Raw genomic sequence first — 57,671 nt, forward strand, 5'->3', positions numbered from 1 at the left:
TTGCCACGCCATTGGCAGGCATCGCATTTAGATCAGCATTGGTGATATCCCAAGGTGTAAATTCGACATTTACTGCACCCGTTGCCAACTCACCATTATTTTTTACAAAAGCGTTTGCAGGAATCGTAATGGTTGCACCCAAATTTTGAGATTGAATCACTTGAGCCATAGAAATTTCAGATACAGGGACAACCTGTTTGATCGCCAATAAATTTACAGATAGTGCTTTTAAATTTGCCACCTCATACACGATGGACTGACCAATAAAACCGGCTTTTTCAAACTGAGCGACCACTGTTTTTGTCGCTTGAGGCAGTATAAGGTTCAAACTTGCACGACCATTTTGATCCGTTTTTATACGCTGCCCTAGTATGGTAACATCTGCATCAGGAATGGATGTGCCATTAACAGTTTGAACCAGAATTGCAACTTGTTTATTGGTTGTGATTGCACCCTGTTTTACTTTTATTTTTTGTGTGGTGGAGCTGGTTTGTCCCGCAAGATCGGTGACATTCAATGTCACTGTATATTGCCCCACTTGCGTATAAGTATGTTCAACTGTGGCACCCGTTCCCTGAGTACCATCACCAAAATTCCAAGCATACGTGCGGATTGCATTGCCTTCTTTTGCTTTATATACCGTACTTTTCGTCGCATCAAATTTGACAATTTCGCCTGTACTTGGTGCAACAGGACTATATTCAAATTTAGCGGTCGGCTTACATGCAACCAAAAATAGACCAATGAATGCCAAAAGTACCCATTTTATATAGTTTTTCATTTTAATCGCCTTTTTTACTAATTTTGTGACACACTTAACAAAATTAAGTTTAGTATGTATTTATTTTTCGATATAGGCATTTTATTTCAAAAATTTGATGCTATTTTTCTTATGATGTACCTAACTTATTCAACAAAATAACAATAAATTTCAATCAATAGAGTCATAAAGTGTAATGAGATGATTAATATTACGAGTGATTCTAAAATGAAGTTGATTTAAAACAACATAGAATTTTATTGGATTAAGATTTGATTACACGTTGCTGTTTTTCTATAGGAAGCTGGCAATCTATTTCAACAAGTGTTAATTCACGCCCAAAACAAGCACCCGTATCGAGAAAATAGCAATTGTGCTTCTTTGTCACATAATCAACCACAGTATGCCCCAGAAAAACCTGCTCAACCCCTTTAACATTCGAATAACGCATAAAGCGTTTATTTTTAATTCGTCCTCTCCCCCAAAGTGCCAACTCTCTACTTTTCGCTTTTGTCGATAATTTAAAAGCTTCCCAATCATTAAGATCAATATCTGCATGCACAAAACCATATTTTTTGTTTTGATATATGACTTCTAAAAGTACAGGTAATGTTTCCAGCTTCTCAATCACTTGTTTTTGTTGTTGCAAACTTAAAGCATAAAACCATTCACCCCCATGTTGGGCGTGCAGATTTTTCATCAGGGGATCGACATGGGATAAAATGCACATTTCCTCATGATTGCCGAGGATGCTTTTAAACCACGGCTCATCAATTAAATTCAAACATTTCAGACTCTCAGGACCTCGATCAACAAGATCACCTACAGCAATTAGCACATCAGTTTGAAAATCAAAGCGCACATCTGCCAATTTTTGCATCAATGCATCATAGTGACCATGAATATCCCCCACCACAAATAAGCGACCTGTATGGTGAATATATGTCTCTACATGTGCAAAAATGCGATGTGATAAATCATTCATCTGCTGAACTTTGATTTAGAACTCAATAGATGCCGCTTCAATATGCTGATTTTCTTTTGCTAAATCTAGATATTTACTGGCTGTTTTCTTATTTTTTCGTACACCGATTCCATCTTTATAAATTTTAAACAGTTCGAAATAAGAATCTATATCACCATGATCCGCTGCCTGTTTAAATAAATCTGCACTTAGACTCAAATCAACATCAACACATTTACCCTCTCGATACATTTGTCCGAGTAGAAAAAATGCACGTGGTACTTGGAGTTCTTTTGCCTTATTTAACCAATCTAGTGCTCCTTGAGCATTGTCTTGACGCTGTTCAAAAATCGACATACACAGCATCGCCTGAATATGCCCTTTATCTGCCGCAGCATTTAATAAGGGTAAGTGATGTTCATGTTCCAAAGGCAATAACATAGACAGTTCAAATTGTGCATCCGGATGATTTTGCATTGCTGCTCTTTCTAACCAAGAAACACCTTGATCCAGATTTTTTTCAGTACCTAAACCATAACGTAAACATTGGGCTAGCGAATATTGTGCGGGTACATGCCCGGCAACTGCTGCATGTGATAATAATTCAACAGCCAGTGTGGCATATTCTTGGTGTTTTTGTTCAGTCTTGGCATTTTCAGCGTTTTTCAGCAAGTTTACTGCGGCTAAGTAAGCCGACTCAATATGTCCATTTTTCGCAGCTTTGAGTAAAAACTCTTGAGCAAGCGTGGCATCACCTTGACCACGTTGTTGCTCAACTAAAGCACGAACATAACAACCAAAAGGATCATTGTGTTGTTGAGCAATTTCAGCATATTTGAAAGCAGCATCTAGATTGTGCTGCGTGAAATAACTAAATGCCAATAAGGCACAGGCAAAATGATCTTTTTCAGCAATTTTGAGTAATTCATTTTGTACTTTGATCGGGTCAAATCCAGAAAACTCGACACAAAACTTCAAGCTATTTTGATGCTGGTTTTTTAAATAATTGTCTAAAAGCAATTGGTAAGCAGTTTGCGGATCTTGTGCAAGTTGTTGTTGTGCATAGACAAAAATTGCATCTGGATGGTTCAATTGGACAGCTTGTTGCAAGTGCATCAATGCTTGTGCCTGAGTCAACTGATCGCTTGCATGGTTCAATCCAAGATAAGCGAGCTCTAAATGTGCTAAACCATGATTAAGCTTTGCGGCATGTTGAAAAAAAAGAATGGCGGAAGGAATACTTTGGTTTAAATAACGTCCCAAGACATGCCACTGACCTAACAAGGTACTTGCGGGCGCAAAGTCTTGATTCGATGCATTGACCAACAAATCCACACGTGCCTGAGCCTCTTGTTCAGTTTGGGCAAAGCCTTGTTGTTCTAATTTGAGGACTTCGATATACCAAGCTTCTGCTTGTGAATGTTGCGCCCCATTTAAGGCTATATTTTCAGTATTGTTCGTATGTTCTGACATCTTTTATTCCTAACACATGTGCCATTGCAAGTATAATCTTTCACATCTTACAGAGGAGTACCCATAATCTCAAAGCAAAATATTAAATGAATATTCATATATTTACGAAATACCAAAATAAATTTAAGAAAGTGTTAAAATCTATCCAATTCTTTTTTACACCATAAACATGCCAAACTCTCAACTCACTGCTGTGCTTTTCATGGTTTTATCTATGGTGGCTTATCAAATCAGTGCTTCATTTGCCAAACAGTTGTTTGAAGTTTTAGATCCCATTACGGTCGTGACTCTAAGGTTATGTTTTGCTTCCATTTTAATTATTTTGATGTTCCGTTCATGGAAAATTATCAAACGTTTACCTTATCTAAGATGGAAAGAACTTTTATATTATAGTGGTTCCGTATGTCTGATGAATGTATTGTTCTATGCATCTTTAGGCAAATTACCGCAAGGGATTGCTGTTGGACTCGAGTTTTTAGGTCCACTGACATTAGCACTACTCTCGATTAAACAAAAAAGTGATTATATTTGGGTATTCCTCGCCATCATAGGTATCGCCTTGATGGTGCCTTGGCATGATGCCAATGCGCATAACTTTTCTTATCTTGGTGCAGCATTTGCGCTTGGTGCGGGTATTTGCTGGGCAAGTTATATTTACTTTGGACAGAAAGTGGTTCGCCAAAATATAGGTATGCATGCGCTCAGTATTGCGATTGTTCTCTCGGCACTGGTGATGTTACCAATCAGCGCAGTACATGATTCACAGGCTTTATTACAAACTCAATATTGGGGTAAAGCCTTACTGATTGCGCTTTTGGCAACAGCAATCCCTTATGCTTTAGATCTACTGGCACTCAAACAACTCAGTAAAATGAGCTATGGTACCTTGTCCAGCTTATCCCCGGCTCTGGCAGCAATTGCTGGAATGGTTTTACTCAATGAACATATTACAACATGGCAAATTATTGCTTTAATTTGTATCATGACCGCGTCTGTAGGGGTAACCTTCCGTTCTGCACGAAATCCAGCAGCACTCAACAATGACTGATCTTTTTCAGTCATTGTTTTAAGCGTGCCCTATCCAATGTATGAAGATCTAGCGTCAAGCTAAGTCGAATTGATTTTAATCAAATCTTAGTGGTTACGATCAGGTGAATTGAGTAGGATCACCCAATCAAACGCATTATTTCTTTTGCTTTATATTTTTTATACTCTGACAAATATTTTTTCGCTAAGGTTATTTTCTGATTTTCATCTAAAATTTTCCCTGCTTTCATAAAAAAATTTTGCTCTTTCTGGTAGATGTGCCCTGCAACAGTATCTGATAACCTTTTTGCCAACACCAACCAACGTGAATGACTAAAATCAGTTTGTTCTAAAGAATCTAAGATCGCCTCCATTTCTTGATATTCAGCAAGCGCCAAACGTGTAATATTTAAACCTGAATCCGTCATCATTAACGGACTATAAAAATAACGATCCTCAGCAACTGCATGTGCAAATAGTTCATTTTTGAGTAAATTAAAAATTTTCCGTCGTTCAGGTGTATCACCTGATGTATGAATGAGCTGTTCAGACAAATCCTTCTGAATCCTGTGGCTTTCTCGTAAAGCCTCGAATATGTTCATCAAAATCCCTCTTTTTTTGATTCTACGTGAGCGCTGATTTCTTTTTTATTGAGTCGATAAATTTCGCTGAATAAGTCATCAATCATAAATAAAGCATCAAAAAAAAGCCCCACAAAATTTAAGAGTTTTTTGTATCAAAAAAACTTAAATTTTGTGGGGTGTTTTGAATATAAAACTTAAGCCATGAACATTTGATATCCCAAACGACAAATCAAGATACTGACTAAAATTAAAAATAAAATTCGAATAAAACCACTTCCATATTTCAACGCCATTTTCACGCCTACCAGTGAGCCACAAATATTGGCGACTGCCATCATTAAGCCCAATTGAAATAGCACATGCCCTGTGGGAATAAAGAAACTCAATGCTGCAAAATTGGTCATGAAATTGCCGATTTTCGAAAGTGCCGAAGCATGGAGAAAGTCAACTTTCAAATAACGAATAAAATAAAAAATAAAGAAACTGCCTGTGCCTGGTCCAAAAATTCCATCATAAAAACCAATCAATAAACCACCGATACCTGCGATCAACAGCATTTTATGGGTGACTTCCTGTTGAAAATGTACTTGCCCAAACTGTTTTTTAAAAAACGTATAGATTGCGATGACAATCAACATAAACAAGACAAAGGGACGTAAAATTTCCTGTGGAATTAAAGAGACACAAGCAGCACCACCAAATGAACTGATGAAAGCTGTGATCCCGATAACCGCAAGCAATTTCCATTCAATTTTGACTTGTTTTAAATAAGAAAATGCTGCGGATGCAGTTCCACAAATGGATGCAAGCTTGTTAGTACCAAAAACCGTAGCCGTCGGATAATGAGGCAACGCCCCCATCAAAGCAGGAATTTGAATCAGTCCCCCACCTCCGACAGCAGCATCAATCGCGCCTGCACAAAAGGCAAAAAACACTAAACTGAGAATAATATCAAATTCCATAACATTCACTTATCTTTTAACGGTGCTATATTTGAACAGTGCTCGTTCTTCAATCCACTGAATTTTGAGGCAATATTTCTAATCAAAGATTTAAAACACGTTTCGGTACTAAGCGCTTCTTATCCGTAATTTCAGCCAGCCCTAAACATTTTTCACCATCGAATACAAGCACTTCTGCGACTGCAACATGATCTATATTACTTTCCATACCGCGGCAGAAATATTCTGCACGACCTTGAGGTACCTGAACCTTTAAAAAATGATCAATTGGTGCATATATAGGAAGCAACAACTTTTCTCGCTCTTGTTCAGTTAAGCTTTCCAAATATTCAATGGTATATTCGGGGATTAAATCAAAGTGACCTGTCTGAATCCGATGTAAATAAGTCAAATGCCCATACGTACCTAATGCTTTGGCAATATCTTCACCTAGCACTCGAATATAAGTCCCTTTCGAACAAGTGATATCTAAAGTCAGGCTCTGCGATGTAAACTCAATAAGTTCAACAGCAAAAATATGGATAGGTCGAGCCTCACGCTCAATTTCAATGCCTTGACGAGCCAGCTCATACAATGGGCGTCCTTGTTTCTTTAAAGCTGAATACATCGGAGGAATTTGCTGTATGTCACCAGTGAATTGTTTCAAAACCTGCTCAATATTCGGTTGGCTTAATTCAGGTACATCTTTTTCTAACAAGACCTCGCCTTCCACATCACCTGTAGTTGTACTGCGCCCCAACTGAATGGTTGTACGATAACGTTTGTTCGAATCTAATAAATAATGCGAAAACTTGGTTGCTTCGCCTAAACAAATCGGCAGTAAACCCGAAGCCAAAGGATCAAGTGCACCTGTATGCCCGGCTTTTTGTGCTCGATACAACCAACGAACTTTTTGCAATGCTGCATTTGAACTAATGCCCAATGGTTTATTCAATAAAAATACACCACTGATATGACGACGTGGAATCTTATGGGCTTTTGAGGACATCTTGATCTTTATACATAAGTTGATGGGTTATTTTAACAAAAACCACTCATCTATTTTTACAAATTTTATATTTGAAACTTGCGGTTTTATGGCAAATTATTTTTGAATAAAAATACAAAAAATATAGGACATTAGATGGATTCATCTAGAAAAAAAACGCTTGGGATAGTGTTGTTTATTATTTTAGTGGTGATTTTGGCAGTCATTTTCTGGCTTAAACCCAGTCATCAAACAGCTGAAGCACATCAGACTTCGGACGATACAACTCAGTCTGAAGGACAAATTGCCGCTTCTCAGCTTTCAACATCAGAAGCGCTAAGTTTTGCCAGCAAGAGCCAACAAGACACGCAAATTAATTGTCAAATTCGAGTAGATGCTTCCAACCGCTTAATTGTCAATGAACAAACCAAAGACTGTTTTGAATATTTCATTACCCAGTATGGTGAAAAAACAATTGAACAAATCAAAACAGATTTCCAGCGTTATCTTCAAACAAGCTATAAAGAGCCTGTTCTATCTCAGTTGAGTGATTTATGGACACGCTACATGGATTACCGAAGTAAATTAGCAGATTTACAAGCACCCAATGCGGACAAGGAAAGTGCAAAATACTATCAACAGATTGTGGACAATACCAAAAATTTAAGAAAGAAATTCTTCTCAGATTATGAAATCCAAGGTCTATTTGGTACGCAAGATACCTATGACCAATATACCGTCGATCGAATGGCTGTGATGGATGACGCATCCTTATCTGCAAGCGAAAAAGCCAAAAAACTCAAAGCATTGTTTGATCAACTTCCTGAAGATTGGAAAGAAAATCTGCAACAACTGAATCAGCTTGAAGACCTCAGAAAACTCACAGCAGACATTAAAGCACGCGGTGGCTCAGCACAAGAACTGCATCAAATGCGTACTAATCTTGTTGGTCCAGAAGCAACTCAACGTTTAGAAACATTAGATGTCCAAAGAGGTGACTGGAAAAATAAAGTGAACCAGTATTTATCTGAGCGAGACACCATTCTCAACAGCAATATGAGTGATTCCGCTAAACAAAGTGCAATACAACAACTCAAATCACAACAATTTTCCAATCAACAAGAACAACTTAGATTACAAACATTTGAAACGGTACATGACCAAGGAGGTCAATTACCGTTTGCAAATTAGTCAATAAAATTGTGACATAACAGGAAAAAAAATGAAAAACAGGACAATAAAAAATCGTTTGGGGCTCAGTATATGCTGTGTGTTGGGACTTGGTTTAGCCAGCTTGACACAGGCATCTCCAGGCATTTTGCAAATCAAAGATACAATCAAATCAGATTATGCAAAAACTGCATATCCTATAGTCATGACACATGGTTGGCTCGGATGGTCTCGAATCGGAAATGAGCGTTTTAATATTGACTATTGGTATCAGATCTTACCCGACATGGCGCGTAATGGTGCAACAGTATTTGCAGCACAATTGTCTCCTGCCAATACCACTGAAGTGCGTGGAGAACAACTGATCACTCAAGTAGAAGAGGTTTTAGCACTCACAGGAAAGGACAAAGTCAACTTGATTGGACACAGTCATGGCGGTCCAACTATCCGCTATGTTGCAGCGGTTAAACCTCAATATGTCGCGTCTATCACGGGTGTAGGTGGAACTTTTCGAGGTTCTCGTGTTGCCGACAGCATTCAAAATAATCAAGCAAGTAAAATTTTGATGAATATTTTGGGACAATATATTGTTGGTCCACTGATCACATGGGCACAGGAAAATCCAGATTTAGCGATTAACTTTGATGCCTCGATGAAATCGCTCTCAGAAACAGGCTCTTCTACATTTAACAGCAAATTTCCAACAACTGCACTCGCCACAGATTGTAATAAAACGGGTGCGAAAGTAGAAAATGGAATTCATTATTACTCTTGGGGAGGAACTGCGCAAACCACAAATTTATTAGATATCGATACCCTATTAATGCAACTTGCCCCCTTAGTGTACGGCAACACTGATAATGACGGCATGGTACCGCGCTGTAGTACGCATATTGGGCAAGTGATTAGAGATAATTACGATTTAAATCATACCGATTTAGCCAATATGATGTTTGGTTTACGAGGTTGGTTCTCACAAGATCCCGTAGCCTTATATCGACAGCATGCCAATCGTTTGAAGTTACAAGGACTGTAATCTACACCAACTTACAATTCTAGAAATTGTGGGTTATTTATCCAGTTAAAACAAAAAGAGTATTTAAAATGAAATTAAAGATCGGTTCACTCGGGCTGGGTCTCGTCCTCGGACTCAGTGGAATGACAGTCTCAGCATCAGGGCTACAAACTGTCACTCCAACCTATGTCAGTTCTGACTATGCAAAAACCAAATATCCAATCGTATTTAACCATGGCATGTTTGGTTTCACTCGGCTTGGTACATCATCATTTGGCTTAGATTATTTTTATCAGGTGCTCCCCGATCTTGCTCGAAATGGTGCGAAGGTCTATGCAACACAGGTTTCTCCTTTAGAAAGCACTGAGGTTCGTGGTGAGCAACTTTTACAACAAGTTGATGAGGTTTTGGCATTAACAGGATCAGCCAAAGTGAATCTCATTGGACATAGTCATGGTGGTCCAACCATTCGTTATATTGAAATCGTTGCACCTTCCAAAGTAGCATCTTTAACTGCTGTTGCAGGAACGATAAAAGGCTCTAAAGTTGCAGATGATATATTGAGTAATCAAGGCGCGAGTGCGCTGTTAACCGTTGTAAGTCAATATATTTTAGCGCCGGTGATTACCTTACTGGAAAATAATCCATCATTACCCAACAGCTTAAATCGTTCTTTACAAAGTATTAGTGAAAAAGGTTCAGCTGAATTTAATGCAAAATATCCAAGTGCAGCGATTCCCAAAGATTGTGGTCAGGGGCAAAAAGTGACTTCAAATGGTGTCTACCATTATTCATGGACGGGTAAAGCACAATTGACCAATGTTCTTGATCTGACTGATGCTGCAATTTCTACCCTTGCACCTTTGTCATATAAAAATCTAGATAATGATGGCTTAGTCACTCGTTGCAATACCCATTTAGGACAAGTGATTCGAGATAATTATGATCAAACCCACTTGGATGAGGTCAATCAAATTTTAGGGTTACGCGGATTATTTTCACCGAATCCAGTTGATCAATTTCGCCAACAAGCCAATCGCTTGAAATTAGAAGGCTTATAATATTTCTAATCTAAAATATTTACTGTGAGGTCAACAACAGTAGATTTTATTTATGTTTGATTTAAAAATAAAGCCCTCAACTCCTGTTGCCATAAGACGGTTATGGCAACACATCAATTCATTTTTTACCAAGAAATAAAATATTAAGTTACAGTTTAGGTTGTTTTTCATCCAAATTTCATCGATAACCTCACTTCAGCTTTGCTAGGTTAAAAAACGATACATACCAAAAAACCCTCAATAATAAAACCAACGGAGATTTATGATGAAATATGGACATCTGATCACAGGTCTATTTCTCGCATGTACTTTATCCACGACACATGCATCCAATGCACAACAAGTCACTGCAACAAAAGTAAGTTCTGATTATGCAGAAACCAAATACCCAATTGTATTTGCTCATGGTATGGCAGGATTTATTCGGGTTGGTGATGTTTTAGGACTCGATTACTGGTATCAAATTTTACCTAATTTGGCACGAAACGGCGCAAGCACATGGGCGACACGTGTATCACCGTTTAATTCAACCGAAGTGCGTGGCGAACAACTGGCTCAACAAGTAGAAGAGATTTTAGCCATCACAGGTAGCCAAAAGGTCAATTTAGTCGGTCATTCTCATGGTGGTCCAACCAGTCGCTATGTTGCGGGTGTCATGCCTACTCGCGTTGCATCCGTGACCGCGATTGGTTCACCACAAAGAGGCAGCCCAGTTGCAGATGTCATTTTGAGTGCAGAGGGTACAGTTCTTGAAGGACCCGTTGTCAGTCTTGTCAATTTATTCTCGAAAACCATTGTTTGGGCGCAAGGCTTAGATCCAAAAAGCTTCCCTCATGATGCATTAGCCAGTGGAAAAAGTGTTACGACCGAAGGCTCAGTTTTATTTAATCGTAAATTTCCAATGGGCGTCGGCGCTACTGCATGTAGCGAAGGTGCTTACCAAGAAAAAGGCATTCAATTTTTTTCATTTACAGGCAATTCAGTCGTCACCAATCTTTTAGACTTGGATTCAGCACTACTTGGTACAAGCTTATTGATCAACCTCGGTCATGATAATGATGGTTTAGTGTCACGTTGTAGTGCAAAATTCGGTAGAACTATTCGAGATAATTACCGCTGGAATCATTTGGACGAAATCAATCAAATTTTAGGTTTACGCGCACTCTTTGCGCCAGACCCAGTACAAGTCTATCGTGAACATGCCAACCGTTTGAAAGTACAAGGTTTATAAGTTCTCAACTTAAATTAGCCATATTGTATCTCTTTTACAATATGGCTTTTGGTTTTGCTCATATCCCTTCACTCAACATAACAACATCCATGTCGCCTCACAATTAAAAGACCTTCTATGATCCAAAAGTGCAAAATAAACCAATCACCAAAGCTTCTAACAATTTTTATAAAACATAAAGCGCATTGGATATGAATGATTGAAATCAAATCACTTGTATGAATATTCTTTGATCTAGTTTTAAGTTTTCCATAAATTTCAATGGCTTTTATGAATTTAACACTGAATAAACATTTTTACGAAATAAAATATTACATTTAAGGTTGTTTTTCATACTTTTCCGCTCGTAATTCATGACAATTTTGATATTTTTAAATTTCACTTAGAAGTGAATCAATAATAAATAACAATTTTAAATGGAGCTTCCCCATGAAATATGGATCATTGATGGCAAGTCTAATCTTGGCTTGTTTAGTACCCAGTGTGTATGCGTCTAATGCTCAGCAAATCACCACAAGTCAAACAACATCAACTTATGCTAAAACTAAATATCCTATTGTATTGGTACATGGCATGGCTGGATTTATTCGTTCAGACAATGCTTCAGGACAAGACTACTGGTACCAAATTGCACCTGACTTAGCACGTAATGGTGCAAATACATGGGTCACACGTGTTTCACCATTTAACTCAACAGAAGTTAGAGGTGAACAATTGGTACAACAAGTTGAAGATATCCTCGCCATTACAGGACAAACAAAAATCAACCTCATTGGTCACTCACATGGTGGTCCCACTGCACGTTATGTTGCCGGAGTGATGCCGAACAACGTTGCTTCGGTAACAGCTGTTGGCTCCCCAAACAAAGGGAGTCCACTTTCGGATGTGATTTTACGAGCAGAAGGCACTCCAGCTGAAGGTCCATTGGTCAACATGGTTAATTTTATTTCCAATATGATTGTTTGGTCTAAGGGCTTTGATCCCAAAGAGTTTCCGCATGATGCATTGGCAGGTTCAAAAAGTTTAAGCACCGAAGGCTCTGCTCTTTTCAATCATCAATTTCCAATGGGCGTTCCGACAACAACATGTGGAGAAGGTGCATATCAGGAAAAAGGCATTTATTTTTATTCTTTCACAGGAAGTGCTGTTTTAACAAATCTTGCAGATTTAACGGATGCATTCTTACTCAGCACCAGTCGCAATATTCCTGAAACCAATGATGGACTTGTCTCTCGCTGTAGTGCCAAATTTGGTAAAACGATTCGTGATGATTATCGTTGGAATCATTTGGATGAAGTCAATCAGGTTTTAGGCTTGCGTGCAATCTTTGCACCTGATCCAGTACAAGTCTATCGTGAACAAGCCAACCGTTTAAAATTACAAGGATTATAATAGCAATCAATCTTATTGACTTAATATAACTGAAATAGTCTTTGCTTTTTCATCAGCAGATTTTACCTGACATCGCTATCGCCGTTGGCGGCATGGATGCCGCCATCGGTCAAGGACGATATGAGCAAAAACAAAGCACTGCTTTGTTTGCAGCGCAAGATCCCTGTCAAACAAAGGATTTTTGTTACTTTTCGTCTCTAAAAAGTAAGACATCGCCAACGCAAATCAATTAAAACTTTAGATCTAAAACGTGACAGTGCAAGCTTTAGATCTTCAAGCAATCTATTGATCACTTTGATTTTATTGATCAAGAAAAATGATATTTTACTGTGTGCATTTTTCAACAGGTTGACTATATACTATTTTCATTCATCAATGAGTCATAAAAAATGCGCCCAATAAGGCGCATTTTTAGCTGTAAAGCAAAGTTAAAATTAACCTTGTTTACGCGCTGGTAATTTCTCACGAATACGTGCAGCTTTACCAGACAATTCGCGTAGGTAATAAAGCTTAGCACGACGAACGTCACCACGACGTTTCACTTCGATTTTAGCAACGATTGGAGAGTGAGTTTGGAATACACGCTCAACACCAACACCGCTAGAAATTTTACGTACTGTGAACGCTGAGTTCAAACCACGGTTTTTCTTCGCAATCACCACACCTTCAAACGCCTGAAGACGCTCACGGTCACCTTCTTTTACTTTTACTTGGACAACAACTGTGTCACCAGGAGCAAAAGCAGGGATGTCAGTTTTTAACTGTTGGTTTTCAATTGCTTGAACTAAAGGATGTTTACCACTCATTGTGGGAATCTCCGATTTTGCGGAACAGAAGAGGTCTGTACAACCGCTGGGGACAGAGGCTAAATCGCATATCAACCCGTTTATCTTTCCCCTTAGCCTCACTCAAATATGAGAGAGTTTAAGGAGCCTATAAAAGACATTTAACCAAGGCTAAATATCAATTTGTTGAAGCATTGCTTCTCAATCTTGTGCTCGAACCAAGCATCATTTTGCTGAGTCTTGCTGATCTTTTAGCCATTTCTTTTGCTGCTTGGTCAACTCAACTTTTTCCACCAACTCAGGGCGACGTTCCAAAGTGCGTTGATAGCGTTGCAAAAACCGCCATTTTTCAATATTTGCGTGATGACCTGACTTTAAAATATCAGGAACATCCAAACCTTCAAAATGGTCTGGCTTGGTATATTGTGGGCAATCGAGTAGACCGTCCACAAATGAATCTTGCACTGCTGACTGTTCATCTGACATGGTATTCGGCAAACGTCGAATCACACTGTCTAATAGAACCATCGCAGGTAATTCACCACCCGACAATACGTAATCTCCAATCGACCATTCCTGATCTACATATTTTTGGATCAAACGTTCATCGACCCCCTCATAACGTCCACACAGTACAATCAATCCGTCATAATGAATAAATTGCTGTACCGCAGGTTCATTTAGGGTTTTACCTTGTGGAGACATATACACCACAGGGACATGAACTGCTCCTGCTTGCTTTGCAAGCTGTTTGGCATGGTGTATTGCTTTTGCCAAAGGCTCAGCCATCATCACCATACCTGGACCACCACCAAATGGACGTTCATCCACTCTTTTGTAGTTGCCCTCGGCAAATTCTCGTGGATTGATACAATGAACTTGTACAATGTCACGTTTCACCGCGCGTCCGCTAATGCCGTACGCTGTAATCGCTTCAAACATTTCAGGAAAAAGCGTAATGACTGCAAAAAACACCGCAGACTCCTCTATTTTCCTGCTGTGCCAATCCTAAGGATTAATAATCCACGCCCCAATTCACGTAGATACGACCAGCTTCGAGATCAACGCGTTGTACCACATCTTTATGCCATGGAATCATTCGCTCTTCACCATCGATGCTATCTGCTGTTGCACGAACAACCATTACATCATTGGCACCTGTTTCAAACAGTTCATGGATTTTACCGAGATTTACTTCTTGCTCTTCATCATTCAAACCTAACACTGTTAGACCTTTTAAATCAGACCAATAGTACTCATCCACACCCGGTTGAGGCAGTTGCGACTTTGAAATCCAGATATTAGCGCCAACCAAATTGTCTGCTGCGGTGCGATCAATCACACCTTTTAGCGCAACAACAAGACCTTTGCCATGTGGTTTCCAACGTTTTACATCGATAATTTGCCAACCTGCTTTGGTTTCTATGTACCAAGGCAGGTAGTCAAAAATGTTGCTCATGGGTTCAGTATTGGAATAGACCCAGAGCCACCCATTTAATCCATATGCTGAACGTAGCTGTCCAATCTGAATACGATCTTCGGGCACATTCTGTGTTGGTGTCATGGGCTACCTACTGCTGAATAAATTATGCAGCAGCTGCAGCTTTCTTCGCTTGAGCAGCTAAAGAAGCAACACGTTCAGAAGGTTGAGCACCTTGTGAAACCCAGTGAGCAAAACGGTCAGCATCTAAACGAAGTTTTTCTGCTTTACCTTGAGCTGTAGGGTTAAAGAAACCAATACGTTCGATGAAACGACCGTCACGTGCATTACGGCTATCAGTTACAATGATTTGATAGAACGGACGTTTTTTAGCACCACCGCGTGCTAGACGAATTACAACCATGATAGAACCTTATAGTTTTTACGGATTATCCTTGCACCGACCATCGATACATTTCAAACCCCTTTCATAGAGGGCAGTATTTTACGTTATCTTGTCTATGAAAGAAAGATCAATTTTTATTTATCCACAATTTTGAATTTAAATTTTATCTACCGTCCCAGTTTGTGGTTGCAGACGGGGTGCATGGCGTACCGTTATTCTTATCTGAACCTTTCGTCCAACATTTCTCTCCGCGGGAATTTAACACAATATGTCCATCCTCATATTGTTGACCTGATGACTTTGGCGTAGCAACAAGAAGCCATGTGTTTACATTAGCTCCACTAGCGGATAATGCATTTGTCCCACCTATATCAGTTAATTTCAGATCATAAAGTGCTGGACCACTTTTTGGGTATACCGTACCTCCAAATATCTGACTATTAGTTAAAACAAGACCTGAAAAATTATTATTCGCCATTTTATAATTTGCTAAATTTCGAGCAATTTGAATCATAGCCGTCTGCATATCAGTACGTTTAGTTTTTTTTACATACTGCTGATAAGATGGATATGCAATCGCAGCTAAAATAGCAATGATTGCTACCACAATCATGAGTTCAATCAATGTAAAACCTTTTTTACTAATCATCACCAACTCTCCATACCCGTCGCAGTGGTACCACATGAAGTATAATCGACATTAGCTTTTGTTTTGTTTTTACAACGAATGCCTGTACTTGTTAATAAATACGTATAGTTTTTATCTGAATTAGAAACAGCCTTTATTGCATAATTACGCCCTAAAGCATCATTATCCGTAAGATCCAGATTGGTATCATTTAAATCCTTAATCATAATTGTATATTTGATATTTGTACCCGTTGCCCCAGTTGGTAAAACGATACTCGTCAGAGCGCTATCATTGTGACAACGATTACTGCCACTGGTACTCACAGTCTCTCCATATATATACTTAGGATCAAAACATCTATAAGTAAAGTTTCGAGCTTTATGTTTTTCCATTTGTTCAGTTATTTTCTGAATTTCTTGCTCAGCTGCAGACGCATCTGCTCTTCTTGCATATTCTTGATATGAAGGAATTGCAATTATCGTAAAAATCGTAATTATGATGATTACAACCATCAATTCGATCAAGGTAAATCCGATCTGATTATTTTTTTTAGAACTTGCATAATGGCAAGTTCTAAAAAAAGCTGAAGGGTTGATAAAAGATTTTATTTGAGCCATTTATCGTACCATCTAGTTGGATTAATGATTTGCTGACAAGCCCATTTACCAGTCCCTTTTTCATTTCCCGCCAAAGTTTTATCTGAGCAAGCACTATTTGGCGTAGAACTTGTAATCGGTGCCATTGCTAGACCTCGAATACCAGTACCTATGACATTATCATTACACTCAGAAACACCAGCAGGGCAACCCGTTGTCGTGGTTTGGAAGCCTGTTTTTGACTCTTGCCCAGCTGCCCCCCCATCCACAGTACCATCTGTTTTTAAGCATGCACCATAAGGTAAACAAAATACTTGACGATCGGTTTCACCGACTACACGCGGTTTACATGGATCTTGCCCAGAAATACCTGTACCTTGTGGATCATAAACAGGAATAATTAAATTACCTGTAATTGCAAATGGTTCTTCATAGGCTTTCATTCCACCAGCAACGCGAAAAGCGGTCCCACCTCGTTCCGTACCATTGCTCATACTTGATAATGAACGATACCAACCTTGTTTTAAATTACCTGTTCCAAAAAAGGCATTTGCAATTTTACCTGTAAGCAATTGAGGGTTTTTCTGTAGTAGATCTAAGCTTAGACTACTCGTCTTAACTGAATATGTTGATTTCATTAAATTGGGTTCAATGAAGTCTCGATCAATCAGACCGTATACATTATTAACAGGTCGCCCAGATAACGCTGTCGTAGGTAATAACTTTTCTCGTCCTACTGTTGGAACAACATCGAGCGGTGTACTTCTATTTCCTGATGCTAAACCAACAACAAGAAAAGTATTTGCACCTTCGTCATGGATAGTTAAAGTTGGAGCTTCATAGAATCTAGGTGCTTTACTGCCAGTATAGTCCCAATCTTTATTATTCAAAGAATCATTAGTTGCAAGATTCGCAATTCGACTCACTCTAACACCAAAGTTACTGTAAGCTGATCCTGATTTAGTTTGATAATTATCTAAATCTGCTCGGAAAACCTGTCCGCCTAAATCCCCAAAATACAAGTTATCAACCAAACCATCTCCATCACGATCTATCGCACTGATACGACTAACAATGCTATGCTTTAGATACTTTTTGTCGTCAGTTGAATTCGCTCCATATGTTGCTGACCAGATCAAAGTCCCATCATTTGCATCAACCATATAGACGGCATTACCTTGTGCTTGTATTTTCTTATCACAACTAGTATCAGGGAAGTCTACGTTAGACACGGCCTTGCCTAGTTCAAATTGAGGGTTTTCATAACACTGGTCATACCCCCCTCCCACAATCATCACTCGTTTATTAACACCATTATATCTGACATTGGCAAGTACAGGTTTGGACCAAGACTGACCAATACGCCCAAATCCAGTAACGTCTGCGCCCAGTCTAAATTTCAGTTTTGGAGAAGAGGGGTTCAAGACATCCAAAGCATAATAGCTTGATCCCCCCATCCGCATTCCACCATAGATATTCATTGACAGCGCTTTAACAGCACTTGAGTTTGATCCAGAACCACGTTGAGTCTGATAAGTGGAATCGGATATCCAAGCACCATCTGTCCCTGAAACTGGGGCATTTGTATCTGTCTGCCCTTTAATTAAAGCTTTTGAACCTGTATCACTTCTTAGGAGCTCTGCTGGAATAAAAGCCATTTGTTCAGCTCCAGTTGAGCCATCCACAATATGTAATCCACCATCCATAGTGCCATATAAAACGGATTGACTACGTGTAGAAGTTAAATTACCAGTTTCATCTAATGTTCCAGAATAGGTCAATTGAACAGGAAGTGAATGGATACTGCCTCCCATAGCTAAGAAAGGCGAATTCGGTGTTTGCAATGAAGTAGGTAGTGTTGTAGCTGTTTCATCGTATGGCACACTAAAACCAAGATAGTTTAATAATTTTATTTTGGTTAAAACAGGAAAGTCTTTTAAAGTTGTTTGGTTTTTAAATTGATCCAACACATAGTTTGCCGCTCCACTCGTTGGTATACCACCACCAGGCACCTTAATCAGATTTGCATTTTTGCCGGCATTGGTTAAATTTGCCCCACCAGTAGACTGAACATCTGTAAATAAATTACGTAAAGCATTTGGATTAGCTGTATAAGCATATTGCGGAGGATCAATCGCAAGATTTTCTGTTTGACCAAGTATTGGCATAGGAACTTTAGAATAAGCTCCACCCAAGCGAATTACCCCTCCATCATTATAAACCTTGCCACTATACACATTTGAACTATTCCACAAATCACGTGTTCCTGTATTAAAACCACCTTGTTTGTCATACACAAGTTTTGATCCAATAGCCGCAAATGCACCGGCATTACTCCCTGTTTGAATGACTTGGTATTTTTTTAAGTTCCCCGCCCAAATAAGATCTGAAGATTGGGGATTAGGTTCAAGTCCTCGTAAATATCCATAAGGTTGGAGTCCAGAAGGGTTTAAATTATCCACTGGAACAGAAATCGCACCAGTCGTTAAGGGTTCTAGAGGTGCTTTACCCAAGTTATTAATAAATGCAACAACACTATCTGTTACACCTTGAGCGGACTGAGTCGTAAAAAAACCTCCATTACCATAACCTGGAGACGTAACTGAAACAGAACCATTTCCTGGTGAGCAAGCATCATCACCTGTACGATCTGCTTGGGTGCGCGAGCTCAGTTTACATGCTTGCTGAACATGCGTCTGTGATAAACTATTAAAGTCACTGCCAAAACCGACAAATGCTGTTTGAATAGAAACTTGAGCAGGATTGCTTGTTTTATCAAACAGTCTTTTGGCAAATTCCCCCATACAATGCCAAGAAGCAGCTGATCCAGTATTTAATCCATTAGATGGGCAAGAGAAGTTAGTTCCATTATCATCTAAAACTACCGACATAATAGATGTTGCTTCAGATGGACTTGAACCATTTGCCTCACCATCCGACAAAATATAAACACCTTGCCCATCACAACTTACTCGCTCATCAACTGGAGGTAGAGGAGAGAGATATTGATTTCCATTTTTTGTGCTACTTGCTGAGTTATTAAAACCACTCAATGAAAGAATTACTTCGCTCCCTGAATAACAAGTACCTGAATAACTTCGCCCTTGGTCATCAATATATTTCGTACAGCTTTGTGAGCTCAAACCTGTTGTATTCCGTGTCGATGTAGACGTTCCACCCCAACTTGTACATGATGTCTTAGCACTATTCCATGATAAACAGCTCGCCCAATATGATGAATTACTTCCACCATATCTAAAATATACTTCGGCATTATTAAGCTTTAAAGCGGGACTTGTCCCCATTAAGTACGCAGCTGCTTCCGCAAACGCATGAGCTGTAGGTGTATTTCCTGAAGCAGATAAACCAGCAACAGCTTTCTTCAATGCCTGACGTTGACTCGAATTTACAGTTCCTAAAGCATTTGCCTCAACCAAAATTCTTGCTGTTTTACCATCACCATTTACAGAATAATGTCCTAATCCAACACGTACATCGGTTAAAATCGGATTATTACTGTCTAAAAAGGTGTTCATACCATTTTTTAAACGCGTTAATCTTGACCCTGATTGACCAGAGTCTCCACCGCTCATACTTCCTGATGTATCCAACATCATGACAATGGTTTTTTTCCCAGCTGTTGGTGTTGCATAAATCTGTAAATCACTTGCCTGTACAACAGAGGATGCGATTAATGTTGTCCCCACAAAACCAGCGACAAATGAAACACCTCGACTTAATTGAGTCAGTTTTAATTCAGTAATGAACCAATTTCTCTGTTTTTTCATTTTCATTCTCCCAATTTACATTGGTGCTTCAATTTGAATATCACGAGATCGCATCTCAAACTCTTGAACTTGCGTGCTAATAGGAACACCGTAATTAGTTAAACAATCTGCTACGGTTTTTTTACCTTGCAATTCTGTACCTAAGTTATCGTTGATATAGCCCACAGTTCCTGCACTACCAATACAGTCATTTTGAATATCTGATATGTTGGAATGCGCAAAACTAGGCATGATTGCTGTAGTTGTGACACGAACCTTCGCATCGACCTTATCTTTAGTTTCAGTGGCGCCTTCTGCTTGATTCGTTCCTCGCTCTAAGTCAGCACCAATAGCACCTGGCTCTGAGATAATTTTAACCGCAACTTGAGTCACAACAGCTTCACGTGAACTACCAAAATCTTTGGTTAAATCACAAAATCCGCCGCGGTTTGAATAAACAGAATCTATTGTTGCTTTTGTATCATCATTTGCTGATTGTTGAGGAGGCACCAAAACTGTTGTATCAAAAGCAGTATCTATAATCTCTTTTGAGGTTGGCTTATAACAAAATATGACTTCTCTTCCTGGCCTTTCTTTGTGTAATGTAATTGCTTGACCGACAGCAGTTGTAATTCTTGTTAAATCATTATAATCAGAAGTATTCAAAAAATAATTGCTTGGTGTATCACCTGTTTGCGACAATAATTGTCCAACTTGGCTATTTGTTGCAATATTTAACGATGTCATGGCAGTGCGAATCCCCCAAACACCAAGAATTGTGACAAGTAACAACATAATCAACACGACAATTAATGTTGCACCTTTTTGATGTCGTAATGCCCCTCTTGCTGTTAAATTATTTTTCATTTAGGAACTCCCAAACCATTACGTAAGGCAACTGTCGTTGAATATACTCGACGCGCATATAAAGTCGATGTATCCTTCAATGTAATATCTTGATTTAAAACTGATATAGTTTTTGACAAATCAATATTCTGATTTTTCGTATCATCCATGGAGCGTACTAATACTGCTATTTTTACAGCAACAATTCGTGGAGGAACAACAGCAGGCGTTTTTGCTCTTGCCTTGCTGGCTTCAGCTCTATATTGATTGATTGAATAATATGCAAGACGATTATTACTGTCCCTCACCCCCAATTGCACAACAAAATGATCAACTCGCGGCATAATCACTTGTCCAGCATCGCCAAACCCTGAAATTGTACTCGGGTTTGCAACTGGAGTTACTCCTGAAGCTGTTGGCGTATTCGCATCACAAGCCAGAGCAAAATTATTTCCAGAACTCGCATCAGCAGGATCTTGTCTTAAGAAATAACGTTGAATCACATAATCGCCTTCTTGAACGTTATTCCCCTCACAATTCACCATTTCATTTGGGGCTACAAATTGAATCGTCAACTGATCACTAGTTTGGTTTACGTTAGATAGACCTTGCCACTCATTTTTGACCCCACTAACATCTTCCTGATTACCTTTGCTATGGCTTAATAAACCTTTAGAAATAAATGGTGCCGAAGATGGAAATGTAATATTTGTATTTGTATCTACAGCATCTCTTGCCGTTAAAATAATTCCACCAAGAGGTGTCTGATCGTTTAAATCAGGACGAGTATTACCAAAATTGGCAAGGCGAATATCTCGGGTCATATAATCTAAACCAAAGATACCACTGTTTTGTAATTCTGCATTTGCTTCCTGCATTCGTGATGTCAAAAACCCACCTATAAAAAGTTGCATCGCTGCAGCGGCAATGATGAGTCCAATTGCTATTGCAACGATCAACTCTAAAAGTGTAAATCCTTTCCGGGCATGCAAATTATTTTTATATTTCACTAGTATGCCTCCATCATGAGACATTTTGAACCCGACACATACACTCCAGCGTCAGACATACAATTACTAATATTTGCAGCTGTAGCTGTAGCCGTTAAAGTCGTATCATCCCAAGCAATAAACAAACATTGTCGTTTCACAGGTGCAGCCGCCACACCTGGACAGTCATCCATAGTGATATGCATACCCAAATCAAAAGCTGCTTTTTCAGCAAGGTAAGCATCATAAGTAGCCATCTGTGCTGGAGTACATCTTTGTGCTTCAGCGACATTAAAACAATTGACGGTTGGGGCTGTAGGTGCAGTTGTAGATGAAGTATAGCTTCTCACTGCAGTAGGATAATTACTCTGACCAGCTGGATTTGCACGAATATTATCAGCGATACCGCGAAGAATTAGCATACCTTGAGAACGGTATAAAGCTTCAGAAGATGCATCTATTGCTCTTAGTTGCAATGCTGAATAACCAAGCACACCTATCGCTAGCAACAAAAGCGCAACAAGAACTTCCATTAACCCCACACCCTTTTGATTATTTATTATTATCATTTAACAAGTTCCCGTCGTTTGCGTCACATTACCAAGTTGCAAAACTGTAATTGTTCTTGAATTATTGCCTGCACATAGAATTATATTTTTCGATGCTCCACTAGACCCCACCTCATTAAACACAACATTCGTTACACTGCCTGATTTCAATTCTACTTTTGGATCTATTTGTACTAAAATCACTCTGTTATCTAACACATCTTGCTTTTCTATAGCATTTGTAATTGTTGCAAAGTTTGGGATTGCTGATGTTGCGCAATCCAATTTAGTATAACTTGCCCCAGCAATCGTTTTATTTGGACAAACTGCAACAGCTCTTTTTAAAATTGCGGCTTGAGATTTAGCCAAATTAAAAGCATTGATCAATCCTCGCGTACTGCTAGTTAGTTTTTGATTGACAATTAACTTATTAAATGAGGGTGCAGCCATCATAACAATAACAGCGAAAACAGCTATCGTCACCATCAACTCAATTAAGGTGAATCCCCGATTATTTCGCATTACAACTCCATCACAACAAAACTTTACCCTATTTAAAATCATAACTTAAACACTTACAAAACCAATACAAGTTGGATAAAAGGCATAAAAAAGCAGATAACTGAAATATTCAGCTATCTGCTTAAAAATTAAGACTTATCTTTATGCTTGAGTTACATGAATCCGTAACTCTTTTGGCAAGCTAAATGTGATATTTTCCTCACGACCGTTGAGTTCTTGTGGTGCTGTTGCACCCCAGTCCTGCAAACGCTGGATGACCTGCTTAATCAAAATCTCTGGTGCAGAAGCTCCTGCAGTCACCCCAATTTTATGCTCAGGACTAAACCATGCTTGTTGCAACTCGTCCGCATTATCCACCAAATAAGCATGTTTCCCCATTCGCTCTGCCAACTCACGTAAACGATTTGAATTAGAGGAGTTTGGAGAGCCTACCACCAACACTACATCACACTGGGTTGCTAAATCTCGTACAGCATCTTGACGGTTTTGAGTGGCATAACAAATATCATCTTTTCGAGGACCTTGGATATGCGGAAATTTATGACGTAAGGCATCAATGACTTTGGCTGTATCATCAATAGATAACGTGGTTTGAGTAACAAATGCGACTTTTTCAGGATGTTTAACGCTTAATGATGCAACGTCTTCTTCATCTTCAACCAGATAAATTTCACCACCATTTTTTTTGTCATACTGTCCCATCGTCCCTTCAACTTCAGGGTGACCTTCATGACCAATGAGAATTGCTTCTGTGCCCTCACGAGCATATTTGGTGACTTCGATGTGGACTTTAGTGACCAACGGGCAAGTTGCATCAAACACTTTTAATCCACGACGTTCAGCTTCTTGTTGTACGGCTTTGGATACACCATGTGCACTAAAAATAACAATATTATCATCTGGAACTTCATCCAACTCATCAACAAAAATTGCACCACGTTGACGAAGATCATCCACCACAAATTTGTTATGCACCACTTCATGGCGAACATAGATCGGCGGGTTAAAACATTCAAGTGCACGATTGACAATGGCAATTGCACGATCTACACCTGCACAAAATCCACGTGGATTAGCCAATACAATTTCCATAAAATCCTCGTTGCTCACTTCAATGGTTGGATATATTTTAGCGATTAAACACAAACAATGTGTAAAAACTGTTTTGTTTGTCTGCGCTCTACTCTAAAATAGAGAAGATATTTTATCATATCAGGAAAAATATCATGTCGGGTTTATTGTTTGTCGTTTCTGCGGCTTCAGGAACAGGCAAAACATCTCTCGTGAAGGCGCTACTTGAACGTGTAAGCAATTTACATGTTTCTGTTTCTCATACGACTCGTGGTCAACGACCTGGCGAACTCGACGGTGTTCATTATCATTTTACGTCTAAAGAAGACTTTCTTGACCAAGTCAATCAAGGTGGTTTTATCGAATATGCAGAAGTGTTTGGCAATTACTATGGTACTGCACAAGCAACAGTAAAAGAACAATTGGCTAAAGGTCATGATGTGCTTTTGGAGATTGACTGGCAAGGTGCTGAACAAGTTCGTAAACTTTTTCCTGAATCTAAACAAATCTTTATCCTCCCACCAACTCAGTTTGATTTACGTCAACGTCTTTCAAATCGAGGAACTGACTCTGTAGAAGTAATTGAGCACCGTCTCAGCTGTGCTGTTGAAGACATGCAACAATATGTTAATTTTGAATACATTATTATCAATGATGATTTCAATAAAGCTTTGCATGACTTAGAATCTGTAATCAACGCCAATCGCTTAAAAATAGAGCAGCAAGCGAACCGACATCAAGCTTTGATTACAAAGCTAATTACCCCGCAAAGTTAATTTTTTGAGTTGAAGTTTATTCAATAAGCTTCGATTAAAACTTGAGTATGTGATGAAAGCATTTTATACTGCATAGTCTATTTAAAAATTTTGTATCCAAACGAGAATTCCTATGGCACGCGTAACCGTTGAAGATTGTTTAGACCATGTAGACAACCGCTTTGAGCTTGTACTAGTGGCAAGCAAACGCGCGCGTCAATTGGCACGTCAAGGTATTGAGCCTACTGTTGAGTGGGACAATGACAAGCCGACTGTTGTTGCATTACGTGAGATTGCGATTGGTCATGTGACCAAAGATATTTTGAAACAACGTGATCAAGATTATCAAACATCAAGTCTTGACCTTGCTTTATCTGCAAACAATCTTAATCTTGAAGGTTTTTCTTTCCAATAAGATCAGCTTTTTCTAAAAGCCTAGTTTTTCAACTAGGCTTTTTTATTGCAGTCGCTTCTCAACAAAAATCGCCTATTGATCGACAAATTTCAAAATATTTGTTAAAAAAATAAATATTTTTTCGATCTAGAAATTGACAAGTCGCTCAATATGCTTTTCATTAAGCATTAGGAAAAGATTTCAAATTTGTAATTTAGGATAGGTGTTTTTATGCCAGGCCAAGAGGTCAGCCAAGCCAAGCAACAGCTTAACGTAATTATCGACGCTTACTTAAAACCAAGCGATGTCGAGCGGGTTCTTACGGCTTGTGATTATGCTGATATTGCGCATGATGGTATTACACGTAAAAGTGGTGAACCCTATATCCTACATCCGATTGCTGTGAGCTGTATTTTGGCGCATATGCGAATGGATGCTGAAACATTAATGGCAGCTTTGCTGCATGATGTCATTGAAGATACTGATTTTACCAAAGAAGACATTACCGAAAAATTTGGCAAGACTGTTGCAGAATTGGTTGATGGTGTCACCAAACTCAGCCATTCCAGTGACAAAGAATATAATAAAGCCGCATCTTTCCGTAAAATTCTCCAAGCTACCTTGCAAGACCCTCGCGTGATTATCATCAAGCTTGCAGATCGCTATCACAATATGACCACGCTCGGCGCTTTACGCCCAGATAAACGTGCACGCATTGCTCAAGAAACCTTTGATATTTTTGTACCTATGGCACGTCTTGTGGGTATGAATGAAATGGCAGATAACTTAGAGCATCTGTGCTATCAAAATCTTGATCTTGATATGTACAATGACGTCCAAGAGAATCTACTCAAAACCAAACCAGAACGATGTAAATATCAATCTGTTTGGGAACAAAATTTAGCTGAATTGCTGAATAATTATAATATTCAAGGGCGTATTAAAAAGAAGAATAACAATATCGAATTATTGCGCCATTTTGTTAAAAATGAAATTGATTTACAAGAACTCACCCATAGCCATGCTTTTGAAATTATTTTACAAAGCATTGCCGACTGTGACCGTCTGGTCGATGCATTACGGGAAAACTTCCAAGTTTTAGACTATGAAGATCATATTCGTCGCCCACTCCCTGGTGGTAATCAATCTTTAATGATCAAGCTCAAAGGTGAACGCACTACACTGTCACTGACCATTCAAACTGAATTGATGCGTAAAGCAGCACGATTTGGTGTGGTTCTAGGTGAAAATGCACCGCAAGCTTGCCGTTCAGCAATTCAAGCATCCATGAAGAATCTAGATCTCTTGGTGGGTAATGAATGTGCTAAAACTACATTTAGCGACTTATTGGATTATTTACATCAAGAAAAAATTTGGGTTTATACCCCACATGGTCAATTGCACGAATTACCGCAAGGCGCGACTGCTGTTGATTTTGCCTATTCAGCAAGTTTGTTTTTAGGTAACCATGCTGTGGGTGCCAAAATCAATGGGGAAATTAAGCCACTTTCAACACCACTGATCAGTGGTCAAGTGATTGAAATCATCACAGATGTATTGGCAACGCCAAACCCAGATTGGTTAAGCTTTATTAATACCCAAAAAGCACGACGTGCGATCCAAAATATTTTGCGAGATCAAGATCCTGATGAACAACGATTGGTAGGACAACAAGCATTAAACCGTGCTTTAAAATTGTTCAATCGTTCAATTAAAGATTTATCAGAAGCAGATTGGGCTGATCTGTTGGAATGGCGTCATATTCAAGATAAAGACACCTTATTTGAACAAATTGCTGTAGGTGATTTGCTTCCTCAATTGGTTGCCAATCATTTATATGCGCAATCGCAAAATACCGAAGAACATGCTTCAAATCGTTTAATTCAAGGGACAGATGGTGTAGATGTTAAATATGCGCATTGTTGTAACCCTGTATTAGGTGATCCAATTCAAGGGCATTTATCACGTCGTGGTTTAATTGTTCATCGTGAGCGCTGTCATAACCTGTTGCATGAACAACATTTACATCCTGAAAATATCATGTTGCTCCATTGGACTTCTGAACAAGAAGACGATGTAAACTTCAATGCTTACTTAAGTATTGACTTGGTGCTCACTGATGAGCAAATTTCGGAATTGATTTATCTCTGCCGTAAAGCAAAAACGGGCGTCGAATCAGTGCGTACACACGAAGATAAAACTTATGTGAATATCGTGGTGAATAATCGCAAACAAATTGCACAAATCATTCGTGAGCTCCGTATGCAGTTTGGTTTCCCTCGTATCAGTCGATTGGCAATGCCCATTGCAATGAATGAAACACTGAAAGCAAAAGCATGCTAAATTAAGCTGTACGCTATTTACCGTTATTCATTGATGAATGGTGTCTCGTTTATGCGTCATGATGAAATGATTAAAAATCAAGGAGAAATCAATGTCCCGCCAAGTGATTCATACTGAAAATGCCCCTGCTGCGATTGGAACTTATTCACAAGCGATCCTCGTAGACAATACTTTGTATCTTTCAGGGCAAATTGGCTTAGATCCATACAGCATGGAATTGGTTGATGGCATTGAAGCGCAAATTCGACGTGTTTTTGACAATTTAAAAGCGGTTTGCGAAGCGGCAGGTGGCTCCTTGGCTGATATCGCAAAACTCAATATTTTCCTGACAGATTTATCAAATTTCCAGTTGGTCAACCAAATCATGGGAGAGTATTTTGCTCAACCTTATCCAGCACGCGCTGCGCTAGGTGTTGCTGCATTGCCGAAAGGTGCATTGGTTGAAATGGATGGTGTGGTGATTATCCCGCAATAATTGCGAAAAAAGCGTTTTTAGCTAAGCAATTGATTTAAAATGTATTAAAAATATACAAAAAATACTACCGATCAGGTGGTATTTTTTTATTCAAAAAGCCAATCATGATCTATCGTATTTTAAATAAACACTATTGACAAGTGATAATAATTATCAATAATATTAGTTATCGCATTTAACCGCTAGGTTGAGTTTTCATGTACGTATGCTTATGTCGTGGTATTACAGATCAAGATATTAAAGACGCTATGGCTAATGGTGCGGAAAGCTATCGTGAAGTGCGTGAATTATTAGATTTGGGTACCTGCTGTGGTCGTTGCGCACCTGAAGCAAAAAGCATTATCAATGAAGAACTTTCACTAATTGCTGCACGTATTTCTGTAGCAGCTTAGCAAAGCAATACCAAGAATTTTCCTATAACGATAATAAATAAGTTTTCTAATGATCTCCGGATCATTCTCCTCCCCCGCTTCGACTCAAAGCGGGTTCATTTTTTAAGATCGTTGCTCATCATAAAACGACATCCCTATTGTTTTTGATTGCGATTTTCATTTGCCGTTCTATAAATAACTCGTCAGCATCTCAAAAGTTGATTAATATAGACTGATATCAGATTGCCTTAATTACTATATTTCAATGACATCCTTTTGAGTGAAACATTTTGGGTAGGATTTAAGGCAGAAATTTAGAATGGAGCTTTGACCATGAAAGGCAATCGTGACGTTATCAACCAACTCAACCAAGTGCTTTTTCATCACCTGACTGCAATTAACCAATATTTTTTACACTCTCGTATGTTTAATGATTGGGGAATTGAACAACTGGGCTCAGCTGAATATAAAGAGTCTATCCGTCAGATGAAGCATGCCGATAAAATTATTGAGCGTATTCTTTTTTTAGAAGGCTTACCAAACCTTCAACATTTAGGAAAACTGTATATCGGTCAACATACTGTTGAAGTTTTGAATTGTGACGTTCGCAAAGTAAAAGAAAATATTGAAGCATTAAAAACTGCCGTTGCATTGGCAGAAACACATTTAGACTATGTGACACGTGATTTGGTTCAAGAAATTCTAGAAAAAGAAGAAGAGTATTGGGATTGGACCACTACTCAATTAGATCTTACTGAAAGTGTAGGCATCGAGAATTATATTCAAAGCCAAATGTAAGTTTGAGTCTTTAAAAAAATCCCCAACTGGGGATTTTTAGCACTATGATTTGGGACAATTTACAGCTTTGTTTAAAGTATGAAATATAGTCAAACCGCCGGATTATTCATACAAGTGATTCTGATATCACTCATCGATATCCAAAGAGCTTTATGCTCATTAGAATATTTTGATGATTCATTTATTTTGTACTTTTGAATCATCGATGGTCTTGCTATCGTGAAGCGACATGGATGTCGTTATGTTGAGCGGGGGTATATGAGCAAAAAACAAAGCATTGCTTTGTTTGCAGCGCAAGACCCTCGCTCAACGGAAGATTTTTGTCACTTTTCATCTCTGAAAAGTGAGTCAATGCCTGCGCAAAACAATTTAAACTTTAGAGGTAAAGCGTGGCATTGCAAACTCTAGATCATCAAACAATATATTTATTGCATTTATTTTATTGATCAAGAAATTATATTTAACATGAGTTCGATACAGCTACACTTTTAACTTATTGAAAAAACAATGTTCTTAGCGGATTCTTTCTGAATTTTCATCCAAGTTTTGGATCAGCATGCGGCTAACCATACTTCTATCTTTTGTTTTTGCATGAGGAGCGAAGCTCCTCAAGGCAATCATCTTGTACAGCAACATTGCTACTCACAGCAAAACTCGTCAACTACCAGTAAGCATCATCTTTCATCAAGAGCTTTTGTCGAACTCAGGCTATATTTACTGCATGAGTTTTTCAACAAATTGCATATACCATTCAACTCAAGTTTTAAAATTAAGAATTCATTTTATAAAAAAGAATTCTACTGTGTTGAAATGGAAGCAGGCAATAATTCCTGATAACTTTTATCTTGTCCATGCAAGGTCTTTAGAATCCATAATTGATGCTCAGCTTCAGACTTTTTACCATTAAAAGCCAAGACCTGTGCATATTTATGAATATCATATGCAGACGCTAAATTCGCCACCATACGCCCCATAGACTGTAATTGTTGATCTGTCATTGTTGTATAAGGATTTAAACCAATCCACCATACACGCTCTTTAAACTGCGTCAGCAACCAAATATCTTGATTCATCACTGATTGTTGTGAAGCACTTAAAGGTGTCTTTTTGGTCACAAAAACACTTTGTTGACGATATAAAATATAGTCTCGATAAATCACACCAACCAATACCAGACCGATCACAATAATACTCACAATGATCGACGATTTCAGCTTCACAGTCGGTAGTCGAGGATATTGCGCTTGAATCAGCCCCAGTAAAAAACCCAAAGGCAGTAAAAAATAAGCATAATGAATCGGATATTCTAATAATGCATGAATCAGAATCGCACAGACCATCAAACTGGCGACAATTGAAACGGGTTCCTTTATGCCTTTATTTAACCAATATAACCAAAAAACGACATAGAGAATGATCAACCCACCCAGCGGAATACCATTCCAGATCAATAAATCTAAAATCACGTTATGTGCTGTTTTATACCATTCATGTGATGGATATACATCAAAAGCAGCAATTTGCGCCATTCCTGTCTGATTCCAGCCATAACCCAACCATGGCTTTTCTGAAATCGCAATCAAAGCTTGGTTCCACATATCCAATCGCAGATAACCCGAACTTGCCCGCTCCACCACTGAAGAAGCTTGTACAATATCTTGTGTTGATACCGCAGTAAGCCATTGATTAATCAGAGGCAAACTAGTGATAAGAACAACGAATACACCGCTCCATACCAGCAGTTTTACAAAACCAAAACGTTTGGTTTGACCAAATTGCTTAATGGTTAAATAAAATAGTGTGAATAAACAGACTACCCAAGCAGTACGTGACTGGGTTAATGCAATGGTCAATAGTAAGACAAAAGCAGACGGTACAAGGACATAATTGGGTAAGATTTTCTTTTCATAAAAGTACAAGCATGCAAATACGCCCATACAAATAAAGGTCGCTAAATTGTTGGGTTGAGCAAAGTTTGCATAGGGGCGATTACCATTGAGAAGATTGACCAGGGGTCTAAAATACTCATTGATATCCAACCATTGCGTGATTGCAATAAAGCTCGAAAGTATTCCACCTGTAAACACCACCAGACAGAAAATTTTAAAAACCTGTTCCCTTTGACCTTTTCCACCAATTGCTAAGTTATAACCCACCACCACCATCAACCAAAACATGGCAATATAGGCTGTGCAGAGTAATGCATTACTCAGGTATAGAATCTCGCCAAAGCCCCATTGAATCAGAGGAATTGTGAGTACAGGCAATACAATTAATTGAGGTCTGGGTATTTTTAAATCTTGATGATAAAAAGCACTTAACAAAGCCAATGCTGAGAGAAAAGTCAGTGCTTCACTACCAAATGTCGTCCATGGCATTTTATGAATCGGCAAAAGCCAAGCAAGTAAAAGCAGTAAGGCTGAAAGGATATAAGGAATGGCTTTCATATGAAAAGTAAACAGAAAAACTGAGCTTATTATAAGCCCAGTTTTGAGAAATCTAAGTATTTATTTCCAAGGTCGTAAGTCAACAATTTTTACAACTTCACCCTTTTCTTTATTGATGAGTACGACCATATCAACATTTGTCGATTTTAAAGGAAGCCATGCATTTGCTGCAGGATATTGACTCAGAGTTTTATAAACAGCCTCTTTTGTATTGAAATTTATCAAAACATCAATTTTTTCAATATTTTGCAGTAGCTCATTTTTTGCATCACTTAATTTCGTATAGCGCTCAGGATGCATAGTTGGAATCACCCCATTACTCAAGTCTTCAAATAATCGCTTATTTTGCGCTTCTATGCTTTTTTCTTTTTTTAATGCAACAATTTGTGGCTTCCCCCAACTCGCTTTCTGATATTCTTGTTGTGCTTGTACTATTTTATCTAATTCAATCTCATTATTTCGAACCAAATCAAAACGACCTGCATTATCATAGACAATCCAAGCTGGGCGACCTTGTGCAATATTGAATACACCATAACCTAAAGCAGAAATTTGAATCAGTATAATGACTGCCAAATCCATTTTTAACGTTTTTTTACCTTCTTTATAGACTAATAGTGTTAAAAATGGACCAATAACCACATCAATTGCAATCAACATCAAGAATATTTGAGTGACACCTACTGCTTTAGCGAGTGGTGTTGGGTACCAAATAAAAAATACAACAGCAATAAAAAACAAGGCGATTGCCAAAGAAATCGTTAAATGCCCCAAAAAAAATTTTATACGTTTTGACATTGTTATATAACCAAATTAAATGTGAAATAATTTTAGTTGCCAGTTTATTTAAATACAATCTACGGGCTTATATTTGTTTGCAATTCCTGAAGATGTACTGCAACTCCACTTTCCATCACTATCCCTGTTGAGAAATATAGATTCACCTTTGATTGCAGAAGCAACATTTTTAAGGTGACATTCTAAAGCAGGGCTTGCCATGCCTCCAACTGGTGCTTGAACCGCATAAGTACAAAATTTAGATGATGTTGAAAAAAACATGTTTGAAACAGTATAAGCATTACTAGTAGAAACCGATCCCTCATTCATAATCAATTCATATTGAGGACGTGCACCATTTAACTCCGCTATGGCACTTGTAAGCTGAGATCTAACAACAAAGTTTTGGTACTGCAATAATGCAATAGAAGCAAGAATACCAATGATCGTAACAATAATCATAAGCTCAACTAATGTAAAGCCTTCTATTTCTCTCATATATAATACCTTTTTTTATAATTATAGTAAAAAGTATAACTAAAGAATACAATATACTTACTATTAGAAAAAAATGTCAAAAATTAACAATTTATATACTAATTTGACAAATAAATTTTATCTGCTATAAAAACTTCAAATTTAAACCTATAGTCTAATCTCTCGGCATTTCCCATCCAAACTACTATTTCTTTATTCTTATTAATTAATGAGAAAGAACTGGATGATGGTAAATTTCCATATTTAAATTGAAAAGAATTATTATATTTTCTTAAAACATTCATAGAATAATTAAAACACTCTTCTGAATTTTTTTTTCCACATAGAACATCTTTCTCAGTGAGTGCTAAAAATTTATTATATTTGTCATCTCTAACAATATCATCCAGTAGTATAGCTAGGCTATATGCATTACCTATTAATCCAGCAGATGATGATAGAGCATAAAAATCAAACTTTTTGTAATAATCCTCAAATCTATATTCATTATATAAAAAATTATATTTAACTTCATTTTTTACATATGGACCATTTGAAAAATTAATATTCCTCATCTTTAAATTAAACTCTTGACTTATAGCTTCTCGATATTTTTTTCCCGAAATTCTTTCTATTACCATACCTAATAAGCAACTATTTCTATTATCATATGCACTATATTGACCAGGATAAAAATCAAGTACCTGGTTTTTTAATTTATCAATACTATATGGGCACCATGGTGTAGAATCCTCTTCAAACATTACATCTTTACTTAACATTCGATCAAAACCAGAACTATGCTGTAATAAATTTATAATTTTAACTTTTAATATGCGAGGATCTCTTATTTTTCCATTATTTAATTCTGGAAATATTTCACTCAAACTCGTATCTAACCTTATTTTTTTTTCTTCAATTAATTTTAAGATATACGCTGCAGTAATTGGTTTTGTGTTACTTCCATAACGAAATAGTGTTTTCACACTCATTTTATCAACATTTAAAATTCCTGTTGGTGACTCACAATGATATACTATTTTTTTCTTATCAATATAAATCAATTGATTACCAAGTATTTTATTATCTTTGATATTTTTTTCTAAAAATTCATTCATCCATGATGGAGCACCATCATTACAAACAATATGATATTTTGAATAAATCTGTTCAATTTTAAAAAAAGTGCGTTGCCATTTATAAGGATAAATAACACACATATATATATAGAAAAAAGAAAGAATTATGAAGAAAAATACTACTACTATTTCTTTATAACTCAATCTTTTTCGAAACAACTTTAAACTCTCAGTTATATTAATATAGCTATATATTAAAAGTTAAGGTGTTCCTGATGCTTTTTTTGCAGGACAAGATGTTGAAGCAAATTTTTCTTCTACACTTGTTGAACAAGTCCAAGTACCTGCAACATCACGAGCCCAAGTTACAGTTTGTGTTTTAATTGCTGTTGCAGCAGTATTACCAAAAGTAGCTTTGATTTCACCTGTACTTTTAGCATCGGCAGGCATAGTTACTTCAAGACCTTTGTATAATGCAGTACCAGCACCTAATAAATTAGAAACTGTAGCACCTGCATAACATGTCGTTGCATTTGCAGAAGCTTCTGTGTTTGTAATGGCTGTTTTCCCTTCTAAAATACATGCTTCAACAGTAGTTTTAAGCGTACTTAATTCACCAACAACACGATTAACTTGTGATTTTGCGATATAGTTTTGATACTGTGGAATCGCAATCGCAGCAAGAATACCAATAATTGCAACAACGATCATTAATTCAATCAAGGTAAAACCTTTTTGAGCATTCATAACATTTCTCCAATGTTTTTAAAAATTTATTAGCCTTTTTTCGAGCAATTTATGTGGCTGTTTTTGTGGAAAAAATCAACAACCAACTTACACACTTCGATTTTAGAGAGTATGTAACAGTTTACAAGCTTTTTTTAACATCTCTTTTTTTTAAGTAATTAAACGTAAAAAAGTGACATTTCCTGTCACTCTTGTTTAAAAACATTTCGATTTTTATTTGACATTAATTCAGAATAATCGGCTGATTTGCCAATTCATTCATATTATCAGGTTTTTGTTGTTTGTAAAACAAATTCAATACTTTGCCTATTTCACTCACACCACTCTCAACTGCCAAACGGTAATGTTTATTTTTTAATTGCACAATCATCTCATCACAAATCTGTTGCCACGTTTGCTGTGTAGTCGCCTGATGGATACCACGATCTACGACAATTTCTACTGCTTTTTCACACAAGTTTAAATAAAGTAAAACACCGCTGTTATATTCGGTATCCCATACCCCCAACTCGGCAAAGAGTTGTTGCGCTCTTAGACGCGTATTTTGATGATAGGCTTGATGGCTGGGGATATGCCCCTCGATCACCACCTGTATTTCACCCACATGACCTTCTTCGGCTTGTTGAACTGCTTGAGCAATTGCATGTTGATCCTGCTTGGAAAAGTAGCGCTTAGATGCTGGCATATAAAGACAATGCTTAAGCCAGCGTTTAAAACTCGGCTGTACTTTTTCCTGTAATTTTGGTTCAGTCAAAATTTCTGTTGTATCAGTTTTTGTTACCATGAGCCTGATGCGCCTCCCCCACCAAAACCACCGCCGCCGCCGCTATAGCCACCCCCCCCACCAAAACCACCACCGCTGCCTCCACCACGCCCACCGCCAGAGAGAAACATTTGTAGGATTAGTTGAGCTAGAGAAGTGATCAATAAGAAAAACACACCAAAGCCTAAAATCAGGCTCATCACAATGCCAGAACCATATATCAGCCCAGCTGCTGTTGCTGTCACCCCAGCTACTGCTGCACTTAAGCGATTACCCACGATAAATGAAGCAAATATACCCACCACCAAAATAATCATTGCCGTAGTTAAGGTGCGATCCTTTGCTTCTTGCGCTTGTATTGCTTGGTTTTGTCGCTCTTTGAGCTCATCGGCAGCTTGTTGCGCAATTTCAGGATCTAAATTTAGAATACGTTCAATTTCTACCACAGCAGCTTGTAAACCTTGTGCATATTGCCCTTGTTTAAATGCTGGAGAAATTTGATTGCGTATAATCCGACTGACCATAATATCAGGCAATACACCTTCTAAACCATAACCTGTGGCGATATGAATTTTATGGTCATTCACAGCAACAGCGATCAATAGACCATTGTCTTGTTTTGCTGAACCAAGTTTCCATTGTTCTGCAACACGCATTGCAAAATCAAAAATACCTTCTTGCCCTGTGGTTGGAACAATAATAATCCCGATCTGTGCTTTGCCTTGACGATAAATGTTACGGATTTGTTGTTCTAAATTTTGCTTTTCAGTCGCAGACAAAACATTGGCTTGATCAACCACGGGTTGATTCAATGTAGGGATATTTCTTTCTGTCTCACCCTCTGCAATATCATTGGCGACTTTTGCTTGATTTGATGAAGAGCTCTGTGACGATTGTTGAGATGTGGTTGTCGGTTGATTTTGCTTTTGACCATGTACTGGTGATGAACCAAGCACATTTGGCAAGTTGGTATTTGGAGCAACTTTTCCGAGAACAATGGCTTCTTGTGCTTGTTGTTCATCTGTCGCAGTTGCTGTTTCAGCCCAAACCTGAGATTGAACAGAAAGGATCAGCGCCAAAAGCACATAGAATAATGTACTGATTATTTGAATTGCTGATTTTCCTTTCCGTTCAAGCATAACTCACCTTTACTTAAATAATAGAGAGGTCTTTCATCTCTTTCGAGTGATTCACCAAATAAGAGAAAGCCCAGTGATTAATTAAAATTCACTGTTGGTGCTTTCGATGCGCCTGCTTCAGCACTAAAGTTTGGTTTGGCTTTCATTCCGATCACTTTTGCAGTCATTGCTTGTGGGAACTGACGTACATAAGTATTGTAGTCTTGTACCGTCTGAACATAGCGTGTTCTTGCTGTACTGATTCGGTTTTCAGTCCCCTCTAATTGCACTTGTAAATCACGGAATTGCTCATTGGCTTTTAAGTCAGGGTAGTTTTCAGTGACGGCTAAAAGTCGAGATAATGCACCCGTCATTTGTGACTGTGCTTCTTGATACTTTTTAAACAATTCTGGATCGTTCAATACTTCTTTATCTACTTTTAAACCTGCAACATTGGCACGCGCCTCAGTCACTTCAGTTAAAACTTTTTCTTCATGCGTTGCATAACCTTTGACGACATTCACAAGGTTAGGCACTAAATCTGCACGACGTTGATATTGGTTTTCCACTTCAGACCAAGCCGCATTGACGGACTCATCTTTGGCTTGCAAAGTATTATAACCACAACCTGAAAAAGCCAAAGTACTCGCTAAAGTCAGTGCTACCAAACCTTTTTTCATTGAATTCATTGCTTATTCCTCAGAGATATTTATTTGTATTTGTTGATATATCTGCATTCTATACAGTTTCAGGCAAAGTTTTGTTTAATTTCTGCTATCTATTCGCAATTAAGCTTTTTGGGAATGACATACATTTTTTAAGAAAAGTGCGTTAAGGCGAAACTACTCATTATTTTAGAATATAGTTTAAAAGATGGGGCTTGATAGCCATATTTTCTCAGATATAAGAAAGCCACCCTGAGGTGGCTTTCTACAAATACTTATTCTTCGTCTTTTTGCTCAGGTAAATCTTTTACTGCTTCTGCGATTAAACCAAACATATAGTTACCATAAGCATTGGTTTTATCGTAATGAAAGCGCAACCGAGGCGTTATACGTGTTTTGATCCGACGACCTAACTCGTGACGCAAGAAACCAGAGGCTTTATTTAACACATCCAAGGTTTCTTTATTTGCTGCTTCGCTTTGCTCATCACCAAGTTCACGCCCCATAACTGTCACGTAAACTTCTGCATAACCCAAGTCAGCACTGACTTTCACCGCAGAGATGGTCACAAGACCACCTAAGCGTGGATCTTTAAGCTCTTGACGAATCAGTTCTGACAACTCACGTTGTACTGTATCCGCCATGCGCTTAAGACGTTGACTACCCGCCATTAAAGACTCCGTTTGATCAACTGAACATCATATACTTCGATTTTATCGAGGGCTTTGATGTCTTTATAGCCTTTAACAGCAAGGCCACATTCCATACCAGCACGAACTTCTTCAACCACTTCTTTATAACGGCGAAGAGACTCAAGCTCACCTTGGAATACCACCACATCATCACGAAGTACACGAATTGGTTTATTACGATGCAATACACCTTCAAGTACCATACAGCCCGCAGCAGCACCGAATTTACTTGAATGGAATACTTCACGAACTTCTGCAACACCCAGAATCGTTTCACGATGTTCAGGTGCAAGTTTACCACTCATTGCCGCTTTCACATCATCAATAAGCTGATAAATGATTGAGTAGTAACGAATGTCGATACCATCAGCATCTGCTTTTTGACGTGCAGTATTATCAGCACGTACGTTAAAGCCTAGCAGTACAGCTTCTGAAGATTCAGCAAGAGTAACATCAGACTCAGTGATTGCGCCCACGCCCGAACCGATTACACGGACTTTAACTTCATCAGTCGCAAGATCAGCCAATGCAACATGCAATGCTTCCAAGGTACCACGTACATCAGTTTTAAGCACAACATTCACGATAGGCACATCTTTCTTGCCCATAGATGCCATGATGTTTTCAAGACGCATCGCACTTTGACGTTCAAGACGTTTTTGACGTTCACGATCCATACGAGCATCAGCAACTTCACGTGCTTTTTTCTCGTCATTGACAACAAGCACTTCATCACCCGCCATTGGCGCTTCAGGAAGACCTAAAATCTCAACTGGAATCGAAGGACCTGCTGATTGAATACGTTGACCATTTTCATCTGTCATCGCACGAACACGTCCGTAAGATGCACCAGCAAGAACAAGATCACCAACTTTCAAAGTACCGTTTTGAACCAGAATAGACGTTACCGCACCACGGCTATTGTCTACACGCGCTTCGATCACAACACCTTGCGCAGCACCTTCTTCAGATGCTTTCAACTCTAACATTTCAGCTTGAATTGAAATTAAATCTAGAAGCTCATCGATACCTTGACCAGAATGCGCTGAAACCATTGCAACTGGGACATCACCGCCCCATTGTTCAGGCACGATTTCTTTGGTCGTCAATTCGTTCAATACACGATCTGGATCGGCAGATTCTTTATCCATTTTGTTGATTGCAACAATAATCGGAGTACCTGCAGCACGAGCATGATCAATTGCTTCCGCAGTTTGTGGCATTACGCCATCATCTGCTGCAACAACCAATACCACGATATCTGTAGCTTTCGCACCACGTGAACGCATTGCAGTAAATGCAGCATGTCCTGGTGTATCAAGGAAAGTAATAATCCCTTTATCAGTGGTTACATGATAAGCACCGATATGCTGTGTGATACCGCCCGCTTCGCCTTGAGCCACTTTAGCACGACGAATACGGTCAAGAAGCGATGTTTTACCATGGTCAACGTGACCCATGATGGTAACCACTGGTGCACGTGTAGTTTGTGCTCCACGCGCGCCTTCAGCTGCTTCGAGCAAGTTATCTTCAGCTTGTGTATCAGAAACAAGAACTGGATTATGTCCCATTTCCTCAACAATCAATGCTGCAACTTCTTGATCAATGGCTTGGTTTTGTGTAACCAATTCACCCATTTTCATGAGTGATTTAATCACTTCACGGACTTTAACTGCCATTTTTGCAGCCAAGTCAGCAACCACGATTGTTGAACCAATTTCAACGTCATACACTTGCTTTTTAACAGGTTTTTCAAAACCATGTTTATTCGCTTGGCTGGTTTTTAAACCACGTTTATGTGGGTTATGACTGAAAGATTGTTCTTCCTGACCACGACGACCACCTTTCTTCGGAGAACGTGTATTTGCAGTATTGGTACCACGTTTGATTTCACGGTCTTCTTTTGCAAATGAGTCTTCATATGCTTGACCAACCAAACCAGCAGCCAACGGTGAATCATCAACTACACGAATAGTCGTTGTTGTTTCATCAGAAGAATACTTAGACGCCATTTGACGCATTTGCTCAAGTGTACGTTGTTGTGCTTCTTCTGCTGACTTACGACGAGCCGCTTCCTCAGCAGCTTTTAATTGGGCTGCCTGAGCTTCACGCGCACGCTTTTGTTCAGGTGTTTCAATTGTTTTTACAGTTGCTTTGGTAATCGGTTTATTGGTCGACTTACGTTTAACAACCACTGCTGCTTTTGGTGTTTCTTTTGCTGCGGTTTGCTGTTTTGCCGCAGCACGCATTTTTTCTAAATTGGCTTTTGCAGAGCTTTCTGTTTTTTCAGCTTCATTTGCCACAGGCACTTGCTGTGCTTTTGGCGCTGAATTTGCCTGAGCCGTCGCTTGCGCTTTTGCTAAAGCTTCCGCTTTAATTTGTTCAGGATCTGGCTTAGTAAACGTATGTTTTTTACGAACTTCAACATTGATAGTTTTAGCCTTACCTGAAGTACTCGCCACTTTCGCGGTACTTGTCGTTTTACGTTTCAACGTGATTTGTCCTGCTTGTCCCGTATCTTGACCATGAGCTTTTTTCAAATGGTTCACGAGCACATCTTGCTGTTCAGTAGAAATTTTGTCTTCAGCCTGCTTTTGAGGTAACCCAGCTTCACGCACCTGATCAAGGAGCTTTGTAACTGGAAGTCCTACACTGACTGCTAACTCTTGAATTGACTTATCCGTCATGTACTACCTCCTAGTTAAACCATGATTCACGTGCTTTCATAATCAATTGACCCGCTTTTTCAGCGCCCAAGCCTTCGATATCAGAAATATCATCCGTTGCTTGATCCGCCAAGTCATCGACTGTGATTACACCGCGTGCTGCTAAAGCCTGTGCAATTTCAGAAGTCATACCTTCCATCGCAACAAGTTCTGGACTTGGGTCCTGAATATCTTCTTGCTGTTTTAATGCATCAGCCAAAGCGGCTTCTTTTGCGCGACTTTGTAGTAATTCAACTGTATCTGCATCCAATTCGATTTCATCGAAAGTTTCCGCAGGTACATAAGCAATTTCCTCAAGTGAGGTAAAGCCCATTTCTACCAAAGCCATTGCGAGATCTTCTTCAATATCTAGACGCGTAACAAACATATCTAAATACTGTTGAGCTTCATTTTGTTGACGAGCACGATACTCATCTTCAAGCATCATATCTAACTTATAACCTGTCAGCTCTGATGCTAAACGAACGTTTTGTCCTTGTGAGCCAATTGCACGAGCAAGTTGATCACTGGTTGCAAAAATAATATCCGCTGTGTGGGCATCTTCATCAATCACGATACCCGATACATCTGCTGGCTCTAAAGCACTTGCGATATATTGAGCTGGATCATCAGACCACACCACAACATCAATACGTTCACCATTTAACTCTGATTGTACCGCTTGGATACGTGTACCACGCATACCAATACATGCACCTACAGGGTCAATACGATGGTCATTGGTTTTGACCGCGATTTTTGCGCGTACACCCGGTTGACGTGCTGCTGCTTTAATTTCAATGATTTCCTCAGAAATTTCTGGAATTTCTTTTTTCATCAAAGCAATCAGCATTTCAGGTTTAGCACGAGACAATAGTAACTGTGCGCCACGACCTTCACGATTCACATTATAAAGAATCGCATTCATACGTTGTTTTGGACGAAGAATTTCTTTTGGAATCATTTCTTCACGTGCCAAATATGCTTCTGCGTTATCACCCAAGTCAATGATAAAGCCATCTTTGGTTTGTTTTTTCACTTCACCGTAGATTAACTCGCCCACTTTAGACTCATAAGCATCAGCAACCAATGCACGCTCTGCTTCACGAATTTTTTGTACAATCACTTGCTTAGCAATTTGCGCAGCAATACGACCGAAATCAATTGATGGCACTTCAAGTTCACGAATATCGCCGATCGACCATTTTGCAGGATCTACATCAGAAATCGCATCCTGACATGCTGGCATTTCGTGATCTTCATCTGCAACCACTTCCCACTGACGAAAAGTACTATAATCACCGGTTTTGCGGTCAATTTCTACACGCAACTGCGCTTCTTCCGAATTCGTTCCTTCGTAGAATTTCTTTTTAGTCGCTGCAACTAAAGCCTGTTCAAGTGCTTCAAAAATTGCTTCACGACTCACACCTTTCTCATTACTAACCGTTTCAACGACGGTGAGAATTTCACGTGCCATAAGTCACCTATTTATTCAGATTTCTATTTCTGGATTAATCCTGAAAGATCAAATTCGCTTTGTCTATGTTGTTACTGTCTATCTCAAGTACCTGCTGTTTTTCAACTTCGACTTGAATCATTTCATTTTCTAAATCTACAGCAACCAACTTGGCTTGGAATTTACGACGATTTTCAACGGCTGCAATCAAACGCAATGCAACTTGTTGTCCGATATATTTTTCTAACTGCGCCAACTGAAAGAATGGACGATCCCAACCTGGAGAAGACACTTCCAAAGCATATTCACCTGAAATTGGATCATGCACATCTAAGATTGCACCCACCTGTTGAGTCACACGCACACAGTCCTGTACGCCAATACCACGACCCAACTCAACCTCACCATCTTCATTTATGGTTGGCTCAGCATTTTCAGCAACGTCTTTATCAATATAAATACGCAATAAAGAACGCTTACCTTGAGGAATGAATTCAATCCCCCAAAGTTCTACATCACAAGCTTGCACTGCAGGAGTTATTAAATCTTGAAGTGCTTGAGTTTTATTTGATAGCTTCATTTACTCTCGTCATATTTGTGCGATTCAATCGCTCACTGGACTTATTCAACTTACTATAGTGAAGCATGTCTTTTTGACCAATTGATGTCCACACCACACGATAGCCAATAAAAAAGGGCGTAATCGCCCCTATTATCGCACAGTAAATCGTAATTCACTATGCAAAAAGACCCACCTATCTGTGAGCCCTTTTTAGAAACTTGGTAGCGGGAGCTGGATTTGAACCAACGACCTTCGGGTTATGAGCCCGACGAGCTACCAGACTGCTCCATCCCGCATCAGCGTTGCAAAATTATATACAAGAACTTTGAATTTTTCAATCAATATTAAAACATTGATCATTCTATTTTCTTGCTTGATCAAGTTGCACCTTAATCAAAATGGTAGCGGGAGCTGGATTTGAACCAACGACCTTCGGGTTATGAGCCCGACGAGCTACCAGACTGCTCCATCCCGCAACAATACTACAAATTCACAAATAAAATAGACTTTTGATCTACATTACCTTTAATTAAGTTGCATCTTAATTAAATTGGTAGCGGGAGCTGGATTTGAACCAACGACCTTCGGGTTATGAGCCCGACGAGCTACCAGACTGCTCCATCCCGCAACAATGTTTTTTAGCCGCTAGCACCAACAATACTGGTTTATTGTTGGTGCGGAAGGGGGGACTTGAACCCCCACGCCCGAAAGCACTACCACCTCAAGGTAGCGTGTCTACCAATTCCACCACCACCGCAGCTGTGACGCATTCTAGTCGCATCCCTCAGAAAAAGAAAGGACTAATTGACATTATTCGCCAGTTTTTGGTGCAGTTGGCGAAGTTTCACCCGTATTTGTTGTTGCAGGTGCAGTTGTTTGGGTTGTCGTTTGTACTGTTTTCAACCCATAAGCATCTGTGGTTTGCTTTTTCGCAAAGACTGCTAGGCTTAGGCTGGTAATAAAAAATAAAGCCGTCAAAATTGCAGTTAATCGGGTTAAAAAGCTTGCTGAACCTGAAGCACCAAATACCGTAGCTGCGCCACCACCACCAAATGAAGCGCCTGCATCTGCACCTTTACCATGCTGAACGAGAATAAGCCCGATCATTAAAACGGCCAAGATGATATGTACAACCAGCACAAATGTATGCATGCTGAACTCCTATTCTTTTGTATTAGCAAATGCTTGAGCAATTTTATAAAAAGACTCTGCATTAAGTGATGCACCACCGACCAGTGCACCGTTGATATCTGGACACGCAGCCAACTCTACTGCATTTTCAGCTTTGACACTACCGCCATATAAAATAGCCGTTTGTTGTGCTTCAACTGTAATTTGAGTTAAACCTTCACGAATTTTTGCATGCATCGCTTGAGCATCTTGTGGCGATGCGGTCTTGCCTGTTCCAATCGCCCAAATTGGCTCATAAGCAATAACAATATTGTGCCACTGCCCTGCTTTTACAACCGCAGCAAGATCACAAATTTGTTGTAAAACCACCTGTTCAGCTTGACCCGTCTCACGTTGTTCGAGGCTTTCCCCAACGCAATAAATAACAGTTAGCCCAGCATTCAGCGCATTGGTCAGTTTCGCTTTTACTTTCACAACATCATCACCAAAAATTTCACGGCGCTCAGAATGCCCAACCAATACATAATCAATCTGACTATCTTTGAGCAATTCTGCACTCACTTCACCAGTATATGCGCCAGTACCTGACATTTGAGACAAGTCTTGAGCAACAACCTTAACGGGTGATTGAGCATCTTGAAGTTGTTGCTGTACCGACAATAAAGCAATAGAAATCGGCGCAACACCCAAATGACATTGTTGTTGTGTAATTGGGTTTTGTTGTAAATACTGTTTTAAGTCTTGTATGAGCTGTTGCGAATTCGCTTGCATTGGGTTCATTTTCCAATTGCCGACAACCCAAGGAATAATAGTCGAACTCGACATACATCTAACCTTTTATCGAAAATGTGCACATTCTACACGGAATTTAGATTTTTAAAGTATTTTTTCTTTATCAATTCGCACTTCTGTTCTAAAGTCTGTCAATGAATATATGCGCTAGAAATATAAAACGTTTCAAAGATCGTCAACAAAAGTCAAATTGGCGCAAATTATGGTTAAAATATGTTTTTAGAAGAATACGTTTAATTCTAGATATTTTTAAGGATCATCGTATAATTTTATTATTCCAATTATAAAATTAAATTTAAAGTGTTTTGGGGATGTCTATGCAAAATGGTTCACCTAAGTTTTCGGGTTATATCCGTCGCTTAGTCGATGAAGGCTTTTTATCTGCTCAGCAAATGAAAGATGCCTTAACAAGCGCTCAAAAAAGTAAAACCCATTTGGTGCCTTACTTGATTGAGAAATTAGCGATCTCACCATTGCTGATCGCTGAAATGATCTCTTCCGAGTTCGGCGAGCCTATTTTTGATCTAGACAGTTTTAACCCTGAAATGTTGCCCAAGGACATTGTTGACGCCGGTTTGATCAGCAAACATAGTGTGATTCCATTGGTGCAACGTGGTAATATCTTATATGTTGCCACCAGCGACCCCACCAATATCGAGGCACTTGATGCGATTCGTTTTAGTTGTGGTCTAAACATTGAACCAATCATCGTTGAACATCATAAATTATTAAAAAATTTAGAAAAGCATTTTACTGTAGAAGAAAGCTTTAATTTTGGCGATGAAGATTTTGATGTCGATATTATTGCGACGGATGATGCTCCACCTTCAGATGACGATGATGAGGAAACTTCCGAAGAAGAAGCACCGATTGTTAAATATATCAATAAACTGTTGATTGATGCCATTCGAATGGGCGCCTCAGACTTACATTTTGAACCTTATGAAAAAAGTTATCGTGTTCGCTATCGCGTAGATGGCGTACTGAGAACCATTACCAATCCCCCACTGCAATTGGCAAATCGTTTGGCATCCCGTTTAAAAGTCATGTCGCAAATGGATATTTCAGAGAAACGTATTCCTCAAGATGGGCGGATCAAACTTAAACTGTCTAAAACCAAAGCTATTGATTTTCGTGTGAACTCACTTCCAACATTGTTTGGTGAAAAATTAGTTCTGCGTATTCTTGATCCTTCCAGTGCCATGTTAGGGATTGATGCTTTGGGCTATGAAGAAGATCAAAAAGCTTTATTTATGGAAGCACTAGAAAGACCACAAGGCATGTTATTGATTACCGGTCCAACAGGTTCTGGTAAAACCGTATCTTTATATACTGGCTTAAATATCCTCAACACCGAAAGTTCCAATATTTCAACCGCAGAAGACCCTGTGGAGATTAATTTGGAGGGGATTAACCAAGTAAACGTCAATCTTAAAGCAGGATTGACCTTTTCAGTCGCGCTAAAATCATTTCTTCGTCAAGATCCAGATATTATAATGGTCGGGGAGATTCGAGACCTTGAAACGGCTGAAATTGCAATCAAAGCAGCCCAAACAGGTCATATGGTGATGTCCACACTGCATACCAATAGTGCACCAGAAACCTTGACCCGATTGCGCAATATGGGTGTGCCATCCTTCAATATTGCAACATCGGTCAATCTTGTGATTGCACAACGTCTTGCTCGACGTTTATGCAACCACTGTAAAGCACCTATTGAAATTCCGAAACAAAGTTTGTTAGAACTGGGCTTTACTGAACAAGACTTAAACCATCCTGATTTACAGATTTTTCAGCCTATGGGCTGTTCTGAATGTAGAGAAGGTTATAAAGGACGAGTCGGTATTTATGAGGTGATGAAAGTAACACCTGAAATTTCAAAAATTATCATGGAAGATGGCAACGCACTACAAATTGCAGCAGCATCTGAGAAATTGGGGTTTGATAATTTACGACGTTCAGGTTTAAAAAAGGTTATGAATGGTTTAACGTCTTTACAAGAAATCAACCGTGTAACCAGTGAATAAATATAATCAATATTTAAGGAAATTGTTATGGCAGCTAAAAAAGCGCAAATGATGCCTACCTTTGCTTATGACGGGGTTGATCGTAAAGGAATCAAGGTCAAAGGAGAATTGCCTGCACGCAATATGGCACTCGCCAAAGTCACGTTGAGAAAACAAGGCATAACCATTAAAACCATTCGAGAAAAGAAAAAGAATATTCTCGAAGGCTTAATGAAGAAGAAAATTTCAACTTTAGATATCACCATCTTCACCCGTCAGCTTGCCACCATGATGAAGGCGGGTGTTCCCTTAGTACAAAGTTTTGAAATTGTTGCCGAAGGTTTAGAAAACCCTTCTATGCGTGAAGTTGTCCTAGGGATCAAGAGTGAAGTTGAAGGCGGAAATACTTTTGCTGGCGCCTTGAAAAAGTATCCTCGTTACTTTGACAGCTTATTTTGCTCTCTGGTTGAATCTGGCGAACAATCGGGTGCTTTGGAGACCATGTTGGATCGTGTCGCGATTTATAAAGAAAAAAGTGAATTATTAAAGCAAAAAATTAAAAAAGCCATGAAATATCCTATGACAGTGATTGTTGTTGCAATCATTGTGACGATTATTTTGATGGTCAAAGTTGTACCTGTCTTTCAAGGCTTATTTAGTTCCTTTGGTGCAGATCTACCTGCCTTTACTCAAATGGTGGTGAATATGTCCAATTGGATGCAAAGCTATTGGTTTATTATGATTATCTTTATCGCAGTTAGTATTGCTTCTTTTTTAGAAGCAAAAAAACGTAGTCAAAAATTCCGAGACTTACTAGACCGAACTGCACTCAAACTACCCATTTTTGGCGATTTGGTTTACAAGGCGATTATTGCGCGTTATAGCCGCACCCTTGCAACTACCTTTGCGGCAGGGGTTCCCCTCATTGAAGCACTAGAATCTACTGCGGGTGCAACCAACAATGTGGTTTACGAACAAGCTGTGATGAAAATTCGCGAAGATGTGGCTACAGGTCAACAACTAAATTTTGCCATGCGTGTAACCAATAAATTTCCCTCTATGGCTGTGCAGATGGTCGCCATTGGTGAGGAATCAGGAGCACTGGATGCAATGCTCGATAAAGTGGCTACGCACTTCGAAAATGAAGTCGACAATGCTGTGGACGGTTTAACCTCAATGATGGAGCCTTTAATTATGGCAATCTTAGGCGTCTTGGTTGGTGGTCTTGTGATTGCCATGTATCTTCCAATCTTCCAAATGGGTTCAGTGGTTGGTTAATAATGGGTATGTTTCACGATTTTTTAAACCTTCTGATTCAATCATCGACTGCGCTCTATATTGTTGTCGGTCTAGTTAGCCTGTGTGTGGGGAGTTTCCTCAATGTGGTGATTTATCGCACACCAAAGATGATGGAAAAGGAATGGCGGCAAGAGTGGCAAGCAGAATGTCAATTGCTTGCTGGTTCTCAACAGATCGTCATTGACGAAGAAAAACTGAGTCTGAGTCAACCAGCGTCTACCTGTCCACAATGTAAAACACCGATTCGCTGGTATCAAAATATCCCCGTGATCAGTTGGTTGGCGTTACGTGGTAAATGTGCTTCATGTCAAAACCCCATCAGTATCCGCTATCCTTTGGTTGAACTACTGACAGCAATCGGCTCCTTAACCGTTGTTGCAGTATATGGACCAACACTGCAAATGGTGTTTGGCGTATTGCTGACATGGGTACTGATTACCCTGACCTTTATTGATTTTGATACACAATTATTACCTGATCGTTTTACCTTAACACTCGCGGCTGTGGGTTTAGGAATTAACTCATTTGAAATATATACCACGGCAAACGCTGCAATTTGGGGTTATATTATTGGTTTTCTTTGCCTATGGATTGTCTATTACCTGTTTAAAATCGTGACAGGTAAGGAAGGCATGGGTTATGGTGACTTTAAGCTTCTTGCTGCACTGGGTGCTTGGATGGGACCGTTGATGTTGCCTTTAATTATCCTACTTTCCTCGGTTGTCGGGGCAATCATTGGTATCATCCTGCTAAAAATTCGTAAGGAAAATACTCCTTTTGCTTTTGGACCCTATATCGCCATTGCAGGTTGGATTGCATTCTTATGGGGCGAACAAATCATGAAGATTTACTTAGGTCAATAATTTAAACATCGATGAGGATGACAACATGACTTTTATCTTGGGCTTAACAGGTGGCATTGGAAGTGGTAAATCTGCAGCAAGTCAATGGTTTGAGTCCCAAGGAATTGTTGTTGTTGATGCAGATATAGTGGCACGAGAAATTGTTGAAAAGGGTCAACCTGCGCTTAAAAAAATCCAAGAGGTATTTGGCGATTGGACTTTAACGGCAAATGGTGAACTGAATCGTCGTGCATTAAGAGAACACATTTTTAAAGATGCTTCGGCACGCCAACAGCTCGAGTCGATTACCCACCCTGCGATTCGAGTCTCAATCATTCAACAATTACAAGCAGCCAGCAGCCCTTATGTGATTTTGGTTTCTCCACTGTTGTTTGAAACCAATCAGCACGAACTGACTCAACGTACTTTATTAGTAGATGCCAGTGAAGACTTACAAATCTTACGTGCATCGCAACGTGATGGGCAATCTATTGAGCAAATTGAAAAAATCATTGCAGCGCAAATGCCACGACTTGAAAAGCAAAATCATGCAGATGATATTATTTTAAACGATGGTCATATTGATCATTTATATGCAAAATTAGCACCTTTACATCAATACTATCTAGAACTTGCAACAGCTTAATTCTGCACAATCACTTACCAAATCAATGATATGTAACTAAAAATACTCATTGATTATGTTTATTAACATCTAAACGTTGTTGCAAACTGTCTTTATGGTTAAACCAACGCCAAGGCTGTAACGCCCCAATTCCCATACCAATCAAACCGCAGATCATTGCCAAACTTAATGGCTCATTTAACAAAGGCACAGCAATTATTGCCGCGATAAAAGGTGCCAGTGTTACGATACTGCCTGTTTTAAATGCACCAAGACGCTTAATCGCTTCTACATAGGCTAAGGTTGCCACGATCACGACAAATACACCATGAAAAAGTGTCTGTAGCAATAAATGCGGTGTTGACGCTTGGTCCAAATGTTTTGGTAAAAATAATAGATAAATCGGTACATAAACGATAGCGGACCAGATCGCTACACCTGCCATAGAATGCCATGCAGAAAGCTTCCACTGACGCAGTAATACTGTAAAAATTCCCCACCAGATTGCACTGAGAAAAAATAGCAAATCACCAAAACCAAATGCCACACCCGTTTGTTGATACATCAAGAAACTCATCACGGAGATTGCCAATAACATGATAATCAAACTGATCCATGTATGTTTGTCAAAAGGTTGGCGATAGAGGAAATAACCCGCTAAGGCAGTACATAATGGAATACAACCATTTAGAAAAATTGCGGCATGGGCTGCTGGTACAAAATGGAATGCACTATAAGAAGTTAAGCAATAAACAACACCACCAACCATAGCCAAAATAAAAGGTTGTTTTTTAAATAGAAAAGCTGTGTCTTTTTTATAAATTAAAATAGGCATCAAAATACAAAATGCCAAAGAAAAACGTAATGCGGTAATGTCCCAAGGGCTGATATGCCAAAGCGCATTCAGCCTTGAGGTAATGGTAAATCCGCCCCAAATACACATGGTGATTGCCACATAAATGTAGCCTTGGGTACGTGCGGTCATCATTATGTTTTCTCAAATACGATCAATCATCGCAATGATCGAATTAACTTGCTTGACGTTGGCGACATGCTTCGTACAATGCCATACCTGTCGCCACACTGACATTCAAACTTTGCAAATTCCCAGACATGGGAATAAATACAGTTTGATCACATTGTGATTGGGTAATTGGACGCAAACCCGTATCTTCGGCACCCATCACCACACATACAGGCGTTCCTGTAAAATCGAACTTGTGAATAGGCAATGCCTTTTCGTCTAACATCGTGCCCACCACACGAACATGATAATGCTCTTTAATATGACCCAGTGTTCGCGCCAAATTGGTCACTTGAATAAATTTCACTTTTTCAGCACCACCCGCAGCGACTTTACGCGCAGTCGGCGTCAATGTCGCAGAACGATCACGCGGTACAATCACGGCTTCAACCCCCATCGCTGCTGCTGTACGAATACATGCACCAAGGTTATGAGGGTCTGTGATGTGATCAAGTGCCAACAACAATGGTGAATCAGTGCTTTCTAAAAGTTGATCAAGATCTTTTTCATTCAACACAGGATTTGGACGTACTGCCGCGACCACCCCTTGATGGAAAGGTTGTCCTGCAAGTTTTTCCAAGCTATCACGACTGGCTTTTTGCACACTGATCCCAAACGGTTCAGCAAGCTGTAAGATACGTTGCAAACGCTGATCATCACGCCCTTTTAACGTAAATAAGGTTAAAACACGTTCAGGTTCCAACTCTAATAATGACTCCACTGAATGAACGCCATAATAATATTCGGACTTCGCCATGAACAACCTCATTAACAACAGGATGATAGAAATGAAAAATCCTGCAAAGCCAACTTTACAGGATTCTATTTGATGATTCAGTCTAACCGATTTAGCTGAGAAATTCTTTGCTTAATTTCAAAACACTCGCATTGTTACAGTGTTTAGCCTTCCAAATGACAAACGTAATCGAGTACATCATCTGTTTCAATTTTAAAACGGCTATTTCCAGGGACATAAAAAGATTGTCCGGCACGGAACAGCTCACTTTCTTCGCTGTCTGCAATCTTGACACGACATTCACCAGAAATAATTTCCATACGCTCTGGGACATGTGTTTCAAATGTTAAAGCTTCCTCAGTAGGAAGAATAACGCCTAAAGTCTTTTTTGTTCCGTCTTCAAATTGCACAGTGTGACTAATACATAGACCACCAAAATATACATTGGATTTTTTAACTACGGATACGTGATCGTACTGAGCTGACATGCGTATTCTCCAGATAATGCGCATTTATAAAAATTATGTTCGATGTAGTTTAATGTCGTGCTACAAACTAATCAATCGAAGATTTTATTGTGGTGGCTTCGCGCCTTTACAAATTGACATGGGTAATCGTCATCAGTTCATCTCTTCACTGAAGCAAAGCCTGAAAACGCAACTCTAATACAAGCAAAGGATATGCCTATTTATAGTCTCAATTTGCGTTCGATATAAAGTGATTGAAGAATTGTGATATTTACTACTTTATCCTTAACTATTCGAGGCTCCCTCACTTCTAAGGCATTATGAATGTCATCATTGGATAGATGGATAAAGCTTAGGTTTATTTAGAAATATCACCTCAATACTCGCTTTATACATAGCCTATCGATTGTTTAAACTCAAGACATTTTATTTTCAGCTTAAATCTATTTAAAATACTTAAAAATATGCGCATTAGAATATTTTCTGACTTGTGACTAAAACAAAACTTCACTATCTTAGAACTTCACCGTTCGCAGCTTGGATGCGTTTATGCTGACACACTTAAATCTGATCAATTTTGCTTTAGCGGATAATCTTGCCATTGATATTGAAAAAGGCTTCAATGTCCTCACAGGCGAAACAGGTGCAGGTAAGTCATTATTGTTAGATGCACTATCAGCCTGCCTAGGTGAGCGTACGGACACCAATTATGTGCGTTATGGTTCAGAGAAAGCAGATATTACTGCAGTTTTTAGTTATCAACCTGAAAGTCCTGAAGCAGTATGGTTAACCACCCATGAATTAGATGATGAATCTGGTGAAATTCATTTAAGACGCGTGATTTTTGCCACAGGTCGCAGTAAAGCATGGATTAACGGGCGTCCAAGTAGCCTTGCTGAACTGAAAGAACTAGGACGTTTGTTGGTACAATTATATAGCCAGCATAGCCAACAACAACTTTTGGAACCACCTTATCCCAAACACTGGTTAGATCGTTATAGTAATTTTTACCAAGCCGCTCAAGATGTTCGTGATGCCTATAGCACATGGCAAAAAAACATTCGTATTCATCAAGCAGCTATAGATGCACAAGCTAATCGCCTGCAACGTATTGATACTTTAAAACTGCAACTCGAAGAGCTTGAGGATGTGATTCGGGTTGACTACAAAGAAATAGAACAAGAATTTGACCGTTTAAGTCACCACGAACACATCATGCAAGATTGTGGATACAGCTTAAACGTGTTGGATGAGTCAGAACAGAATATTACCCAAGAAATTTCATCTATTATTCGTCGTCTTGAATCGCATGCGGGTCGTAGTGAGCAATTGTCAGAAATCTACAACTCTTTGATTAATGCACAAAGTGAAATCGATGATGCAACAGCCAATTTACGTCAGTTTATAGATCGTCAAAGCTTTGACCCTGAGCGTATGGATGAACTCAATAAGCAACTTGAAGTCTTCCATCGTCTGGCACGCAAATATCGTGTTCAGCCTGATGAGCTTAAACAGCAATATGAAACTTGGCAAAATGAATTAGAACAATTACATCAACTTGAAGACCCTGAGACATTGGCAGAGCAAGTTGAACACGCCCATCAAGCTTTTATAGAAAAAGCGCAGTATCTAGATCAAATCCGTCGCCAAGCTGCTGAACCTTTAGCCAAACAACTAACTGAACAAGTTAAACAGCTGGCACTACCTGAGGCGCATTTTGAGTTTAAATTTGAACCTTTAGAACCTGTTACTGCGGAAGGATTAAGCTTTATCCAACTGCTGTTTACAGCCAATAAAGGCATTCCTCCTCAACCGCTCGCGCGTGTTGCTTCTGGAGGTGAATTATCACGTATCGCACTTGTCATGCAAGTGATGAATGCTGAAAAAACCGAAGCTGAGGTTTTGGTTTTTGATGAAATTGATGTCGGTATTAGTGGCGGTACTGCTGAAATTGTTGGGCGTCTATTGGCTGGTTTAGGTCAACATGTACAGATTCTTTGTATTACCCATCAGGCTCAAGTCGCAGCACAATCAGACCAACATCTATTGGTGAAAAAGCTCCAAACTGACCCTGCAAGCAGTACCATTGTGGAACTTGAAGAAGAGCAACGAATTTTAGAGTTGGCACGCATGACTGGTGGTATTGAAATTGGTGAAACCACATTACAACACGCCAAACAACTCCGACAATTAAAATTCCAGCATTCGTAACAAATGCATTTATAGTGTCTATTGCTACTTCAATCATGATTTGGAGCGGCCATATAAATGCTCCTCAATTGAGAAGCATTTAACTTAAAGTATGTTTTTTGATTAATTTTTCACCAAACCCATTGCAAAACCTCACTGTTTTTGTAGGCTTTTGAAATATTCACAACCTATTGATATTAATTGTGCTATTTATATAGTTATAGATTTTCTCAAAATTAAAATATTTAACCTGAGTTCGGCAAGGAGCTGCATATCGGTGACCAAACAATATCTTTCTCATCGTTGCCTAATCGCCCCTCCTGATCTTGCGGATGATTTCTTTGCGAATACCGTAATTTATATTGCCCGCCATGATGGAAATGGAGCACAAGGGATTATTATCAATCGTCCTTCTGGCATTCAAGTCAAAGAATTGCTCAATGACTTAGACATCGCAGCAGATAATGTCCATCCACATGAAGTTTTACAAGGGGGTCCTTTACGCCCAGAAGCAGGCTTTGTTCTGCATACTGGACAACCGACTTGGCATTCTTCAATTGCAGTGGGTGAAAATCTTTGTATCACCACCAGTAAAGATATTTTAGATGCGATTGCCCATAATGAAGGGGTCGGGCGTTATCAAATTGCTTTGGGTTATGCCAGTTGGACTAAAAATCAATTGGAAGAAGAAATTGCTCGTGGAGATTGGTTGATTTGTGACTCAGATATGGATCTGGTATTTAATTTACCTTATACCGACCGTTGGGATGCAGCTTATCGTAAAATAGGCATTGATCGTACTTGGTTAGCTTCTGAGATTGGACATGCCTGATTTAAATTCACCGCAACTCATTATTGCATTTGATTTTGGTACACAAAAAATGGGCATGGCGGTGGGTTCATCTCTCATTGAAAGTGCAACACCGCTTGCACTTTTCCCGATGAAAGATGGCATCCCCAATTGGGATGAGCTGTTAAAAATCGTTAAACAACACCAACCAAATTTATTTTTGGTCGGCTTGCCGCTCAATATGGATGATTCTGAATCTGAATTATCAACCCGAGCACGTAAATTCGCACGGCGCTTACGCCATCAAACCAACATTGAAACAGTTATGGTTGATGAACGTTTGACCACCCGTGAAGCACGAGATGAACTTGAACATTATCAAGCTCAGGGGCGTGCAAAAAAATTAGCCGCTGACAGTATCGCAGCTGCATTATTTATCGAAAGCTGGTATCGAAATCCTGAAGGGATTACGCCATAATTTGAGTCATTTAAATGTCAAAGACCTTTGTAATTTATGGTGTCAGTAAGGGCTTAGGGCAAGCCCTTTTACAAACAATTCCGCAAAGACAAGATCAGGTTTTTGGCGTTTCTCGTTCAAAACCTGAATCATATCTGCCAAATTTTCATTGGATTTGTGCTGATCTTGCTCAACCTGAACAAGCAAGAGATACTGTTAAACATCAAATCCAGCGTCAAACGGTCGACTATCTGATTTACAATGTCGGTATTTGGGAAGAAAAAGCATTTGATACAGATTATGCATTTGAACAATGTTCAGATTTAGAAATTTCCAATTTAGTTCAGACCAATATTCAATCCTGCATTTTGGCAATTCAGTCCTTACTAGAAAATTTACGCCTTTCTGCAAATGCCAAAATCATCTTAATTGGTTCCACATGGGGACTTGATAACCATTCTGGAAAAGAAGTGGTATTCTCTGCCACTAAATTTGCTTTACGAGGGATTGTACATGCTTTACGTGAAACATTACGCAAAGATCAAATTGGGATTAGTGTTTTAAACTTAGGTTATTTGGCCACGGAATTTGATATCAGCACCCCCATAGATGAAGTAATTTTGCAGAGTGATGCTCAACTAATCCCTTTGCAAGACGTAGTGCTTGCCATTCAATTTATATTATCAACCAGCAAAGCAAGTTGTGTAAAAGAAATCGATATGCCTGCAATGGCAGATTTGAATCTATAAAAAAACCCATCATCTGATGGGTTTAAAATTTAAAGTTTAATGACTGAAATTGATCATTTCTTATCTTTTTCCAAAATATGTACTGTCACTGTACGCCCTGCAACAAATGCCAATGAATCATGCGGAACATCATCTAAAACAATTTTAACAGGAACACGCTGTGCTAAACGTACCCAACTGAACGTTGGATTCACATTCGCCAACAATCCTGAAGAAGTGGTTCGCTCACGGTCTTCAATCCCAGATGCAATACCTTGAACATGCCCTTTATATTTGATGGAATCACCCATTAACTGTACAGTCACTGGATCATTTAAATGAATTTTATTAAGCTTGGTTTCTTCAAAATAACCAACCACATACAACTGTTTTCGATCTAACAAGGCCGCAACAGCTTGACCAACTTTGACATAGTTTCCGACGCGTAAATCAAAATTAGATAATGTTCCATCCGCAGGCGCCAATACCTCTGAACGTTGTAAATTCAGTTGAGCAAGGTGCACACTACTATTTGCCGCTTCAATCAAGGCTTTTTGTTGCTTGATACTGGCTTCTGCCTGTTGCACAGCAGCTTCAAGTTGTTGATGCTCAGCATGAGTTTGATCTCGTGTCGCAAACATTTGATCTTGCTCTTGTTTAGAAATTGCACCATCCATTAAATCCGAATATCGGCGTGCATTTTTATCAGCAAGATTAATGTTGGCTTTCGACTTCACAATATTGGCTTTTGCCTCAGCAAGTGCAGCTTCCGCTTCAGCAAGTCCAGATTGTGCTTTGGCGAGATCGGATTTGGCCTGCTCAACATCCAAAGCCTGACGAGCCACATCAATTTTAAATAACACCTGTCCCTTTTTCACCGTTTGGTTATCTTGAACCATCACCTCTGTGACTAATCCAGCAATATCAGACGATACTTGAATGACATCTCCACGAATACGACCATCTCGTGTCCATGGCTCAGCATTGTAATAATTCCAAATATGTCGTGCGCAAAGTATCGCAATAATGATTACAATAGCTAAGGATATTGGGCGTATAGCCTTACGTATATCAAACGTTTTCATTTCACAAATCCAATCATTAAACTTAAATTTTTAAAACCTGAAACTTTAAAACCAACAATCTATAGACGCTAAGTCGTGATCTGAATAAAAATCCAATGTATTGACCACAATAAAATCAAATAGGTACAGATGTTGAAGATGCCTGGCAATGCAATCCATTCTTTTTCAACCAAGCGATCTGTACCAATACAAACAATTTTCCAAATCAAAAAAGCCACAACAGCTTGGATTAAAAATATTGGGACATAAACACCATAAATATTTAGCTCACCCATATTTATGCTCCAAGTAAAGGTAAAGAAGGCTGTCGCTCAGTCTGTTGAATATGACACATACTGCTTCGAATATTATTCACTGAAATTTCAATACGATGTCGAATGTCTTCATCACCAACGGCTTGCACATCATCGATCACTTGATCAAATTGTTGGATCAATTGCTGTTTTATATGATCGGTAGGTTGGCTATGCTTTTTCTCCGTCCACCACCGTTCAAGCAGATCTTGTAATTTGACAATCGATCTTGTGCTTGCTGATTCCGGAGAAAGCTTTCGCACCAGCTCTTGTAAACGGGTTAAATCAATTGCAGCACTTGATTCAATTAATGCGTTATTAATTTCTACTTTGAGTTGTTCTGACTGAATCTGCTTGGTATTTAAAACACCAATACGATCGAGAATACTTCTTAAA

At 39.0% G+C, this 57,671-nt stretch carries 58 protein-coding genes and 4 tRNA genes (2 of these 62 only partly in view); 20 read left to right on the top strand and 42 right to left on the bottom strand.

What is annotated here, in order from left to right:
- From I9192_RS19970 to I9192_RS19980, 3 genes are all read right to left on the bottom strand, one after another.
- Positions 1-781, bottom strand: partial view of a PKD domain-containing protein gene (locus I9192_RS19970; protein WP_151801029.1) — the 5' end (the start) only. Its footprint begins 1,223 nt before the window's first position; 781 of the gene's 2,004 nt are visible here — the first part of the coding sequence; it begins with the start codon at positions 779-781; its stop codon lies beyond the left edge, outside the window.
- Between the two features lie 244 nt (positions 782-1,025).
- Positions 1,026-1,745, bottom strand: a complete 720-nt coding sequence (locus I9192_RS19975; protein ID WP_200150011.1) for a metallophosphoesterase — start codon at positions 1,743-1,745, stop codon at positions 1,026-1,028.
- 15 nt (positions 1,746-1,760) lie between these two features.
- Positions 1,761-3,197, bottom strand: a complete 1,437-nt coding sequence (locus I9192_RS19980; RefSeq protein WP_005035451.1) for an SEL1-like repeat protein — start codon at positions 3,195-3,197, stop codon at positions 1,761-1,763.
- Between the two features lie 169 nt (positions 3,198-3,366).
- Between I9192_RS19980 and I9192_RS19985 the strand changes: the two genes are divergently transcribed.
- Positions 3,367-4,245 carry an EamA family transporter gene (locus I9192_RS19985; RefSeq protein ID WP_004826457.1) on the top strand — a complete coding sequence of 293 codons (879 nt, stop codon included), beginning with the start codon at positions 3,367-3,369 and terminating at the stop codon, positions 4,243-4,245.
- Between the two features lie 118 nt (positions 4,246-4,363).
- Here the strand turns inward: I9192_RS19985 and I9192_RS19990 are convergent, their stop codons facing one another.
- The 3 genes from I9192_RS19990 to truB form a co-directional block, all read right to left on the bottom strand.
- On the bottom strand, positions 4,364-4,825 hold the full coding sequence (locus I9192_RS19990; RefSeq protein ID WP_004826456.1) for a hemerythrin domain-containing protein: 462 nt from the start codon (positions 4,823-4,825) through the stop codon (positions 4,364-4,366).
- Between the two features lie 176 nt (positions 4,826-5,001).
- Positions 5,002-5,769 carry a sulfite exporter TauE/SafE family protein gene (locus I9192_RS19995; RefSeq protein ID WP_005035448.1) on the bottom strand — a complete coding sequence of 256 codons (768 nt, stop codon included), beginning with the start codon at positions 5,767-5,769 and terminating at the stop codon, positions 5,002-5,004.
- A gap of 82 nt (positions 5,770-5,851) precedes the next feature.
- A complete protein-coding gene (truB, locus tag I9192_RS20000; RefSeq protein ID WP_005035446.1) occupies positions 5,852-6,757 on the bottom strand; it encodes a tRNA pseudouridine(55) synthase TruB in 906 nt (301 codons plus the stop codon).
- Between the two features lie 135 nt (positions 6,758-6,892).
- On the opposite strand from truB, the gene I9192_RS20005 reads away from it, so the two are divergent.
- The 5 genes from I9192_RS20005 (at position 6,893) to I9192_RS20025 (ending at position 12,605) form a co-directional block, all read left to right on the top strand.
- Positions 6,893-7,927, top strand: a complete 1,035-nt coding sequence (locus tag I9192_RS20005) for a lipase secretion chaperone (protein ID WP_005035442.1) — start codon at positions 6,893-6,895, stop codon at positions 7,925-7,927.
- Between the two features lie 31 nt (positions 7,928-7,958).
- Positions 7,959-8,942, top strand: a complete 984-nt coding sequence (locus tag I9192_RS20010; protein WP_005035440.1) for an esterase/lipase family protein — start codon at positions 7,959-7,961, stop codon at positions 8,940-8,942.
- A 68-nt stretch (positions 8,943-9,010) separates the two neighbouring features.
- Complete coding sequence (locus I9192_RS20015; protein WP_005035439.1) at positions 9,011-9,982, top strand: esterase/lipase family protein; 972 nt, start codon at positions 9,011-9,013, stop codon at positions 9,980-9,982.
- A 265-nt stretch (positions 9,983-10,247) separates the two neighbouring features.
- Entirely contained in the window at positions 10,248-11,213 is a 966-nt protein-coding gene (locus tag I9192_RS20020) for a lipase family alpha/beta hydrolase (RefSeq protein ID WP_005035437.1), read from the top strand.
- Positions 11,214-11,642: 429 nt separating this feature from the next.
- Positions 11,643-12,605, top strand: coding sequence for a lipase family alpha/beta hydrolase (locus I9192_RS20025; protein ID WP_005035435.1), 963 nt, complete (start codon positions 11,643-11,645; stop codon positions 12,603-12,605).
- A gap of 434 nt (positions 12,606-13,039) precedes the next feature.
- On the opposite strand, the gene rplS is transcribed toward I9192_RS20025, so the two are convergent.
- The 12 genes from rplS to ispH all read right to left on the bottom strand — a co-directional run bounded on the left by rplS (position 13,040) and on the right by ispH (position 24,207).
- A complete protein-coding gene (rplS, locus tag I9192_RS20030) occupies positions 13,040-13,411 on the bottom strand; it encodes a 50S ribosomal protein L19 (protein ID WP_004826442.1) in 372 nt (123 codons plus the stop codon).
- A 204-nt stretch (positions 13,412-13,615) separates the two neighbouring features.
- On the bottom strand, positions 13,616-14,365 hold the full coding sequence (gene trmD, locus I9192_RS20035; RefSeq protein ID WP_005035433.1) for a tRNA (guanosine(37)-N1)-methyltransferase TrmD: 750 nt from the start codon (positions 14,363-14,365) through the stop codon (positions 13,616-13,618).
- Positions 14,366-14,405: 40 nt separating this feature from the next.
- Positions 14,406-14,954: a ribosome maturation factor RimM gene (gene rimM / locus I9192_RS20040; RefSeq protein WP_005035430.1), complete on the bottom strand. Its 549-nt coding sequence runs from the start codon at positions 14,952-14,954 to the stop codon at positions 14,406-14,408.
- 22 nt (positions 14,955-14,976) lie between these two features.
- Complete coding sequence (rpsP, locus tag I9192_RS20045) at positions 14,977-15,234, bottom strand: 30S ribosomal protein S16 (RefSeq protein WP_004826436.1); 258 nt, start codon at positions 15,232-15,234, stop codon at positions 14,977-14,979.
- A gap of 145 nt (positions 15,235-15,379) precedes the next feature.
- The gene (locus I9192_RS20050) at positions 15,380-15,865 is read right to left on the bottom strand and encodes a type IV pilin protein (RefSeq protein ID WP_005035428.1); all 486 of its coding nucleotides are present in this window, start codon (positions 15,863-15,865) and stop codon (positions 15,380-15,382) included.
- Positions 15,865-16,464: a type IV pilin protein gene (locus I9192_RS20055; RefSeq protein WP_005035426.1), complete on the bottom strand. Its 600-nt coding sequence runs from the start codon at positions 16,462-16,464 to the stop codon at positions 15,865-15,867. The genes I9192_RS20050 and I9192_RS20055 overlap by 1 nt, the downstream gene beginning before the upstream one ends.
- Positions 16,452-20,231 (bottom strand): VWA domain-containing protein, encoded by a 3,780-nt coding sequence (locus I9192_RS20060; RefSeq protein WP_200150012.1) that lies wholly within the window; start codon positions 20,229-20,231, stop codon positions 16,452-16,454. Before I9192_RS20060 ends, I9192_RS20055 begins: the two co-directional genes overlap by 13 nt.
- A gap of 15 nt (positions 20,232-20,246) precedes the next feature.
- The gene (locus I9192_RS20065; RefSeq protein ID WP_005035422.1) at positions 20,247-21,077 is read right to left on the bottom strand and encodes a PilX N-terminal domain-containing pilus assembly protein; all 831 of its coding nucleotides are present in this window, start codon (positions 21,075-21,077) and stop codon (positions 20,247-20,249) included.
- Complete coding sequence (locus I9192_RS20070; RefSeq protein WP_171067105.1) at positions 21,074-22,090, bottom strand: PilW family protein; 1,017 nt, start codon at positions 22,088-22,090, stop codon at positions 21,074-21,076. Before I9192_RS20070 ends, I9192_RS20065 begins: the two co-directional genes overlap by 4 nt.
- Positions 22,066-22,614, bottom strand: a complete 549-nt coding sequence (gene pilV, locus I9192_RS20075; RefSeq protein WP_026040258.1) for a type IV pilus modification protein PilV — start codon at positions 22,612-22,614, stop codon at positions 22,066-22,068. The genes I9192_RS20070 and pilV overlap by 25 nt, the downstream gene beginning before the upstream one ends.
- Entirely contained in the window at positions 22,615-23,115 is a 501-nt protein-coding gene (locus I9192_RS20080; RefSeq protein ID WP_005035416.1) for a GspH/FimT family pseudopilin, read from the bottom strand. It lies immediately after the preceding gene.
- 141 nt (positions 23,116-23,256) lie between these two features.
- Positions 23,257-24,207, bottom strand: a complete 951-nt coding sequence (ispH, locus tag I9192_RS20085; protein ID WP_005035414.1) for a 4-hydroxy-3-methylbut-2-enyl diphosphate reductase — start codon at positions 24,205-24,207, stop codon at positions 23,257-23,259.
- A gap of 134 nt (positions 24,208-24,341) precedes the next feature.
- On the opposite strand from ispH, the gene gmk reads away from it, so the two are divergent.
- The 6 genes from gmk (at position 24,342) to bfr (ending at position 29,322) form a co-directional block, all read left to right on the top strand.
- Entirely contained in the window at positions 24,342-24,962 is a 621-nt protein-coding gene (gene gmk, locus I9192_RS20090; RefSeq protein WP_005035411.1) for a guanylate kinase, read from the top strand.
- Positions 24,963-25,074: 112 nt separating this feature from the next.
- A complete protein-coding gene (gene rpoZ, locus I9192_RS20095; RefSeq protein ID WP_004718302.1) occupies positions 25,075-25,356 on the top strand; it encodes a DNA-directed RNA polymerase subunit omega in 282 nt (93 codons plus the stop codon).
- 210 nt (positions 25,357-25,566) lie between these two features.
- A complete protein-coding gene (locus tag I9192_RS20100) occupies positions 25,567-27,678 on the top strand; it encodes a RelA/SpoT family protein (protein ID WP_005035409.1) in 2,112 nt (703 codons plus the stop codon).
- A 91-nt stretch (positions 27,679-27,769) separates the two neighbouring features.
- Positions 27,770-28,153 carry a RidA family protein gene (locus I9192_RS20105; RefSeq protein WP_004826398.1) on the top strand — a complete coding sequence of 128 codons (384 nt, stop codon included), beginning with the start codon at positions 27,770-27,772 and terminating at the stop codon, positions 28,151-28,153.
- Between the two features lie 197 nt (positions 28,154-28,350).
- On the top strand, positions 28,351-28,545 hold the full coding sequence (locus I9192_RS20110) for a bacterioferritin-associated ferredoxin (RefSeq protein WP_004718308.1): 195 nt from the start codon (positions 28,351-28,353) through the stop codon (positions 28,543-28,545).
- A 312-nt stretch (positions 28,546-28,857) separates the two neighbouring features.
- Positions 28,858-29,322 carry a heteropolymeric bacterioferritin subunit Bfr gene (bfr, locus tag I9192_RS20115; RefSeq protein WP_004826395.1) on the top strand — a complete coding sequence of 155 codons (465 nt, stop codon included), beginning with the start codon at positions 28,858-28,860 and terminating at the stop codon, positions 29,320-29,322.
- Positions 29,323-30,119: 797 nt separating this feature from the next.
- On the opposite strand, the gene I9192_RS20120 is transcribed toward bfr, so the two are convergent.
- The 18 genes from I9192_RS20120 to tpiA form a co-directional block, all read right to left on the bottom strand.
- Entirely contained in the window at positions 30,120-31,769 is a 1,650-nt protein-coding gene (locus tag I9192_RS20120; protein ID WP_005035407.1) for a PglL family O-oligosaccharyltransferase, read from the bottom strand.
- 60 nt (positions 31,770-31,829) lie between these two features.
- Positions 31,830-32,567 carry a TfpX/TfpZ family type IV pilin accessory protein gene (gene tfpZ, locus I9192_RS20125; RefSeq protein ID WP_005035405.1) on the bottom strand — a complete coding sequence of 246 codons (738 nt, stop codon included), beginning with the start codon at positions 32,565-32,567 and terminating at the stop codon, positions 31,830-31,832.
- A gap of 48 nt (positions 32,568-32,615) precedes the next feature.
- Positions 32,616-33,044 carry a pilin gene (locus I9192_RS20130; RefSeq protein ID WP_005035403.1) on the bottom strand — a complete coding sequence of 143 codons (429 nt, stop codon included), beginning with the start codon at positions 33,042-33,044 and terminating at the stop codon, positions 32,616-32,618.
- 98 nt (positions 33,045-33,142) lie between these two features.
- A complete protein-coding gene (locus I9192_RS20135) occupies positions 33,143-34,306 on the bottom strand; it encodes a serine hydrolase domain-containing protein (protein ID WP_151801030.1) in 1,164 nt (387 codons plus the stop codon).
- Positions 34,307-34,363: 57 nt separating this feature from the next.
- Positions 34,364-34,849, bottom strand: a complete 486-nt coding sequence (locus tag I9192_RS20140) for a pilin (protein WP_005035399.1) — start codon at positions 34,847-34,849, stop codon at positions 34,364-34,366.
- Between the two features lie 223 nt (positions 34,850-35,072).
- The gene (locus I9192_RS20145) at positions 35,073-35,633 is read right to left on the bottom strand and encodes a TPM domain-containing protein (RefSeq protein WP_005035397.1); all 561 of its coding nucleotides are present in this window, start codon (positions 35,631-35,633) and stop codon (positions 35,073-35,075) included.
- Positions 35,627-36,751 (bottom strand): TPM domain-containing protein, encoded by a 1,125-nt coding sequence (locus I9192_RS20150; protein WP_005035395.1) that lies wholly within the window; start codon positions 36,749-36,751, stop codon positions 35,627-35,629. The genes I9192_RS20145 and I9192_RS20150 overlap by 7 nt, the downstream gene beginning before the upstream one ends.
- A gap of 77 nt (positions 36,752-36,828) precedes the next feature.
- Positions 36,829-37,419, bottom strand: coding sequence for a LemA family protein (locus tag I9192_RS20155; protein ID WP_004826378.1), 591 nt, complete (start codon positions 37,417-37,419; stop codon positions 36,829-36,831).
- A gap of 251 nt (positions 37,420-37,670) precedes the next feature.
- Positions 37,671-38,066: a ribosome-binding factor A gene (locus tag I9192_RS20160; protein WP_004826375.1), complete on the bottom strand. Its 396-nt coding sequence runs from the start codon at positions 38,064-38,066 to the stop codon at positions 37,671-37,673.
- Complete coding sequence (gene infB, locus I9192_RS20165; RefSeq protein WP_004826372.1) at positions 38,066-40,774, bottom strand: translation initiation factor IF-2; 2,709 nt, start codon at positions 40,772-40,774, stop codon at positions 38,066-38,068. The genes I9192_RS20160 and infB overlap by 1 nt, the downstream gene beginning before the upstream one ends.
- Positions 40,775-40,784: 10 nt before the next feature.
- On the bottom strand, positions 40,785-42,269 hold the full coding sequence (nusA, locus tag I9192_RS20170; RefSeq protein WP_004826370.1) for a transcription termination factor NusA: 1,485 nt from the start codon (positions 42,267-42,269) through the stop codon (positions 40,785-40,787).
- A 34-nt stretch (positions 42,270-42,303) separates the two neighbouring features.
- Positions 42,304-42,828: a ribosome maturation factor RimP gene (gene rimP, locus I9192_RS20175; RefSeq protein ID WP_004826368.1), complete on the bottom strand. Its 525-nt coding sequence runs from the start codon at positions 42,826-42,828 to the stop codon at positions 42,304-42,306.
- Positions 42,829-43,029: 201 nt separating this feature from the next.
- Positions 43,030-43,106, bottom strand: a tRNA-Met gene (locus I9192_RS20180).
- 103 nt (positions 43,107-43,209) lie between these two features.
- Positions 43,210-43,286: transfer RNA gene (locus tag I9192_RS20185), tRNA-Met, on the bottom strand.
- A gap of 75 nt (positions 43,287-43,361) precedes the next feature.
- Positions 43,362-43,438 (bottom strand) — tRNA-Met (locus I9192_RS20190).
- Between the two features lie 44 nt (positions 43,439-43,482).
- Positions 43,483-43,567: transfer RNA gene (locus I9192_RS20195), tRNA-Leu, on the bottom strand.
- A 53-nt stretch (positions 43,568-43,620) separates the two neighbouring features.
- Positions 43,621-43,962 carry a preprotein translocase subunit SecG gene (gene secG, locus I9192_RS20200; protein WP_005035388.1) on the bottom strand — a complete coding sequence of 114 codons (342 nt, stop codon included), beginning with the start codon at positions 43,960-43,962 and terminating at the stop codon, positions 43,621-43,623.
- A gap of 9 nt (positions 43,963-43,971) precedes the next feature.
- Positions 43,972-44,766 (bottom strand): triose-phosphate isomerase, encoded by a 795-nt coding sequence (gene tpiA / locus I9192_RS20205; protein ID WP_005035386.1) that lies wholly within the window; start codon positions 44,764-44,766, stop codon positions 43,972-43,974.
- Between the two features lie 278 nt (positions 44,767-45,044).
- On the opposite strand from tpiA, the gene pilB reads away from it, so the two are divergent.
- The 4 genes from pilB to coaE are packed head-to-tail and all read left to right on the top strand — an operon-like array spanning position 45,045 to position 49,526.
- The gene (gene pilB, locus I9192_RS20210) at positions 45,045-46,760 is read left to right on the top strand and encodes a type IV-A pilus assembly ATPase PilB (protein WP_026040257.1); all 1,716 of its coding nucleotides are present in this window, start codon (positions 45,045-45,047) and stop codon (positions 46,758-46,760) included.
- A gap of 27 nt (positions 46,761-46,787) precedes the next feature.
- Positions 46,788-48,017 (top strand): type II secretion system F family protein, encoded by a 1,230-nt coding sequence (locus tag I9192_RS20215; protein ID WP_005035382.1) that lies wholly within the window; start codon positions 46,788-46,790, stop codon positions 48,015-48,017.
- A 2-nt stretch (positions 48,018-48,019) separates the two neighbouring features.
- Positions 48,020-48,901, top strand: a complete 882-nt coding sequence (locus I9192_RS20220) for a prepilin peptidase (RefSeq protein WP_005035380.1) — start codon at positions 48,020-48,022, stop codon at positions 48,899-48,901.
- Positions 48,902-48,926: 25 nt separating this feature from the next.
- Positions 48,927-49,526: a dephospho-CoA kinase gene (gene coaE / locus I9192_RS20225; RefSeq protein WP_005035377.1), complete on the top strand. Its 600-nt coding sequence runs from the start codon at positions 48,927-48,929 to the stop codon at positions 49,524-49,526.
- A 46-nt stretch (positions 49,527-49,572) separates the two neighbouring features.
- Here coaE and I9192_RS20230 read toward each other — a convergent pair whose 3' ends face one another.
- The 3 genes from I9192_RS20230 to ppnP form a co-directional block, all read right to left on the bottom strand.
- On the bottom strand, positions 49,573-50,493 hold the full coding sequence (locus I9192_RS20230) for a DMT family transporter (RefSeq protein ID WP_005035375.1): 921 nt from the start codon (positions 50,491-50,493) through the stop codon (positions 49,573-49,575).
- Between the two features lie 40 nt (positions 50,494-50,533).
- A complete protein-coding gene (gene rlmB, locus I9192_RS20235; RefSeq protein ID WP_005035372.1) occupies positions 50,534-51,286 on the bottom strand; it encodes a 23S rRNA (guanosine(2251)-2'-O)-methyltransferase RlmB in 753 nt (250 codons plus the stop codon).
- Positions 51,287-51,429: 143 nt separating this feature from the next.
- The gene (gene ppnP / locus I9192_RS20240) at positions 51,430-51,753 is read right to left on the bottom strand and encodes a pyrimidine/purine nucleoside phosphorylase (protein ID WP_004718357.1); all 324 of its coding nucleotides are present in this window, start codon (positions 51,751-51,753) and stop codon (positions 51,430-51,432) included.
- A gap of 528 nt (positions 51,754-52,281) precedes the next feature.
- Between ppnP and recN the strand changes: the two genes are divergently transcribed.
- The 4 genes from recN to I9192_RS20260 all read left to right on the top strand — a co-directional run bounded on the left by recN (position 52,282) and on the right by I9192_RS20260 (position 55,918).
- The gene (gene recN / locus I9192_RS20245; RefSeq protein WP_005035369.1) at positions 52,282-53,943 is read left to right on the top strand and encodes a DNA repair protein RecN; all 1,662 of its coding nucleotides are present in this window, start codon (positions 52,282-52,284) and stop codon (positions 53,941-53,943) included.
- Positions 53,944-54,199: 256 nt separating this feature from the next.
- Positions 54,200-54,754, top strand: coding sequence for a YqgE/AlgH family protein (locus I9192_RS20250; protein ID WP_005035367.1), 555 nt, complete (start codon positions 54,200-54,202; stop codon positions 54,752-54,754).
- Positions 54,747-55,190, top strand: a complete 444-nt coding sequence (gene ruvX, locus I9192_RS20255) for a Holliday junction resolvase RuvX (RefSeq protein WP_004826353.1) — start codon at positions 54,747-54,749, stop codon at positions 55,188-55,190. The genes I9192_RS20250 and ruvX overlap by 8 nt, the downstream gene beginning before the upstream one ends.
- 14 nt (positions 55,191-55,204) lie before the next feature.
- A complete protein-coding gene (locus I9192_RS20260; RefSeq protein WP_005035365.1) occupies positions 55,205-55,918 on the top strand; it encodes an SDR family NAD(P)-dependent oxidoreductase in 714 nt (237 codons plus the stop codon).
- A 53-nt stretch (positions 55,919-55,971) separates the two neighbouring features.
- On the opposite strand, the gene I9192_RS20265 is transcribed toward I9192_RS20260, so the two are convergent.
- The 3 genes from I9192_RS20265 to I9192_RS20275 all read right to left on the bottom strand — a co-directional run.
- A complete protein-coding gene (locus I9192_RS20265; RefSeq protein WP_005035363.1) occupies positions 55,972-56,982 on the bottom strand; it encodes an HlyD family secretion protein in 1,011 nt (336 codons plus the stop codon).
- Positions 56,983-57,050: 68 nt separating this feature from the next.
- A complete protein-coding gene (locus I9192_RS20270; RefSeq protein ID WP_005035361.1) occupies positions 57,051-57,257 on the bottom strand; it encodes a DUF1656 domain-containing protein in 207 nt (68 codons plus the stop codon).
- 2 nt (positions 57,258-57,259) lie between these two features.
- Positions 57,260-57,671 carry the 3' end of an FUSC family protein gene (locus I9192_RS20275; RefSeq protein ID WP_005035359.1) on the bottom strand. 1,673 nt of this gene lie beyond the right edge of the window, so the window shows 412 of its 2,085 coding nt (coding positions 1,674-2,085); its start codon lies beyond the right edge, outside the window; it ends in the stop codon at positions 57,260-57,262.

The sequence above is a fragment of the Acinetobacter bereziniae genome (genome assembly GCF_016576965.1).
In the GTDB taxonomy this organism is placed as follows: Bacteria; Pseudomonadota; Gammaproteobacteria; order Pseudomonadales; family Moraxellaceae; genus Acinetobacter; species Acinetobacter bereziniae.

Bases quoted from the DNA above. Each gene is read 5' to 3' on its own strand.
- I9192_RS19975 (WP_200150011.1), bottom strand. From the start codon at position 1,745: ATGAATGATTTATCACATCGCATTTTTGCACATGTAGAGACATATATT.
- I9192_RS19980 (WP_005035451.1), bottom strand. From the start codon at position 3,197: ATGTCAGAACATACGAACAATACTGAAAATATAGCCTTAAATGGGGCG.
- I9192_RS19985 (WP_004826457.1), top strand. From the start codon at position 3,367: ATGCCAAACTCTCAACTCACTGCTGTGCTTTTCATGGTTTTATCTATG.
- I9192_RS19990 (WP_004826456.1), bottom strand. From the start codon at position 4,825: ATGAACATATTCGAGGCTTTACGAGAAAGCCACAGGATTCAGAAGGAT.
- I9192_RS19995 (WP_005035448.1), bottom strand. From the start codon at position 5,769: ATGGAATTTGATATTATTCTCAGTTTAGTGTTTTTTGCCTTTTGTGCA.
- truB (WP_005035446.1), bottom strand. From the start codon at position 6,757: ATGTCCTCAAAAGCCCATAAGATTCCACGTCGTCATATCAGTGGTGTA.
- I9192_RS20005 (WP_005035442.1), top strand. From the start codon at position 6,893: ATGGATTCATCTAGAAAAAAAACGCTTGGGATAGTGTTGTTTATTATT.
- I9192_RS20010 (WP_005035440.1), top strand. From the start codon at position 7,959: ATGAAAAACAGGACAATAAAAAATCGTTTGGGGCTCAGTATATGCTGT.
- I9192_RS20015 (WP_005035439.1), top strand. From the start codon at position 9,011: ATGAAATTAAAGATCGGTTCACTCGGGCTGGGTCTCGTCCTCGGACTC.
- I9192_RS20020 (WP_005035437.1), top strand. From the start codon at position 10,248: ATGAAATATGGACATCTGATCACAGGTCTATTTCTCGCATGTACTTTA.
- I9192_RS20025 (WP_005035435.1), top strand. From the start codon at position 11,643: ATGAAATATGGATCATTGATGGCAAGTCTAATCTTGGCTTGTTTAGTA.
- rplS (WP_004826442.1), bottom strand. From the start codon at position 13,411: ATGAGTGGTAAACATCCTTTAGTTCAAGCAATTGAAAACCAACAGTTA.
- rimM (WP_005035430.1), bottom strand. From the start codon at position 14,954: ATGACACCAACACAGAATGTGCCCGAAGATCGTATTCAGATTGGACAG.
- rpsP (WP_004826436.1), bottom strand. From the start codon at position 15,234: ATGGTTGTAATTCGTCTAGCACGCGGTGGTGCTAAAAAACGTCCGTTC.
- I9192_RS20050 (WP_005035428.1), bottom strand. From the start codon at position 15,865: ATGATTAGTAAAAAAGGTTTTACATTGATTGAACTCATGATTGTGGTA.
- I9192_RS20055 (WP_005035426.1), bottom strand. From the start codon at position 16,464: ATGGCTCAAATAAAATCTTTTATCAACCCTTCAGCTTTTTTTAGAACT.
- I9192_RS20060 (WP_200150012.1), bottom strand. From the start codon at position 20,231: ATGAAAAAACAGAGAAATTGGTTCATTACTGAATTAAAACTGACTCAA.
- I9192_RS20065 (WP_005035422.1), bottom strand. From the start codon at position 21,077: ATGAAAAATAATTTAACAGCAAGAGGGGCATTACGACATCAAAAAGGT.
- I9192_RS20070 (WP_171067105.1), bottom strand. From the start codon at position 22,090: ATGTCTCATGATGGAGGCATACTAGTGAAATATAAAAATAATTTGCAT.
- pilV (WP_026040258.1), bottom strand. From the start codon at position 22,614: ATGATAATAATAAATAATCAAAAGGGTGTGGGGTTAATGGAAGTTCTT.
- I9192_RS20080 (WP_005035416.1), bottom strand. From the start codon at position 23,115: ATGCGAAATAATCGGGGATTCACCTTAATTGAGTTGATGGTGACGATA.
- ispH (WP_005035414.1), bottom strand. From the start codon at position 24,207: ATGGAAATTGTATTGGCTAATCCACGTGGATTTTGTGCAGGTGTAGAT.
- gmk (WP_005035411.1), top strand. From the start codon at position 24,342: ATGTCGGGTTTATTGTTTGTCGTTTCTGCGGCTTCAGGAACAGGCAAA.
- rpoZ (WP_004718302.1), top strand. From the start codon at position 25,075: ATGGCACGCGTAACCGTTGAAGATTGTTTAGACCATGTAGACAACCGC.
- I9192_RS20100 (WP_005035409.1), top strand. From the start codon at position 25,567: ATGCCAGGCCAAGAGGTCAGCCAAGCCAAGCAACAGCTTAACGTAATT.
- I9192_RS20105 (WP_004826398.1), top strand. From the start codon at position 27,770: ATGTCCCGCCAAGTGATTCATACTGAAAATGCCCCTGCTGCGATTGGA.
- I9192_RS20110 (WP_004718308.1), top strand. From the start codon at position 28,351: ATGTACGTATGCTTATGTCGTGGTATTACAGATCAAGATATTAAAGAC.
- bfr (WP_004826395.1), top strand. From the start codon at position 28,858: ATGAAAGGCAATCGTGACGTTATCAACCAACTCAACCAAGTGCTTTTT.
- I9192_RS20120 (WP_005035407.1), bottom strand. From the start codon at position 31,769: ATGAAAGCCATTCCTTATATCCTTTCAGCCTTACTGCTTTTACTTGCT.
- tfpZ (WP_005035405.1), bottom strand. From the start codon at position 32,567: ATGTCAAAACGTATAAAATTTTTTTTGGGGCATTTAACGATTTCTTTG.
- I9192_RS20130 (WP_005035403.1), bottom strand. From the start codon at position 33,044: ATGAGAGAAATAGAAGGCTTTACATTAGTTGAGCTTATGATTATTGTT.
- I9192_RS20140 (WP_005035399.1), bottom strand. From the start codon at position 34,849: ATGAATGCTCAAAAAGGTTTTACCTTGATTGAATTAATGATCGTTGTT.
- I9192_RS20145 (WP_005035397.1), bottom strand. From the start codon at position 35,633: ATGGTAACAAAAACTGATACAACAGAAATTTTGACTGAACCAAAATTA.
- I9192_RS20150 (WP_005035395.1), bottom strand. From the start codon at position 36,751: ATGCTTGAACGGAAAGGAAAATCAGCAATTCAAATAATCAGTACATTA.
- I9192_RS20155 (WP_004826378.1), bottom strand. From the start codon at position 37,419: ATGAATTCAATGAAAAAAGGTTTGGTAGCACTGACTTTAGCGAGTACT.
- I9192_RS20160 (WP_004826375.1), bottom strand. From the start codon at position 38,066: ATGGCGGGTAGTCAACGTCTTAAGCGCATGGCGGATACAGTACAACGT.
- infB (WP_004826372.1), bottom strand. From the start codon at position 40,774: ATGACGGATAAGTCAATTCAAGAGTTAGCAGTCAGTGTAGGACTTCCA.
- nusA (WP_004826370.1), bottom strand. From the start codon at position 42,269: ATGGCACGTGAAATTCTCACCGTCGTTGAAACGGTTAGTAATGAGAAA.
- rimP (WP_004826368.1), bottom strand. From the start codon at position 42,828: ATGAAGCTATCAAATAAAACTCAAGCACTTCAAGATTTAATAACTCCT.
- secG (WP_005035388.1), bottom strand. From the start codon at position 43,962: ATGCATACATTTGTGCTGGTTGTACATATCATCTTGGCCGTTTTAATG.
- tpiA (WP_005035386.1), bottom strand. From the start codon at position 44,766: ATGTCGAGTTCGACTATTATTCCTTGGGTTGTCGGCAATTGGAAAATG.
- pilB (WP_026040257.1), top strand. From the start codon at position 45,045: ATGTCTATGCAAAATGGTTCACCTAAGTTTTCGGGTTATATCCGTCGC.
- I9192_RS20215 (WP_005035382.1), top strand. From the start codon at position 46,788: ATGGCAGCTAAAAAAGCGCAAATGATGCCTACCTTTGCTTATGACGGG.
- I9192_RS20220 (WP_005035380.1), top strand. From the start codon at position 48,020: ATGGGTATGTTTCACGATTTTTTAAACCTTCTGATTCAATCATCGACT.
- coaE (WP_005035377.1), top strand. From the start codon at position 48,927: ATGACTTTTATCTTGGGCTTAACAGGTGGCATTGGAAGTGGTAAATCT.
- I9192_RS20230 (WP_005035375.1), bottom strand. From the start codon at position 50,493: ATGATGACCGCACGTACCCAAGGCTACATTTATGTGGCAATCACCATG.
- rlmB (WP_005035372.1), bottom strand. From the start codon at position 51,286: ATGGCGAAGTCCGAATATTATTATGGCGTTCATTCAGTGGAGTCATTA.
- ppnP (WP_004718357.1), bottom strand. From the start codon at position 51,753: ATGTCAGCTCAGTACGATCACGTATCCGTAGTTAAAAAATCCAATGTA.
- recN (WP_005035369.1), top strand. From the start codon at position 52,282: ATGCTGACACACTTAAATCTGATCAATTTTGCTTTAGCGGATAATCTT.
- ruvX (WP_004826353.1), top strand. From the start codon at position 54,747: ATGCCTGATTTAAATTCACCGCAACTCATTATTGCATTTGATTTTGGT.
- I9192_RS20260 (WP_005035365.1), top strand. From the start codon at position 55,205: ATGTCAAAGACCTTTGTAATTTATGGTGTCAGTAAGGGCTTAGGGCAA.
- I9192_RS20265 (WP_005035363.1), bottom strand. From the start codon at position 56,982: ATGAAAACGTTTGATATACGTAAGGCTATACGCCCAATATCCTTAGCT.
- I9192_RS20270 (WP_005035361.1), bottom strand. From the start codon at position 57,257: ATGGGTGAGCTAAATATTTATGGTGTTTATGTCCCAATATTTTTAATC.